Annotated in this window: 55 protein-coding genes, 1 other RNA gene and 1 pseudogene (2 of these 57 running past the window's edge); 33 read left to right on the forward strand and 24 right to left on the reverse strand. The window is 60.9% G+C overall.

What is annotated here, in order from left to right; all coding sequences use genetic code 11:
* Positions 1 to 1,081, forward strand: the 3' portion of a protein-coding gene (gene pdxR / locus ACYF6X_RS21275) for a MocR-like pyridoxine biosynthesis transcription factor PdxR (protein ID WP_130017733.1). Its footprint begins 410 nt before the window's first position; only the last 1,081 of its 1,491 coding nucleotides appear in the window; the start codon falls outside the window, past its left edge; its stop codon occupies positions 1,079 to 1,081.
* A 15-nt stretch (positions 1,082 to 1,096) separates the two neighbouring features.
* Here the strand turns inward: pdxR and ACYF6X_RS21280 are convergent, their stop codons facing one another.
* Positions 1,097 to 2,716 carry an ABC-F family ATP-binding cassette domain-containing protein gene (locus ACYF6X_RS21280; RefSeq protein ID WP_130017732.1) on the reverse strand — a complete coding sequence of 540 codons (1,620 nt, stop codon included), beginning with the start codon at positions 2,714 to 2,716 and terminating at the stop codon, positions 1,097 to 1,099.
* A gap of 425 nt (positions 2,717 to 3,141) precedes the next feature.
* Here ACYF6X_RS21280 and ACYF6X_RS21285 point away from each other — a divergent pair, with 425 nt between their 5' ends.
* The gene (locus ACYF6X_RS21285; protein ID WP_063988629.1) at positions 3,142 to 5,163 is read left to right on the forward strand and encodes an oxidoreductase; all 2,022 of its coding nucleotides are present in this window, start codon (positions 3,142 to 3,144) and stop codon (positions 5,161 to 5,163) included.
* 34 nt (positions 5,164 to 5,197) lie between these two features.
* On the opposite strand, the gene rlmG is transcribed toward ACYF6X_RS21285, so the two are convergent.
* Complete coding sequence (gene rlmG / locus ACYF6X_RS21290) at positions 5,198 to 6,337, reverse strand: 23S rRNA (guanine(1835)-N(2))-methyltransferase RlmG (protein ID WP_107227071.1); 1,140 nt, start codon at positions 6,335 to 6,337, stop codon at positions 5,198 to 5,200.
* Between the two features lie 149 nt (positions 6,338 to 6,486).
* Here rlmG and ACYF6X_RS21295 point away from each other — a divergent pair, with 149 nt between their 5' ends.
* From ACYF6X_RS21295 to sstT, 5 genes are all read left to right on the forward strand, one after another.
* Complete coding sequence (locus tag ACYF6X_RS21295; protein WP_004937154.1) at positions 6,487 to 6,993, forward strand: M48 metallopeptidase family protein; 507 nt, start codon at positions 6,487 to 6,489, stop codon at positions 6,991 to 6,993.
* Between the two features lie 50 nt (positions 6,994 to 7,043).
* On the forward strand, positions 7,044 to 8,024 hold the full coding sequence (locus tag ACYF6X_RS21300; protein WP_130017731.1) for a Gfo/Idh/MocA family protein: 981 nt from the start codon (positions 7,044 to 7,046) through the stop codon (positions 8,022 to 8,024).
* A 1-nt stretch (position 8,025) separates the two neighbouring features.
* On the forward strand, positions 8,026 to 8,757 hold the full coding sequence (locus ACYF6X_RS21305; protein ID WP_107227073.1) for a glutamine amidotransferase: 732 nt from the start codon (positions 8,026 to 8,028) through the stop codon (positions 8,755 to 8,757).
* A 252-nt stretch (positions 8,758 to 9,009) separates the two neighbouring features.
* Positions 9,010 to 9,978 carry a TerC family protein gene (locus tag ACYF6X_RS21310; RefSeq protein ID WP_063988625.1) on the forward strand — a complete coding sequence of 323 codons (969 nt, stop codon included), beginning with the start codon at positions 9,010 to 9,012 and terminating at the stop codon, positions 9,976 to 9,978.
* Positions 9,979 to 10,240: 262 nt separating this feature from the next.
* On the forward strand, positions 10,241 to 11,476 hold the full coding sequence (gene sstT / locus ACYF6X_RS21315) for a serine/threonine transporter SstT (RefSeq protein WP_063988624.1): 1,236 nt from the start codon (positions 10,241 to 10,243) through the stop codon (positions 11,474 to 11,476).
* A 53-nt stretch (positions 11,477 to 11,529) separates the two neighbouring features.
* On the opposite strand, the gene ACYF6X_RS21320 is transcribed toward sstT, so the two are convergent.
* From ACYF6X_RS21320 to ACYF6X_RS21330, 3 genes are read right to left on the reverse strand one after another with little or no spacing between them, the layout of a single operon-like run.
* Entirely contained in the window at positions 11,530 to 13,017 is a 1,488-nt protein-coding gene (locus tag ACYF6X_RS21320) for a UxaA family hydrolase (protein WP_130017730.1), read from the reverse strand.
* A 20-nt stretch (positions 13,018 to 13,037) separates the two neighbouring features.
* Positions 13,038 to 14,450, reverse strand: a complete 1,413-nt coding sequence (uxaC, locus tag ACYF6X_RS21325) for a glucuronate isomerase (RefSeq protein ID WP_063988622.1) — start codon at positions 14,448 to 14,450, stop codon at positions 13,038 to 13,040.
* A gap of 55 nt (positions 14,451 to 14,505) precedes the next feature.
* Complete coding sequence (locus ACYF6X_RS21330; protein WP_165384370.1) at positions 14,506 to 14,673, reverse strand: hypothetical protein; 168 nt, start codon at positions 14,671 to 14,673, stop codon at positions 14,506 to 14,508.
* Positions 14,674 to 14,750: 77 nt separating this feature from the next.
* Between ACYF6X_RS21330 and ACYF6X_RS21335 the strand changes: the two genes are divergently transcribed.
* The 11 genes from ACYF6X_RS21335 to ACYF6X_RS21385 all read left to right on the forward strand — a co-directional run bounded on the left by ACYF6X_RS21335 (position 14,751) and on the right by ACYF6X_RS21385 (position 22,286).
* Complete coding sequence (locus tag ACYF6X_RS21335) at positions 14,751 to 16,049, forward strand: MFS transporter (protein WP_107227076.1); 1,299 nt, start codon at positions 14,751 to 14,753, stop codon at positions 16,047 to 16,049.
* A 119-nt stretch (positions 16,050 to 16,168) separates the two neighbouring features.
* Positions 16,169 to 16,945: a transcriptional regulator ExuR gene (exuR, locus tag ACYF6X_RS21340; protein ID WP_033636102.1), complete on the forward strand. Its 777-nt coding sequence runs from the start codon at positions 16,169 to 16,171 to the stop codon at positions 16,943 to 16,945.
* Positions 16,946 to 17,131: 186 nt separating this feature from the next.
* A complete protein-coding gene (locus ACYF6X_RS21345) occupies positions 17,132 to 17,578 on the forward strand; it encodes a hypothetical protein (protein WP_130017729.1) in 447 nt (148 codons plus the stop codon).
* Positions 17,579 to 17,714: 136 nt separating this feature from the next.
* Positions 17,715 to 18,395, forward strand: a complete 681-nt coding sequence (locus tag ACYF6X_RS21350) for a DedA family protein (RefSeq protein WP_063988619.1) — start codon at positions 17,715 to 17,717, stop codon at positions 18,393 to 18,395.
* On the forward strand, positions 18,392 to 18,766 hold the full coding sequence (gene mzrA / locus ACYF6X_RS21355) for an EnvZ/OmpR regulon moderator MzrA (protein WP_074181139.1): 375 nt from the start codon (positions 18,392 to 18,394) through the stop codon (positions 18,764 to 18,766). The genes ACYF6X_RS21350 and mzrA overlap by 4 nt, the downstream gene beginning before the upstream one ends.
* A 242-nt stretch (positions 18,767 to 19,008) precedes the next feature.
* Positions 19,009 to 19,380, forward strand: a complete 372-nt coding sequence (locus ACYF6X_RS21360; protein ID WP_130017728.1) for a DUF1090 domain-containing protein — start codon at positions 19,009 to 19,011, stop codon at positions 19,378 to 19,380.
* 164 nt (positions 19,381 to 19,544) lie between these two features.
* A complete protein-coding gene (locus ACYF6X_RS21365) occupies positions 19,545 to 19,850 on the forward strand; it encodes an ElaB/YgaM/YqjD family protein (protein WP_004937125.1) in 306 nt (101 codons plus the stop codon).
* Positions 19,851 to 19,852: 2 nt separating this feature from the next.
* Positions 19,853 to 20,254 (forward strand): phage holin family protein, encoded by a 402-nt coding sequence (locus tag ACYF6X_RS21370; protein WP_015379160.1) that lies wholly within the window; start codon positions 19,853 to 19,855, stop codon positions 20,252 to 20,254.
* The gene (locus ACYF6X_RS21375; protein ID WP_004937121.1) at positions 20,251 to 20,538 is read left to right on the forward strand and encodes a YqjK-like family protein; all 288 of its coding nucleotides are present in this window, start codon (positions 20,251 to 20,253) and stop codon (positions 20,536 to 20,538) included. Before ACYF6X_RS21370 ends, ACYF6X_RS21375 begins: the two co-directional genes overlap by 4 nt.
* A gap of 294 nt (positions 20,539 to 20,832) precedes the next feature.
* On the forward strand, positions 20,833 to 21,228 hold the full coding sequence (locus ACYF6X_RS21380) for a DoxX family protein (RefSeq protein WP_004937119.1): 396 nt from the start codon (positions 20,833 to 20,835) through the stop codon (positions 21,226 to 21,228).
* Between the two features lie 71 nt (positions 21,229 to 21,299).
* Positions 21,300 to 22,286, forward strand: coding sequence for a glutathione S-transferase family protein (locus ACYF6X_RS21385; protein WP_130017727.1), 987 nt, complete (start codon positions 21,300 to 21,302; stop codon positions 22,284 to 22,286).
* Between the two features lie 51 nt (positions 22,287 to 22,337).
* Here the strand turns inward: ACYF6X_RS21385 and ACYF6X_RS21390 are convergent, their stop codons facing one another.
* Entirely contained in the window at positions 22,338 to 23,234 is an 897-nt protein-coding gene (locus ACYF6X_RS21390) for a LysR family transcriptional regulator (RefSeq protein ID WP_004937113.1), read from the reverse strand.
* 107 nt (positions 23,235 to 23,341) lie between these two features.
* On the opposite strand from ACYF6X_RS21390, the gene ACYF6X_RS21395 reads away from it, so the two are divergent.
* On the forward strand, positions 23,342 to 24,043 hold the full coding sequence (locus tag ACYF6X_RS21395; RefSeq protein ID WP_060424694.1) for a pirin family protein: 702 nt from the start codon (positions 23,342 to 23,344) through the stop codon (positions 24,041 to 24,043).
* Between the two features lie 57 nt (positions 24,044 to 24,100).
* Here the strand turns inward: ACYF6X_RS21395 and rnpB are convergent.
* Together rnpB and rsmI are read right to left on the reverse strand one after the other, a co-directional pair.
* Positions 24,101 to 24,478: RNase P RNA component class A (rnpB, locus tag ACYF6X_RS21400), an RNA gene on the reverse strand.
* A 41-nt stretch (positions 24,479 to 24,519) separates the two neighbouring features.
* On the reverse strand, positions 24,520 to 25,383 hold the full coding sequence (rsmI, locus tag ACYF6X_RS21405) for a 16S rRNA (cytidine(1402)-2'-O)-methyltransferase (RefSeq protein ID WP_004937108.1): 864 nt from the start codon (positions 25,381 to 25,383) through the stop codon (positions 24,520 to 24,522).
* A gap of 62 nt (positions 25,384 to 25,445) precedes the next feature.
* Here rsmI and ACYF6X_RS21410 point away from each other — a divergent pair, with 62 nt between their 5' ends.
* The 4 genes from ACYF6X_RS21410 to dolP are packed head-to-tail and all read left to right on the forward strand — an operon-like array spanning position 25,446 to position 29,062.
* Entirely contained in the window at positions 25,446 to 27,485 is a 2,040-nt protein-coding gene (locus ACYF6X_RS21410; RefSeq protein ID WP_130017726.1) for a penicillin-binding protein activator, read from the forward strand.
* Entirely contained in the window at positions 27,482 to 27,835 is a 354-nt protein-coding gene (locus tag ACYF6X_RS21415) for a YraN family protein (protein ID WP_019453117.1), read from the forward strand. The genes ACYF6X_RS21410 and ACYF6X_RS21415 overlap by 4 nt, the downstream gene beginning before the upstream one ends.
* A 51-nt stretch (positions 27,836 to 27,886) precedes the next feature.
* Positions 27,887 to 28,477, forward strand: coding sequence for a DnaA initiator-associating protein DiaA (diaA, locus tag ACYF6X_RS21420; RefSeq protein WP_063988614.1), 591 nt, complete (start codon positions 27,887 to 27,889; stop codon positions 28,475 to 28,477).
* A 9-nt stretch (positions 28,478 to 28,486) separates the two neighbouring features.
* On the forward strand, positions 28,487 to 29,062 hold the full coding sequence (gene dolP, locus ACYF6X_RS21425) for a division/outer membrane stress-associated lipid-binding lipoprotein (RefSeq protein ID WP_004937101.1): 576 nt from the start codon (positions 28,487 to 28,489) through the stop codon (positions 29,060 to 29,062).
* Between the two features lie 40 nt (positions 29,063 to 29,102).
* Here the strand turns inward: dolP and mtgA are convergent, their stop codons facing one another.
* The 4 genes and pseudogenes from mtgA to mnmL all read right to left on the reverse strand — a co-directional run.
* Positions 29,103 to 29,834, reverse strand: a complete 732-nt coding sequence (gene mtgA, locus ACYF6X_RS21430) for a monofunctional biosynthetic peptidoglycan transglycosylase (protein WP_107227080.1) — start codon at positions 29,832 to 29,834, stop codon at positions 29,103 to 29,105.
* Positions 29,831 to 30,484: an isoprenoid biosynthesis glyoxalase ElbB gene (elbB, locus tag ACYF6X_RS21435; RefSeq protein WP_130017725.1), complete on the reverse strand. Its 654-nt coding sequence runs from the start codon at positions 30,482 to 30,484 to the stop codon at positions 29,831 to 29,833. Before elbB ends, mtgA begins: the two co-directional genes overlap by 4 nt.
* Before the next feature lie 237 nt (positions 30,485 to 30,721).
* A complete protein-coding gene (gene arcB, locus ACYF6X_RS21440) occupies positions 30,722 to 33,061 on the reverse strand; it encodes an aerobic respiration two-component sensor histidine kinase ArcB (protein WP_130017724.1) in 2,340 nt (779 codons plus the stop codon).
* A gap of 110 nt (positions 33,062 to 33,171) precedes the next feature.
* Positions 33,172 to 34,092 (reverse strand): annotated as a pseudogene (gene mnmL / locus ACYF6X_RS21445) (tRNA modification radical SAM protein MnmL/YtqA); the annotation flags it as partial.
* A 691-nt stretch (positions 34,093 to 34,783) separates the two neighbouring features.
* On the opposite strand from mnmL, the gene gltB reads away from it, so the two are divergent.
* From gltB to ACYF6X_RS21460, 3 genes are all read left to right on the forward strand, one after another.
* The gene (gene gltB / locus ACYF6X_RS21450) at positions 34,784 to 39,244 is read left to right on the forward strand and encodes a glutamate synthase large subunit (RefSeq protein ID WP_063988609.1); all 4,461 of its coding nucleotides are present in this window, start codon (positions 34,784 to 34,786) and stop codon (positions 39,242 to 39,244) included.
* A 14-nt stretch (positions 39,245 to 39,258) separates the two neighbouring features.
* On the forward strand, positions 39,259 to 40,677 hold the full coding sequence (locus tag ACYF6X_RS21455) for a glutamate synthase small subunit (protein ID WP_063988608.1): 1,419 nt from the start codon (positions 39,259 to 39,261) through the stop codon (positions 40,675 to 40,677).
* Between the two features lie 164 nt (positions 40,678 to 40,841).
* The gene (locus ACYF6X_RS21460; RefSeq protein ID WP_063988607.1) at positions 40,842 to 41,321 is read left to right on the forward strand and encodes a hypothetical protein; all 480 of its coding nucleotides are present in this window, start codon (positions 40,842 to 40,844) and stop codon (positions 41,319 to 41,321) included.
* Positions 41,322 to 41,384: 63 nt separating this feature from the next.
* Here the strand turns inward: ACYF6X_RS21460 and sspB are convergent, their stop codons facing one another.
* From sspB to zapE, 5 genes are all read right to left on the reverse strand, one after another.
* Positions 41,385 to 41,885 (reverse strand): ClpXP protease specificity-enhancing factor, encoded by a 501-nt coding sequence (sspB, locus tag ACYF6X_RS21465; protein WP_004937084.1) that lies wholly within the window; start codon positions 41,883 to 41,885, stop codon positions 41,385 to 41,387.
* A gap of 5 nt (positions 41,886 to 41,890) precedes the next feature.
* The gene (gene sspA, locus ACYF6X_RS21470) at positions 41,891 to 42,532 is read right to left on the reverse strand and encodes a stringent starvation protein SspA (protein ID WP_063988752.1); all 642 of its coding nucleotides are present in this window, start codon (positions 42,530 to 42,532) and stop codon (positions 41,891 to 41,893) included.
* Positions 42,533 to 42,857: 325 nt separating this feature from the next.
* Positions 42,858 to 43,250 (reverse strand): 30S ribosomal protein S9, encoded by a 393-nt coding sequence (gene rpsI, locus ACYF6X_RS21475; protein WP_004937080.1) that lies wholly within the window; start codon positions 43,248 to 43,250, stop codon positions 42,858 to 42,860.
* Between the two features lie 15 nt (positions 43,251 to 43,265).
* A complete protein-coding gene (gene rplM, locus ACYF6X_RS21480; protein ID WP_004937079.1) occupies positions 43,266 to 43,694 on the reverse strand; it encodes a 50S ribosomal protein L13 in 429 nt (142 codons plus the stop codon).
* A 264-nt stretch (positions 43,695 to 43,958) separates the two neighbouring features.
* Positions 43,959 to 45,086, reverse strand: coding sequence for a cell division protein ZapE (zapE, locus tag ACYF6X_RS21485; RefSeq protein ID WP_130017723.1), 1,128 nt, complete (start codon positions 45,084 to 45,086; stop codon positions 43,959 to 43,961).
* A 231-nt stretch (positions 45,087 to 45,317) separates the two neighbouring features.
* Between zapE and zapG the strand changes: the two genes are divergently transcribed.
* The 3 genes from zapG to degS all read left to right on the forward strand — a co-directional run bounded on the left by zapG (position 45,318) and on the right by degS (position 48,418).
* A complete protein-coding gene (gene zapG, locus ACYF6X_RS21490) occupies positions 45,318 to 45,719 on the forward strand; it encodes a Z-ring associated protein ZapG (RefSeq protein ID WP_004937074.1) in 402 nt (133 codons plus the stop codon).
* Positions 45,720 to 45,900: 181 nt separating this feature from the next.
* Positions 45,901 to 47,271, forward strand: coding sequence for a serine endoprotease DegQ (gene degQ / locus ACYF6X_RS21495; protein ID WP_063988604.1), 1,371 nt, complete (start codon positions 45,901 to 45,903; stop codon positions 47,269 to 47,271).
* An 88-nt stretch (positions 47,272 to 47,359) separates the two neighbouring features.
* Positions 47,360 to 48,418, forward strand: coding sequence for an outer membrane-stress sensor serine endopeptidase DegS (gene degS / locus ACYF6X_RS21500; RefSeq protein ID WP_063988603.1), 1,059 nt, complete (start codon positions 47,360 to 47,362; stop codon positions 48,416 to 48,418).
* Positions 48,419 to 48,490: 72 nt separating this feature from the next.
* On the opposite strand, the gene murA is transcribed toward degS, so the two are convergent.
* The 7 genes from murA to mlaF form a co-directional block, all read right to left on the reverse strand.
* Entirely contained in the window at positions 48,491 to 49,750 is a 1,260-nt protein-coding gene (murA, locus tag ACYF6X_RS21505) for a UDP-N-acetylglucosamine 1-carboxyvinyltransferase (protein ID WP_004937068.1), read from the reverse strand.
* Between the two features lie 55 nt (positions 49,751 to 49,805).
* Entirely contained in the window at positions 49,806 to 50,060 is a 255-nt protein-coding gene (ibaG, locus tag ACYF6X_RS21510) for a BolA family iron metabolism protein IbaG (RefSeq protein ID WP_025304370.1), read from the reverse strand.
* Positions 50,061 to 50,200: 140 nt separating this feature from the next.
* Positions 50,201 to 50,503, reverse strand: a complete 303-nt coding sequence (gene mlaB / locus ACYF6X_RS21515) for a lipid asymmetry maintenance protein MlaB (RefSeq protein WP_016930202.1) — start codon at positions 50,501 to 50,503, stop codon at positions 50,201 to 50,203.
* Positions 50,503 to 51,132: a phospholipid-binding protein MlaC gene (gene mlaC / locus ACYF6X_RS21520; RefSeq protein ID WP_063988602.1), complete on the reverse strand. Its 630-nt coding sequence runs from the start codon at positions 51,130 to 51,132 to the stop codon at positions 50,503 to 50,505. The genes mlaB and mlaC overlap by 1 nt, the downstream gene beginning before the upstream one ends.
* A gap of 14 nt (positions 51,133 to 51,146) precedes the next feature.
* Positions 51,147 to 51,695 carry an outer membrane lipid asymmetry maintenance protein MlaD gene (mlaD, locus tag ACYF6X_RS21525; RefSeq protein WP_063988601.1) on the reverse strand — a complete coding sequence of 183 codons (549 nt, stop codon included), beginning with the start codon at positions 51,693 to 51,695 and terminating at the stop codon, positions 51,147 to 51,149.
* A 4-nt stretch (positions 51,696 to 51,699) separates the two neighbouring features.
* Positions 51,700 to 52,482: a lipid asymmetry maintenance ABC transporter permease subunit MlaE gene (gene mlaE, locus ACYF6X_RS21530; protein WP_130017722.1), complete on the reverse strand. Its 783-nt coding sequence runs from the start codon at positions 52,480 to 52,482 to the stop codon at positions 51,700 to 51,702.
* Positions 52,483 to 52,486: 4 nt separating this feature from the next.
* Entirely contained in the window at positions 52,487 to 53,302 is an 816-nt protein-coding gene (gene mlaF / locus ACYF6X_RS21535; protein WP_130017721.1) for a phospholipid ABC transporter ATP-binding protein MlaF, read from the reverse strand.
* A gap of 303 nt (positions 53,303 to 53,605) precedes the next feature.
* Between mlaF and ACYF6X_RS21540 the strand changes: the two genes are divergently transcribed.
* The 4 genes in view from ACYF6X_RS21540 to lptC are tightly spaced (at most 17 nt apart) and all read left to right on the forward strand, a layout consistent with a single transcriptional unit that may run on beyond the window.
* Complete coding sequence (locus ACYF6X_RS21540; RefSeq protein WP_025160120.1) at positions 53,606 to 54,583, forward strand: calcium/sodium antiporter; 978 nt, start codon at positions 53,606 to 53,608, stop codon at positions 54,581 to 54,583.
* Positions 54,584 to 54,599: 16 nt separating this feature from the next.
* Positions 54,600 to 55,586, forward strand: a complete 987-nt coding sequence (gene kdsD / locus ACYF6X_RS21545) for an arabinose-5-phosphate isomerase KdsD (protein ID WP_025304376.1) — start codon at positions 54,600 to 54,602, stop codon at positions 55,584 to 55,586.
* Between the two features lie 17 nt (positions 55,587 to 55,603).
* Entirely contained in the window at positions 55,604 to 56,158 is a 555-nt protein-coding gene (kdsC, locus tag ACYF6X_RS21550; protein WP_060440977.1) for a 3-deoxy-manno-octulosonate-8-phosphatase KdsC, read from the forward strand.
* Positions 56,155 to 56,203 carry the 5' portion of an LPS export ABC transporter periplasmic protein LptC gene (lptC, locus tag ACYF6X_RS21555; RefSeq protein ID WP_063988600.1) on the forward strand. The gene runs 530 nt beyond the window's last position, so only the first 49 of its 579 coding nucleotides appear in the window; the start codon lies at positions 56,155 to 56,157; its stop codon lies off the right edge, out of view. Before kdsC ends, lptC begins: the two co-directional genes overlap by 4 nt.

Below are 56,203 nucleotides of genomic sequence, written 5' to 3' on the forward strand. Positions count from 1 at the left end.
CGACGTCAACGCCTTTCCCCATCAGCTGTTCAGCAAGATCCAGGCGAGGCTCAGCCGCCGTCCGGTGCCGCAGCGGTTGACCTACAGCAATCAGGGCGGTAGCCCGGAGCTGCAGCATGCGTTGGTGGAGTATTTACGGGTGGCGCGCTCGGTGCACTGCTCGCCGGAACAGATCCTGATCACCGAAGGCATCCATCAGGCGATCGATCTGGTGACGCGCATGTTGTGCAATCCGGGGGATGACGCCTGGATCGAAGAGCCGGGCTATTGGGGGATCCGCAATATCCTGCGCATCAATGCGCTGAATATCTGCCCGCTGGCGGTGGACGAAGCCGGGCTGGTTCCGCCGGAGCAGCCGACCACCCCGCCGCGGCTGATCTTCGTGACCCCGTCGCACCAGTATCCGCTCGGCTCGGTGATGAGCCTGGCGCGGCGCCAACGGCTGCTGGCGCTGGCGCGCAACGCCGGTGGTTGGATCGTCGAGGACGACTACGACAGCGAATTTCGCTTTTCCGGCCAACCGATCCCGGCGCTGCAAGGGCTGGAGGCCGATGCGCCGGTGATTTACATCGGCACCTTCAGCAAGACGCTCTACCCGGCGCTGCGCCTCGGCTATGTGGTGTTGCCGCCGCCGCTGGTGCAGCCGTTGAAAATCGCCCACGCCGAGCTGTACCGCGGCGGACACCTGCTGATCCAGAGCGCGCTGGCGGAGTTTATTCAGGCGGGGCACTACACCGCGCATATCCGCCGCATGCGGTTGCTGTACGCCCGGCGGCGCGCTTTTCTGACCGGATTGATCGAACAGCACCTCGGCAAACAGGCGCTCAGCGAGTTCAACAGCAACGCCGGATTGCATCTGATCCTCAATCTGCCCGACGAGGCCGACGACGTGGCGATCGCCGCCGCCGCCGGCGCGCAAGGAGTGCTGGTGCGACCGCTGTCGCGCTACTATATGCTGCCCAACCGCCGGCGCGGCCTGCTGATGGGGTTTGCCTGCGTACCGGAAGAGCAGATGGCCGCGGCCTTCACCCAGCTGCTGGCGTGCATTAACGCGCCCGAGATGAAAAAGGCGGCCCCTTAGGGCCGCCTTCCCGCGTTACCAGGCCTGAAGCCGCCAGCCGTCCGCCTGCCGGTTCAGGCGGTGCGTCGGCCGCAGCGCCTGCAGGAAGTCTTCGTCGTGCGACACCACCAGCATCGCGCCGGGGAAATCCGCCAGGGCGGTTTCGATCGCCAGCGACGACGCCAGATCCAGGTGGTTGGTCGGTTCGTCCAGCAACAGCAGCTGCGCCGGTTGTCGCCGCCACAGTGCGCAGGCCAGCGCCGCCTTGAGCCGTTCGCCGCCGCTCAGCGAGCCCAGCGGCAGCGCGATGCGATCCGCACCAAGCTGCAGCTGCGCCAGCCGGGTACGCAACGCGCCTTCCGCCAGCGGCGAATCCTGCAGCCCCAGATGGTCCATCACCGACAGACTCGGGTCGAGCTGCGACAGGGTTTGATCGAGGTAGGCCGTCGACAGCGGGCAATGACAATGGCCGGAAAGCGCCGCCAGCTGACCGAGAATGGTCTTCAGCAAGGTGGATTTGCCGCAGCCGTTGGGGCCGGTCAACGCCACGCGCATCGGGCCGTCGATCCGCAGATCCAGCGGCGGCGCGCTGACGAACGGCAGCTGCAGCTGCTCGAGCACCAGCACCTGCTTGTTCGCGCTCACTTCACTGCCCGGCAGCGCCAGCAACACCGGTTGCTCGTCTTCCACCCGCTGATAGGCCTCGCGCACCGCCGAATCGAGGCTGTCGCGCTGCTCCTGATGCTGTTTGCGCAGCGTGCCGAGGCTCTCCTTCGCCGCCGACTTGTAGGCCACCCGCTCGAAAGAGGCGATATTCAGCGTATCGACGACGCGCAGCGTTTGCGCCGAGCGTCGCTGGCTCATGTCGTGCTCTTTCTGCTGGCGGGCGCGGGTGCGGCGGCGCTCCTCGCGCGCATGCTCCAGATCGGCGCGCGCCGCCTGCTGCTCCGTATCACGCTGGCGCCGGTAGTCGTCATAGTTGCCACCGTAGCTGCGCAGCGCGCCGGGCGTCAGTTCGACAATGCGCTCCATACGCCCCAGCAGCTGCCGGTCATGGCTGGCGATCAGCAGCCCGCCGCGCCACTGATCCAACTGCTGATACAGCCAGGCGCGCCCGGCGCTGTCGAGGTGATTGGTCGGTTCGTCCAACAGCAGATAATCCGCCTCCCCCAGAAAAGCGCCGCACAGCGCCGCGCGCATCCGTTCGCCGCCGCTCAAGTCGCACGCGGATCGCAGCGGATCGAAGGCTGGCAGCCCGGCGGCGGCGAAGGCGCTTTGCAGACGATCTTTGAGATCCCAGCGTCCTTCCAGACGATCGATATCGTCCGCCAACGGCCGCCCCTGCTCGATGCGCGCCAGCGCGGCGAAGACCTCGCCGTAGCCCAGCAGCTGCGCCAGCGTGGTGCCCGCCGCGATCTCCGGCTGCTGCGCAACGTAAGCCAATGCGGCATGGGATTCAACGTGCCCGTTGCCCGGCCGATCCCGCCCGGCGATCAGGCGCAGCAGCTGGGTTTTGCCGACGCCGTTGCGCCCCACCAGGCCGCAGCGCTGCCGATCGAAAGCGAGATCCAGCGGGCCGAACAGCGTTTCGCCGTCAGCAAATTGGCAGGTCAGTTGATGTAAAACGAAATAAGGGGACTGCGCAAAATGAGCCATAAGCACTCCTGAATGAGATCAAAAACATCCCCACAGGGCGCGGGAGCGCACAGCGTGGGACCAGATATCAACAGGTGTGGTTGTTCATTTTCGGTTATGGCTCCGCAGAGAGAAGGAATTTGCAACGCGCAAAGGTTAACCGATCTTTTGTTGGTTATGCAAACGTTGCCTGAGATTCATGACGTCTATCACATTCGGCACAACGCAGATTCCCAAGCGGCGCGACAACGGCTAGATTTATCTCATCCGACCACTTGTGTTCACATAATAATAACAGATGCTCATCCCCAATCGCTTTCAACCTGCAGCTAGGCGGCAAGTTCGGGCGTTCCCAGGAGCTTACTCAAGTAAGTGACTGGGGCGAGCGAACGCAGGCAACAACGCTGCAGGTTGAAAGAGGCGGGGGATGAACGATGGAGAGTGCAATGAGCAATTACCCTCACCTGCTGGCGCCGCTGGATCTCGGCTTCACCACCCTGAAAAACCGGGTGCTGATGGGATCGATGCATACCGGCCTGGAAGAGCTGCCCGACGGCCCGCAGCGCCTGGCCGCGTTCTATGCCGAGCGCGCCGCCGCCGGCGTGGCCCTGATCGTCACCGGCGGCATCGCGCCCAACGACAAAGGCGTGGTGTATCGCGGCGGCTCCACCCTCAACAGCGAGGCGCAGCTGCCTCACCATCGGCCGGTCACCGAGGCCGTTCATCGCGCGGGCGGCAAGATAGCGCTGCAGATCCTGCATGCCGGCCGCTACAGCTATCAACCGCACCCGGTGGGCCCTTCCGCGCTGCAGGCGCCGATCAATCCCTTCGCGCCAAGCGCGCTGAGTGAAGCGGAGATCGAGCAGACCATCGCCGACTTCGCCCACTGCGCGGCGCTGGCGCAACAGGCCGGCTACGACGGCGTTGAGGTGATGGGTTCCGAAGGCTACCTGATCAACCAATTTTTGGCGGCGCGCACCAACCAGCGCGACGATCGCTGGGGCGGCAGCTTCACCAACCGCATGCGCTTCGCCGTCGAGATCGTGCGGGCGGTGCGCCAGGCGGTGGGCGCGGAATTCATTCTGATCTACCGGCTGTCGATGCTCGATCTGGTGGAGGATGGCTCCAGTTGGCAGGAGATCGAACAGCTGGCGCTGGCGGTCGAACAGGCAGGCGCCACGATCATCAATACCGGCATCGGCTGGCACGAGGCGCGCATCCCGACCATCGCCACCATGGTGCCGCGCGCCGGGTTCAGCTGGGTGACCCGCAAGCTGATGGGCAAGGTGGGTATTCCGCTGATCACCACCAACCGCATCAACGATCCGGCGGTGGCCGAGCAGGTGCTGGCGGACGGCTGCGCCGACATGGTGTCGATGGCGCGCCCGTTCCTCGCCGACGCCGCCTTTGTGCAGAAAGCCGCCGAGGGACGCGCCGACGAGATCAATACCTGCATCGGTTGCAACCAGGCCTGTCTCGACCAGATTTTTGAAGGCAAACTGACGTCTTGCCTGGTCAACCCACGCGCCTGCCGTGAAACCGAAATGCCGCTGACGATGGCGGAAAAACCGAAAAAGCTGGCGGTGATCGGTGCCGGCCCCGCCGGACTGGCCTTTGCCACCACCGCCGCCAGCCGTGGCCATCAGGTGACGCTGTTCGACGCCGCCGAGCAGATCGGCGGCCAGTTCAACATCGCCAAGCAGATCCCCGGCAAGGAAGAATTCCATGAAACCCTGCGTTACTTCCGCCGCCAGCTGGCGCTGCGCGAAGTGACGGTCAGGCTGGGCGTCAAGGTCGAGGCGGCGGATTTAAGCGAATTCGACGAAGTGATCCTCGCCTGCGGCATCGTGCCGCGCACCCCGGATATTCCCGGCATCGGGCACGCCAAGGTGCTGAGCTATCTGGACGTGCTGCGCGATAAAAAACCGGTCGGCCAGCGGGTGGCGATCGTCGGCGCCGGCGGCATCGGCTTCGACACCGCCGAGTATCTTAGCCAACACGGCGTCTCCAGCAGCCTGGATCAGGCGGAATTCAACCGCGAATGGGGCATCGACGGCCGCCTTGAGCAGCGCGGTGGGCTGGCGGCGCAAGGGCCGCAGGCGCCACAGGCCGCGCGGCAAATCTACCTGTTACAGCGCAAAACCAGCAAGGTGGGCGAAGGCCTGGGGAAAACCACCGGTTGGATCCACCGCGCCAGCCTGGCAATGCGCGGCGTGAAGATGCTCAATAGCGTCAGCTATCGACTGATCGACGACGAAGGGCTGCACATCACCCGCGCCGAGCAGGACAGCTGCCTGCCGGTAGACACGGTGGTCATCTGCGCCGGGCAGGAACCGCGCCGCGAACTGCAGCAACCGCTGCTGGCGATGGGGAAAACCGTACATCTGATCGGCGGCGCCGACGTGGCCGCCGAGCTGGACGCCCGCCGCGCGATCGATCAGGGTACGCGGCTGGCGATGGCGCTGTAAGAAAGGGGCGCACAGCGCCCCTTGGTCATCACGCTCAGCGACGCGCGCCGGATTTCACCGCTCTCAAGATCACGAACTTCTTGTTCGAGGCTACCAGCGTGCAGTTGCCGAACAGACGCTTGAGCTTCTGGTGATAGTCGAGGTGGCGGTTGCCGACGATGCGCAATTCGCCGCCCACCTGCAGGCAGCGCTTGGCGTCGCAGAACATCTGCCAGGCGGTGTGATCGGTAATGGCGTGCTGCTGGTGGAACGGCGGGTTACACAGCACCGCCTGCACGCTTTCGCGCTCGATGCCCGCCAGCGCGTTGTTCACCTCAAACTGGCAACGATCCAGCTCTTGCGGCAGGTTGTGCTCCACGTTCAGCTCGCTGGAGGCCACCGCCATGTAAGATTCATCGAGAAAGGTCACCTGCGCTTCCGGGTTTTGCGCCAGCGCCGTCAGGCCAATCACGCCGTTGCCACAGCCCAGATCGACGATATGGCCGTTCAGGCCACGCGGTAGATGATCCAGGAACAGGCGCGCGCCGATATCCAGGCTGCCGCGCGAGAAGACGTTAGCGTGGTTGTGGATAAGCCAATCGGTGCCGTCCAGCGTCCAGTCGGTGGTTTCCGCTGCCGCCGGCGGGACGATGTCCGCCACCTGGCAGAAGATCAGGCGCGCTTTCTTCCATGCCAGGCTGGTGCGCGTCGGGCCCAGCACCTTTTCGAACAGCTGCATCGTCGAGGTATGCACGTCGCGCGCTTTGGCGCCGGCGACGATCAGCGTGTCTTCGGTCACAACGTGGCGCAGCGCGCGCAGCTGCTGCTCCAGCAGCGCCAGCGCCTTCGGCACGCGAATCAGCACCACCGCCGGCGCCGCCGGCAGCTCAGCCAGGCTGTCCAACAGCGTGACCTGCTCAGGATCCAGACCGTTGAGCTTGAGGTTGTGGCGCGTCGCCAGCTGGCTCATGTACGAGTCGCTGACGCTGTAAGGGCGATGCGCGTGCAGCGCACAGGCCAGGGTGCCGAAGTTATCGTTGAAAATCAGCACCGGGCGGCCGCCGATATCTACGTTTTCAAGCTGTTGCAGCAGATATTCGTCCGCCGCTTCCCACGCCTGCAGTTGGGTGGATTCTTCCTGTTGGGGATAACGCTCCAGCTCAAGTTGCTGTGTTCCCAGATCGAGTTGGCTCATTGCCCCTCCTGACTGATAAAATTTGGGCTGTTTATCCCCTAAAAACGCCCGTCAGTAAAATGTTTTTTCGGATAAATTGCGTATGTCAGGATTTGAGCGAAAAAACAGCATAGAATGACCGACTGAATGGCCGTTGATACGGAACAAGAATGTCTGAATTGACCTACCTGCAAGGCTACCCAACGCATCTGCAAAGCCAGGTGCAACAACTGATCCATCAGAATCGGCTGGGGGACGTGCTGCTGCAGCGCTATCCGCAGGTGCACGACTGCACCACCGACAAGTCGCTGTATCAGTTTACCGTCGATCTGAAAAACCAGTATCTGCGCAACGCTCAGCCGCTGAGCAAGGTGGCCTACGACAGCAAGATCCACGTCATGAAGCACGCACTCGGCCTGCATACCGCTATCTCACGCGTGCAGGGCGGCAAGCTGAAGGCCAAGGCAGAAATCCGCGTGGCGACGGTGTTTAAAGTCGCACCCGAACCGTTCCTGCGCATGATCGTGGTGCATGAGCTGGCGCACCTGAAAGAGAAAGATCACAACAAGGCGTTCTACAGCCTGTGCTGTCATATGGAGCCGGATTACCACCAGTTGGAGTTCGATACCCGGCTGTATCTGACACACCTTTCGCTGTTCGGCGAGCTGTATGCATAGCGAGTGAGGGCGTGATAATCTGCGGTTTTAAGCCTGGACCGGAGCTCGCCATGATTCGCTTTGCCGTTGTCGGCACCAACTGGATTACGGAACGTTTTATCGATGCCGCCCATGAAAGCGGCAAACTCACGCTGAGCGCCGTATATTCACGCTCGCTGGAACAGGCGCAGGCATTTGGCGGCAACTATCAGGTCACGCAGTTTTTCGACTCACTCGAGGTAATGGCCCAGTCCGATGCTATAGACGCGGTGTATATCGCCAGCCCCAATTCCCTGCACTGCCCGCAATCGCTGCTGTTCCTGCGCCATAAAAAGCACGTGATCTGCGAAAAACCGCTGGCCTCCAACCAGCGTGAAGCGGAACAACTGGTAGCCTGCGCGCGGGAAAATCAGGTGGTGCTGTTCGAAGCGTTCAAAAGCGCCTACTTGCCGAATTTCCTGGCGCTGCAGCAGGCATTGCCGAAAGTCGGCCGGCTGCGCAAAGCCTTCATCAACTATTGCCAATACTCTTCGCGCTATCCGCGCTATCTCGCCGGCGAGAATCCCAACACCTTTAACCCGCAGTTCTCCAACGGCTCGATCATGGATATCGGTTACTACTGCCTGGCCAGTGCAGTGGCACTGTTCGGCGCGCCGCAGTCGGTGCTCGCCAGCGCCACGCTGCTGGAGACCGGTGTGGACGCCCACGGCACCGTCTGCCTGAACTACGGCGATTTCGACGTCACGCTTTCCCATTCCAAGGTCAGCGACTCGGCGATCCCCAGCGAGATCCAGGGAGAGGGAGGCACGCTGATTATCGACAAGATTTCCGAGTGTCAGGGCGTGGCGCTGACGCCGCGCGGCGGCAACCGCCAAGATCTGAGCCAACCGCAGCACATCAACACCATGCTGTATGAAGCGCTGGCCTTCGCCGAGTTGGTTGAGAAGCACCAGGTGGAACATCCGGGGCTGGAGAATTCGCTGATCGTCGCCCGCCTACTGACCGACATCCGCCGCCAGACCGGCGTCGTCTTCCCCGCCGACGGAGAATGAGATGAAACCGCTGCTCGTGATGCAAACCGGCGACGCGCCGCAGGCCATTCGCCAGGAACTGGCCAACTTTGAAGGTATGTTCCTGCAACAGGGCAACATCGATGCCGAACGCGCGCACATCGTGCATCTGCCCGCCGGCGAACGGCCGTTGCCGCCGGCCGCCTATTGCGGCGTGATCATCACCGGATCGCCGGCGATGGTGACCGAACAGCTGCCGTGGAGCGAGGAAGCCGCCGAATGGCTGCGTCAGGCGATGGTGATCAAACTGCCGCTGTTCGGCGTCTGCTACGGCCACCAGTTGCTGGCCTACGCGCTCGGCGGCGAAGTGGGCTACCACCCGCAGGGCATGGAGGTGGGTACGCTGGAGATCGAACTGCTGCCCGCCGCAGCCGAAGACCGGCGGCTCACCCTGCTGCCGCCGCGTTTCAAGGCCAACCTTATCCATTCGCAGAGCGTGCTGACGCCGCCTGCCGGCGCGCAGACGCTGGCGCGTTCGCAGCAGGACGCGCACCAGATCCTGCGCTATGGCGATCACGCCCTGACCACCCAGTTCCACCCGGAATTCAACGGCGCGGTGATGAGCCAGTATCTGCAGTGGCTCGGCGAACTGCATCCCGAGCAGCAAGCCCGCTATCAACAGCAACAACAACAGGTTAGCGACACGCCGTTCAGCCGTCTGCTGCTGCAGGGATTCGTCGTCAGCCTGGGCGCGCAAAAAGCGATGGCCGGCTAACGCGATTCACGTTGACCGCCGACACATTTTGCATTACTTTCTGCTGTGCAAAGGGGAGTAACTTCATTGCCGGTCAATCGTCATTACGATGCGCAAGCATCCGGTTACCGGGCAACCTGATGTCAAAGGTGTAACCACCTTCATCAACGTTGTAAGTGAGACCTTGCCGGAAGGCGAGGTTTGCTTGCAGCGTTCACAAAGCGGCTGGCGTCTTCCGACGTTGGCCGTTTTTGTTTTTGAAGGATACCTCTGATGATGAATTCCGTTGGCACACCGTGGTTATGGGGCAGCTTCGCCGCCGTCATAGTCGTGATGCTCGCAATCGACCTCCTGTTGCAGGGCCGTAAAGGCGCGCACACCATGACCCTGAAGCAGGCCGCCAGCTGGTCGCTGGTGTGGGTCAGCCTCTCCCTGCTGTTCAATTTCGGTTTTTGGTACTACCTGAATGAAACCGCCGGGCGCGCCGTCGCCGATACCCAGGCGCTGGCTTTCCTGACCGGCTACCTGATCGAAAAAGCGCTGGCGGTGGATAACGTGTTCGTCTGGCTGATGCTGTTCAGCTACTTCGCCGTGCCGGCCAACCTGCAGCGGCGGGTGCTGATCTACGGCGTGCTGGGGGCGATCGTGCTGCGTACCATCATGATCTTCGCCGGCAGTTGGTTGGTCAGCCAGTTCCAGTGGCTGCTGTATCTGTTCGGCGCTTTCCTGCTGTTCACCGGTATCAAGATGGCGCTGGCGAAGGAAGATGACTCGGCGATCGGCGACAAGCCGCTGGTGAAATGGCTGCGCAGCCGGCTGCGCATGACCGACAGCCTGGAAGGCGAGCGCTTCTTCGTGCGCCGCAACGGCATCCTGTTCGCCACCCCGCTGGTGCTGGTGCTGATCCTGGTCGAACTGAGCGATGTGATCTTCGCGGTAGACAGCATCCCGGCGATCTTCGCCGTGACCACTGACCCGTTCATTGTCCTGACCTCCAACCTGTTCGCCATCATGGGCCTGCGCGCCATGTACTTCCTGCTGGCCAACGTGGCGGAGCGTTTCTCGATGCTGAAATACGGCCTGTCGGTGATCCTGGTGTTTATCGGCATCAAGATGTTGATTATCGACTTCTTCCACATCCCGATCGGCGTGTCGCTCGGCGTGGTGGCGGGTATCCTGACGCTTACCTTGCTGATCAACGCCTGGGTCAATCGCCGCAACGATCGCCTGGCGAAGAAATAACCACAATCTGTTATCCGGGGCGCTAGTCGCCCCGCGATTGTTTGGCAATTCCCCCAAAACGCCAAACGTTATTGCGATCACACAAATGTAACCAGTATGTTATCAAGTGTTGATCCGCGCTCAGAATTTCACCCTCGCCTCTTTCCAACATCATTCGATTGCTGAATACTGATTCGGCAAACACACTTAGTTACAGAATCATATAAAGCTACCCGGCGTCGTTCCCGCCGCGGCGGCCAGATAACATCAGGAAGAAAGCACTATGCAAAAACTATTACAAAGGATCATGCAGGGTAGCCTGGTCAAACAAATCATGGTCGGCCTGGTGGCCGGCATTCTGGTGGCGCTGGTTTCGCCGGCAGCCGCTGCGGCCGTCGGCCTGCTCGGCATCCTGTTCGTCGGCGCGCTGAAAGCCGTGGCGCCGGTGCTGGTGCTGATTCTGGTGATGGCCTCGATCGCCAACCATAAACAGGGGCAGAAGACCAACATTCGCCCGATCCTGTTCCTCTACCTGCTGGGTACCTTTGCCGCCGCGCTGGTGGCGGTCGTCGTCAGCTTTATCTTCCCTTCTACGCTGGCGCTGACCACCGGCGCGACGGACATTACCCCGCCGGGCGGCATTGTGGAGGTGATGAAGGGTCTGTTGATGAGCGTGGTGGCCAACCCGTTCCATGCGCTGATTAACGCCAACTACATCGGTATTCTGGCCTGGGCCGTCGGGCTGGGGCTGGCGCTGCGCCACGCTTCCGAAACCACCAAGGGGCTGATCAACGACATGTCCCATGCAGTCACGCTGGTGGTACGCGCGGTGATCCGCTGTGCGCCGCTCGGCATCTTCGGCCTGGTGGCCTCCACGCTGGCGGAAACCGGCTTCGGCGTGCTGTGGGGCTACGCCCAGCTGCTGATGGTGCTGATCGGCTGCATGCTGCTGGTGGCGCTGGTGCTCAACCCGCTGATCGTTTACTGGAAAATCCGCCGCAATCCGTATCCGTTGGTGTTCGCCTGCCTGCGCGAAAGCGGTGTGACCGCCTTCTTCACCCGCAGCTCGGCCGCCAACATCCCGGTGAACATGGAGCTGTGCAAGAAGCTGAACCTGAATGAGGACACCTACTCGGTTTCCATCCCGCTGGGCGCTACCATCAACATGGCCGGCGCGGCGATCACCATCACCGTGCTGACGCTGGCGGCGGTGAACACGCTGGGCATCGCGGTGGACGTCCCGACCGCCCTGCTGCTGAGCGTGGTGGCCGCCCTCTGCGCCTGCGGCGCCTCCGGCGTGGCCGGCGGCTCGCTGCTGCTGATCCCGCTGGCGTGCAACATGTTCGGCATCCCGAACGACGTGGCGATGCAGGTAGTGGCCGTGGGCTTTATCATCGGCGTGCTGCAGGATTCGGCGGAAACCGCCCTTAACTCCTCCACCGACGTGCTGTTCACCGCGGCGGCCTGCCAGGCGGAAGATCAACGGCTGGCGAACGAAGACCCGCTGAAGGTGCGTTAATCCCACCTGTCGGCATCGAAAAGGCGCTCTTTCGAGCGCCTTTTTTGTCAGCCTTATAGCGTTACCCCGCTTTTAAAGATCGCCAGCTCGCGGAAGTCGTTGGCTTCATTGCGCGCCGGGCGGCCGTTGGCGATCTCGACGATCAGATCGACGAAGCGGCCGAGCAAGGTCTCCATCGCCACGCCGTGGATTAGGCCGCCGGCGTCGAAATCGATCCAGTGCGGTTTCTTCGCCGCCAGCTCGCTGTTGGTCGCCAGCTTCACCGTCGGCACAAAGCCGCCGTACGGCGTGCCGCGCCCGGTGCTGAACAGCACCATATGGCAGCCGGCGCCGGCCAGCGCGCTGGTCGCCACCGCATCGTTGCCCGGCGCGCTGAGCAAATTCAACCCCGGCACGCGCAGCCGCTCGCCGTATTTCAGCACGTCCACCACCTGGCTCAGGCCCGCTTTTTGGGTGCAGCCGAGCGATTTCTCCTCCAGCGTGGTAATGCCGCCGGCCTTGTTGCCCGGCGACGGATTCTCGTATATCGGCTGTTGATGGGCGATGAAATAGCGTTTGAAATCGTTGATCATGTCGACGGTTTTGCCGAAGGTCTCCCCATCGCGGCAGCGGCTCATCAAAATGCGCTCGGCGCCGAACATCTCAGGCACTTCGGTCAGCACCGTGGTGCCGCCATTGGCGATCACATAGTCGGAAAAGCGCCCTAGCAGCGGGTTGGCGGTGATACCCGACAATCCGTCCGAACCGCCACACTCCAGGCCGAACTTCAGCTCGCTCAGGCGGCCCGGCTCGCGGCGATCGTGGCGCATCTCCCGGTACAGCTCGTGCAGCAGCGCCAGCCCGGCCTCCACCTCGTCGTCCTGCTGTTGGCACACCATAAAGCGCAGCCGCCGCTCGTCCGTCATCCCCAGCGTGGCGCGGAAGGCATCCACCTGATTGTTCTCGCACCCCAGCCCGATCACCAGCACCGCGCCGGCGTTGGGATGGCGCGCCATGTTCTGCAGCATGATGCGGGTGTTGGCATGATCCTGCCCCAGCTGCGAGCAGCCAAACGGATGGCTGAACAGATGCACGCCGTCGATCCCCTCCGCCTGCGTTTGCTGCAAAAAGCGCTGCTGGATCTGGCGGGCGATGCCGTTGACGCAGCCGACGGTCGGCACGATCCACAGCTCGTTGCGGATCCCCACGTCGCCGCCGGCCCGGCGGTACAGCTGCACCTCGCGATCCGCCGCCTGCGGCGGCAACGCCGGGAACTGCGGCTGGTAACGGTAGCTGTCCAGATCGCTCAGGTTGGTTTTGGCGTTTTGCGAATGGATATGCTCCCCAGGGCCGATGGCCGCGAGCGCATGGCCGATCGGCTGGCCATATTTGATGATGTCCTCGCCCTTTGCGATCGGGCCGAGTGCAAACTTGTGCCCGCGCGCCACCGGCTGTACCAGCGGAACGGCGACGCCTGCCAGCTCAACCGTTTCTCCAGCGGCCAGGTCGCGCAGCGCCACCGCCACGTTATCCTGTTCGTGAATCTTTATCGTACTTTGCATAAACCGGTCCCGGATAACGGCTACGCCAGGTCAATGGCGAAATAGTCTTTGGCGTTGTCGAAGCAGATGTTTTTCACCATCCCGCCCAGCAGCGCGATATCCGCCGGCGCTTCGCCGTCCGTCACCCAGCGGCCGATCATCTGGCAAAGGATGCGACGGAAGTACTCATGGCGCGTGTACGACAGGAAGCTGCGACTGTCGGTCAGCATGCCGACGAAGCGGCTCAGCAGCCCGAGCTGCGCCAGCTGCGTCATTTGGCGCTGCATGCCGTCCTTCTGATCGTTGAACCACCAGCCGGAGCCGAACTGCATCTTGCCCGGCGTGCCTTCCCCCTGGAAATTGCCGATCATGGTGCCGATCACTTCGTTATCGCGCGGGTTGAGGCAATAAAGAATGGTTTTCGGCAGGCCGCCCTGCCGCGCCTGGGCATCCAGCAGCCGCGACAGCGGCTCCGCCAGCGGCCGATCGTTGATCGAGTCGAAGCCGATATCCGGCCCGACGGCGGCCAACATGCGGCTGTTGTTATTGCGCAGCGCGCCGATGTGATATTGCTGCACCCAGCCGCGGCGCCGGTATTCGCCGGCCAGGAACAGCAGCACCGCGCTTTTGAACTGCGCGCTCTGTTCCGGCGTCGGCAGCTCGCCGTTCAGGCGACGCAGCAGGATCGCATCCAACGTCACTTCATCGGCCTCGCCGAACACCACCACGTCCAGCGCATGATCGGCCACCTTGCAGCCGTGGGCGGCGAAGTGATCCATACGCTTGTACAGGGCGTCGCACAGCGTGCTGAAGCGGCCGATCGCGGTGTCCGCCGCCGCCTCCAGCTGCCGCAGATAGTCGTTGAAACCGGGCGCTTCGATGGTGAAGGCCTTGTCTGGCCGCCAGCTCGGCAACACCTTGATATCGAAGCTGTGATCGTCGGCGATCGCCCGATGATGGCGCAGATCGTCGATCGGATCGTCGGTAGTGCCGACCATTTTCACGTTCATCTGCCGCATGATGCCGCGCGCGCGAAACTCATCCTGCGCCAATAGCGCATTGCCGCGCTGCCAGATCTCATCCGCCGTGGCCGGCGACAGCAGCGTTCCCGTGATGCCGAACGGCCGGCGCAGCTCCAGGTGCGTCCAGTGATAGAGCGGGTTGCCGATGGTGTGCGGCACCGTGGCGGCCCAGGCGTCGAATTTCTCGCGATCGCCCGCATCGCCGGTACACAGCCGCTCCGCCACACCGTTGGTGCGCATCGCCCGCCATTTGTAGTGATCCCCCCGCAGCCAGATATCGTACAGATTGCTGAAGCGGGTATTCTCCGCAATCTGTTGCGGCGGCAAATGGCAGTGGTAATCGAAAATCGGCTGGTGCGCCGCATAGTCGTGATACAAACGCCGGGCAAATTCGCTGTCCAGCAGGAAATCTTCGCTCAAAAACGTCGCCATCTCGGGCTCCTTACCTTACTTGCCGTGCGGCACAGGGATCGAATCACAAAAGTTATCACACCAATTTTAGCGAGCGTCCAGCAAATTTTTCCCGCCATCTGTCATTTTGCTGTCCTTTAATCCCTTTTTCGCTCATTTTTACGGCAGAGGTGTGGCATAAACGCCCTGTTTCACCGGCGACAGTATCGCTCAGGCGAATAATTCCTTTTGTGATATCACTCAACTTTTAAACCTGTATGACAGGTTATTGTCTCGCCAGCCGCATCGACGGCCATACCTTCAAACGGGGAGACATTTCGGATGCGTAAAATTAAAGGGTTACGCTGGTACATGATCGGGCTGGTGACCGTCGGCACCGTGCTGGGCTACCTGACCCGCAACGCCATCGCCGTGGCGGCGCCGACGCTGGAAGATACGCTGCACATCACCACCCAACAGTATTCCTATATCGTTGCCGCCTATTCCGCCTGCTATACCGTGATGCAGCCGGTGGCGGGTTATGTGCTGGACGTGCTGGGCACCAAGGTCGGTTACGCCATGTTCGCCATTCTGTGGGCGCTGTTCTGCATGGGTACCGCGCTGGCCAACAGTTGGGGCGGCCTGGCGCTGGCGCGCGGCGCGGTCGGCATGGCCGAAGCGGCGATGATCCCCGCCGGGCTGAAGGCCAGCAGCGAGTGGTTTCCGGCCAAAGAGCGTTCGATCGCCGTCGGCTATTTCAACGTCGGTTCGTCGATCGGCGGCATGATCGCCCCGCCGCTGGTGGTGTGGGCCATCGTGGCGCACAGCTGGGAGATGGCGTTCATCATCACCGGCGTACTGAGCCTGATCTGGGCCATCTGCTGGCTGTTGTTCTACAAGCACCCGAAAGATCAGAAGAAACTGAGCCAGGAAGAGCGACGTTACATCCTCGAAGGGCAGGAAGCGCAGCACCAGACCTCTAACGCCAAAAAGATGTCCGCCTGGCAGATCGTGCGCAACCGCCAGTTTTGGGGCATCGCGCTGCCGCGCTTTCTGGCGGAACCGGCCTGGGGCACCTTCAACGCCTGGATCCCGCTGTTCATGTTCAAGGCCTACGGTTTTAACCTGAAAGAGATCGCCATGTTCGCCTGGATGCCGATGCTGTTCGCCGATCTCGGCTGCATCGTCGGCGGCTACCTGCCGCCGCTTTTCCAGAAGTATTTCAAGGTCAATCTGATCGTCTCGCGCAAGCTGGTGGTGACGATGGGGGCGGTGTTGATGATCGGCCCCGGCATGATCGGCCTGTTCACCAGCCCTTATGCGGCTATCGCGCTGCTGTGCGTTGGCGGCTTCGCCCATCAGGCGCTGTCCGGCGCGCTGATCACCCTCTCTTCCGACGTGTTCGGCCGCAATGAAGTGGCGACCGCCAACGGCCTGACCGGCATGGCGGCCTGGACCGCCAGCACGCTGTTCGCCCTGGTGGTCGGCGCCCTGGCAGACACCCTCGGCTTCAGCCCGCTGTTCGCCGCGCTGTCGGTCTTCGATATTCTCGGTGCCATCGTCATCTGGACGGTGCTGCAAAACCGCCCGGCCGCCGAACCGCAACCCGCCGCGCTGCAACCGACCCCGGCGCGCAGCTGATCCCGTCGCCCGGCCGCCGCGCCGGGCCTCCTGCTCCTCTGGCAGCGGTGCCGAATAAGTGGTATAACAAATCCGATGGCTACGCGCCCCTTCCCACCGCACCGTATAGAGCATTCACTATGGAATTCACTGAAACCAGACGCCTGTATCAGCAACTGGCCGCCGAGCTTAAGCAACGCATCGAAAGCGGCCGCTACCCGGTGGGCGACAAGCTGCCGGCCGAGCGATACATCGCCGAAGAGATGAATGTCAGCCGCACCGTGGTGCGCGAAGCGATCATCATGCTGGAAGTGGAAGGCTATGTGGACGTGCGCAAGGGATCCGGGATCCACGTGGTGTCCAACCAGCAAAAACACCTGGTGGTACCGGGCGACAGCATCGAGTTCGCCACCGCCGGCCCGTTTGAGCTGCTGCAGGCGCGCCAGCTGATCGAAAGCAACATCGCCGAATTCGCCGCCACCCAGGTGACCAAACAAGATATCGTGCAGCTGATGGAGATCCAGGAGCACGCCCGCAAAGAGGATCGCTTCCGCGACTCGCAGTGGGATCTGAAGTTCCACGTACAGGTGGCGCTGGCCACCCAGAACACCGCCATGGCCACCATCGTGGAAAAAATGTGGGTACAGCGGGTCAACAACCCTTACTGGAAAAAACTGCACGAGCATATCGACGAACGCTCGATCGCCAGCTGGTGCGACGATCACGATCAGATCCTCAAGGCGCTGATGCGCAAAGATCCCTACGCCGCCAAACTGGCGATGTGGCAGCATCTGGAAAACACCAAGCAGATGCTGTTCAACGCCACCAGCGACGATTTCGAATACAACGCCGACCGCTACCTGTTCGCCGAGAATCCGGTGGTGCATCTGGATGGCGTGAGCCACGAACCGAAATAGCCACGGCGGTCAAAAACCGTCGGCTTATGTCAGGTAATGTAAAATCCGCTGAATCGATGCCGGAACCGCCGTTTGCCGTGTACTATTTCACCGTCGGCAACGTAGATTTCCCTGTTGCCAATCGTGCTATTTTGGTAGAGTTAGCCCACTTTTTTACCCATTGCTGCGGGGGCGGGACGCGAATAAATGCGCTGGTTGTTTGCCATGCTGATTGCTGTTTTCTGCTGGACCGGTTCGGTCTCCGGCCAACAGCTATGCGTGGCGTCACCCAAGCCCACCCCCAGCGCGCTGAGCAGCCTGCCACCGCTGGCGGAGCCGGCGCTTTCCCCCTATGATCATGTGTATCGGGCGCCGGCCGAAGCGCGCCGCAAAGCCCCCGGTAAGTTGCTGCTGCTGCTGCCCAGAGCGCACTCTTTCCCCGGTTCGCTGCTCGTATCCTCCCTGCCGGCGCCGGTCTATACCCTGGCTGCAGAGCCGGGCTACCGAATTCGCTTCCCCCGCCAGGACAGTCCGGCGCCCAACCGGCTTGCCCTGGTCGACTGGATGCTGGACGCCTCCAGGCAACAGAGTCGGCAGGCCGGCTGGAAAGAAAGTAACATGCAGTACCGTGGCACGCTGACTTACCACCTATGACCGGTGTCGCACCGCTAAGAAACCTTAAAGCAACGCCGTTTCATCGTTATCAGCATTCAGGATCGCCGCGCGCTTTCAGCCCACGCCCGTTCCGCCGCTGAGATAAAAATAAACAATGACGTTTTAGGAACACCGGATGGACATCATTAAAGAACTGATACATGCCTTGTGGCAGCAGGATTTTGAGACGCTGGCGAACCCTTCGTTGGTGTGGACCCTCTACATCCTGCTGTTCATGATCCTGTTTTTGGAGAACGGCCTGCTGCCGGCCGCTTTCCTGCCGGGCGACAGCCTGCTGATCCTGGTCGGCGTGCTGATCGCCAAAGGCACCATGGGTTTCCCGCTGACCATCGTTATCCTGACCGTCGCCGCCAGCCTGGGGTGCTGGGTCAGCTATATACAGGGCCGATGGCTCGGCAATACGCGAACGGTGCAAGGCTGGCTTTCGCACCTGCCGGCCCACTACCATCAACGCGCTCACAACCTGTTCCACCGCCACGGGCTTTCCGCTCTGCTGGTCGGCCGCTTCCTGGCCTTCGTGCGCACCCTGCTGCCGACCATCGCCGGGCTGTCCGGCCTGAGCAACGCGCGCTTCCAGTTTTTCAACTGGATGAGCGGCCTGCTGTGGGTCTTGATCCTGACAACGTTGGGCTTCGCGCTGGGGAAAACCCCGGTGTTCCGCAAGTATGAAGATCAGCTGATGTTCTGCCTGATGATGTTGCCGCTGGTGTTGCTGGTGGTCGGGCTGGTCGGCTCGCTGATCGTGCTGTGGCGCAAGAAACGCGCCAGCAGCCAGAACCCGGGGAAAGGGGCGTGACAGCAAAGCGCCCGCGCTGGCAATACGTCTTGCTGATCGCGCTCGCCCTGCTGGCGTTGGCGACGCTGCTGGTGCCCTGCATGGTGCGCACCGAGAGCGAGCTGCGCATTCGCGCCAGCCAGCAAGGGCTGTCGCTGCCCGACGGTTTTTACGTCTACCAGCGCCTGGATGAGCGCGGCATCCGCATCAAAAGCATTACGCCGGAAGGTGATGGCCTGGTCATCCGTCTGGACTCGCCGGAGCAGCAGTTGCTGGCGCGCGAAGCGTTGCAAACCATTTTGCCGCCCGGTTACCACATCGCGTTGAGCGAGTCCCCCGTGCCGTCGCATTGGGTACGCGAATTTGCGCGTTCCCCACTCAATCTGGGATAATCCCCCTTCATATGAAGGGGTTTCCTTTCATTGCCATTATCTTCATTTTCATTCGCACCGATTAGCTCAAGAATTAATCAGTCAGCACTGAGTCACGGCTGATTCTTTGGGGGCCCGCCGGTTTCATGACTATGCTGAAGGGTAACTTCAGCCGGCGATGAACGCCCTCCTCTCGCGCTGCCGCCTTCGGCAGTCAGGAAAGCGGATGCCTGTTCAGGCATCCCATGAAAAGGAACTGAAAGATGAAATTACGCCACTCACTGTTACTGCTGTTGCCACTCTGCACGCTGCCGGCGCTCGCTGCGGCCGCCGAGGGCGGTTGCGCCGCCAAAGCGCAAGACATCCAGCAGCAAATCGATTATGCCACCCAACACGCCAACACCCACCGCGTGGACGGCCTGAAAAAAGCGCTGAGCGAAGTGCAGACTCACTGCACCGAAGCCGGCCTGCAGGCCGAACGTGAGAAAAATATCGCGGAGAAACAGCGCAAGGTCGACGAGCGCCGGCAGGAGCTGAAAGAAGCGCAGCAAACCGGCAAGCTGGACAAGGTCGCCAAGAAGCAGCAAAAGCTGGCGGAAGCGCAGGCTGAGCTGAAACGCGCCCAGGCGGAATAATTTTTTTACACCAGCGGATTTATCGATGAGAGCCCCATCACACGGGATTTCTTAAGCATATGGAATTGATGTCTGGTGTTATCTGCTGGCCATCACCCCTTTGCTCCGGCGAAAAAATCCGCTATGTTAAAAGTCTGTCGAAATAAACGTTAAGGAATAATCACATGGCACATGATTCAAATGCAGAAAACTTACGCGCTGAACTGAAGTCCTTAGCCGATACGCTGGAGGAAGTGCTGAACTCCTCCACCGACAAGCCGAAAGCCGAGCTTGAGAAGCTGCGTTCGAAAGCGGAAGGCGCGCTGAAAGAGACCCGCGCTCGCCTGAGCGACGCCGGTGACAAGCTGGCTTCGCAAACCAAACAGATCGCAGGCCAGGCCGACGACTACGTGCGCGACAACCCGTGGACCGGCATCGGTATCGGTGCGGCGGTTGGCGTCGTGCTGGGCGTACTGCTCGCGCGTCGCTAATCATGGCTGAACAACCGCAAGTGCGCGCGCAGGGCCCCGCCAAAGGGGTCCTGGATATCGGTCAGCGCATCATCACGATCCTGGTCGGCATGGTGGAAACCCGTGTCCGGCTGGCGGTGGTCGAGTTGGAGGAGGAGAAAGCCAACCTCATTCAACTGCTGATCATGGCCGGTATGACGCTGCTGTTCACCGCCTTCGGTTTGATGAGCCTGTTGATCCTGATCTTTTGGGCCATCGATCCGGTCTACCGGCTGGTGGCGCTGGGCGCCACGACCGGCGTGCTGCTGTTCCTGGCCGTGGTCGGCACCATCTGGACGCTGGTCAAGGCCCGTCGCACCACGCTGCTCGGCGCGACGCGCAAGCAGTTGGAACTCGACCGCGCCGAACTGGAGCGCGAGCCATGAGCCGCCGCCGCTACCTGGAATGGAAAAAAGAGAGGCTGATTCGCCAGATCCAGCAGCAACGCCTGGATCTGGCCGAACACAAGTCTCTGTGGCTGGAAAAGACCGAACGCATTGACCGCGGCTGGCAGACGGTGTTTGGCCTGCGCCGCTATCTGGTGCTCGGTTCCAGCGTCATGGCGCTGTACGGCATCCGCCACCCCAGCAAGATGATCCGCTGGTCACGCCGTGCTTTCGGCGCATGGAGCGCTATCCGCCTGTTTAAAAAGACCTTCTCCGCCAAGTAAGCGCCGCGCTTTTCCTTCAAACATCCTGTTGCTCCGCCCTCATTTTCCCCCTAAAACAGCGCGGCTTATCCCGAGGGCCGGGCAACCTGCTGACAAGCGTCAGTTTATTAGCACGCTAAAGATTCAGATTTTTTGAAAAATTACGACAGTTTTACTTGCTAACAACCTGAGCACTTCCCGCTTAACATTCACTCCATCAATTTGAGACGGAGCGGACAGGGTAAGAGACCCGCTACGCCGCCCGTTGATATGACTACCGCCGAACAGGCGCACAAAAACACTTTGGAGTAGATGATGAAAAAATTAGAAGATACAGGTTTGTTGGTTGCTCGTATTCTGATGCCAATTCTGTTTATCGTGGCAGGCTACGGCAAAATGGGTGACGCTTATGCCGGTACCCAACAGTACATGCAATCGATGGGCGTGCCTGGCTTCTTGCTGCCGCTGACCATCCTGCTGGAATTTGGCGGCGGTCTGGCGATCCTGTTCGGTTTCCTGACCCGCACCGTAGCGCTGTTCACTGCCGGTTTCACCATTCTGACCGCGCTGCTGTTCCACACTGACTTTGCAGAAGGCGTAAACCAGCTGATGTTCATGAAAAACCTGACCATCGCCGGCGGTTTCATCGTGTTGGCGGTTGCAGGCCCGGGCGGCTTCAGCATCGACCGTCTTCTGAATAAGAAATGGTAATCTAAACTGTCATTCAGGGCCCGGCATGCCGGGCCCTGTCGTTTTTTAACTCGGACACCAAGGAGATTCCCATGGGACAACTCGTCGATGGCGTTTGGCAAGACATCTGGTATGACACGAAATCTACCGGCGGCCGTTTCAAACGTTCAACCGCTCAGTTTCGCAATTGGGTGACCGCCGACGGTCAGCCGGGCGAACACGGCACGGGTGGCTTTCAGGCAGAAGCGGGCCGTTATCACCTGTATGTTTCTCTCGCCTGCCCCTGGGCGCACCGCACGCTGCTGATGCGCAAACTGAAAGGGCTGGAGCAGATCATTCCGGTCTCGGTGGTGCACCCGCTGATGCTGGAAAACGGCTGGACCTTCGGCCAGGATTTTCCTGAAACCACCGGCGATCCGCTGTATCACGCCGACTTCCTGTACCAGATCTACCTGCGGGCCGATCCGCACTACAGCGGGCGCGTGACCGTGCCGGTGCTGTGGGACAAACAGCGGCAAACCATCGTCAGCAACGAATCTGCCGACATCATCCGCATGTTCAACAGCGCGTTTGACGGCGTGGGCGCCCACGCGGGCGATTACTACCCGGCCGAGCTGCGCGGCAAAATCGATGAGCTGAACGGCTGGGTTTACGATCAAGTGAACAACGGCGTGTACAAGGCCGGTTTCGCCACCAGCCAGGAAGCGTATGACGACGCGGTCAACGGGGTCTTCAACGCGCTGGAGCGCCTGGAGCAGATCCTGGGGCAACACCGCTACCTGACCGGCGATCGGCTGACCGAAGCCGACCTGCGTCTGTGGACCACGCTGGTGCGCTTCGATCCGGTGTACGTCACCCACTTCAAGTGCGATAAACACCGCATCAGCGACTACCTGAACCTGTACGGTTTCCTGCGTGACATCTACCAGATGCCGGGTATCACCGAAACGGTCAGCCTGCCGCACATTCGCAACCACTACTACCGCAGCCACGCCACCATCAACCCGCACGGCATCATTTCCATCGGGCCGGCGCAGGATCTGGACGAGCCGCACGGCCGCGACCAGCGCTTCGGCTAAGGCAAAAAAAATCCCCTCGCCGCCCGGCAAGGGGATGTCATCCAAGCGATGTTAGCGCTGCGCGAACAGGCGCGGAATTTCGCGCAGGAACCAGGCTTTCGCCTCCCCCATGCTGTCGCGTCGCCAGGCCATGATGATATCGGCTTCGCGGCTGTATTCCGGCCCCACCACGCGCAGCCGCCCGGCTTCGATATCTTTCTCCACCATCGGATACGGCATGGTCGCCACCCCCAACCCGGCCAGCAGCGCCAGACGCTTGTCTTCGATGGTGCTCACCGTCAGACGCTGCTGCTTATCCAGCAGCTGCACGGTCAACACCGGACGCTCGCGGGCGGTATCCGCCACCGCGATGCCACGGTATTTCACGCGGGTCACCTCGGACAGCGGCTCCGGCTCCTGGTGGATAGGATGATCCGGCGCGGCGACGTAAACGCTCATCACCTTGTACAGTTTGCGGGTGTTGATCTCCGACGACGCGCGAAAATGCATGTCCGGCGCGATCACGATGTCGGCGCGCCCCTGCTCCAGCCGCTCCCAGGCGCCCGCCAGCACCTCGGTGAAAATCGACACCTGGGTGTTGGCCTTCAGCGCCAGCTTGTCCACCAGCGGGAACAGCAGGCTCGGCGGCGACAGCGCTTCGCTGACGATGGTCAGGTGAGTTTCCCAACCGCGCGCCAGCGCCTCGGCGTCGGTGGTCAGCTTGTCGGCCGCTTCCAGCAGCACCCGCCCGCGTTCCAGCAACATGCGCCCCACATTGGTGAACTTGGTGCGGTGGCCCGAACGGTCGAACAGCACCACGTCCAATTCTTCTTCCAATTTTTGCATGGTGTAGCTGAGCGCCGACGGCACCCGGCCCAGTTCGTCGGCGGCCGCGGCGAAGCTGCCGCGCCGGTCGATCGCGTCCATCACTCTCAGCGCCTCAAGCGTGAGCGCCCGATCTCTGGCCATCACATCCCTCTGTCAGGAAATTTGAATATGCCGACCAGATTAACTGGCTAACAATCCGACGTCCAGATGCTTACCATTTGGATAATGAATTTAGAGAGCCGATTGCCATGATTACATGCAGAACAGCACAACAATGCGGGCAAGCTGACTTTGGTTGGCTGCAGGCTCGCTACACCTTTTCCTTTGGTCACTACTTCGATCCCAAACTGATGGGCTACGCGTCGCTGCGGGTGCTGAATCAGGAGGTGCTGGCGCCGGGCGCGTCGTTCCAGCCGCGCACCTATCCCAGCGTGGATATCCTGAACCTGATCCTGCAGGGCGAGGCGGAATACCGCGACAGCGACGGCAACGCCGCGCGCGCCAAAGCCGGCGAAGCGCTGCTGCTGGCCACCCAGCCGGGCCTGAGCTACAGCGAACAAAACGTCAGCAGCGATACGCCGCTAACCCGCCTGCAGCTGTGGCTGGACGCCTGCCCGGAACGTAACAACGAGCGGGTGCAGCGCCTGACGCTGCCGGCGGCAGGTAACCTGCTGCTGGCCTCGCCGGACGGCGCGCAGGGCAGCCTGCAGCTGCGCCAGCAGGTTTGGATCCACCATCTCGATCTGCAGCCGGGCGAAGAACAAACGCTGACGATTAACGGGCCACGCGCCTATTTGCAGTCGATTCACGGCACCATCGCCGCCACCGGCGAGCGCCACGAAGCGCAGCGCCTGACCTGCGGCGACGGCGCCTTCGTGCGCGAGGAGAATCGCCTGACGATCCGCGCCGAGACGCCGCTGCGCGCACTGCTGATTGACCTGCCGGTGTAAATCGGCCGGAAAACGAAAAACCCCGCGCAACTGACGTTGCGCGGGGTTTTCTTTTGTCGAGGGAGTTGACCGGTAAGCCGGGTTCTGTCGTGGACAGTCATTCCTCTAGGCCAGCAATCGCTCACTGGCTCAAGCAGCCTACCCGGGTTCAGTACGGGCCGTACCATGTGAACCCCTATTTGGCCTTGCTCCGGGTGGAGTTTACCGTGCCACGAACTGTTGCCAGCCGCGCGGTGCGCTCTTACCGCACCCTTTCACCCTTACCTGATCCCGCTTGCGCGGGCCATCGGCGGTTTGCTCTCTGTTGCACTAGTCGTAGGCTTGCGCCTCCCAGGCGTTACCTGGCACCCTGCCCTATGGAGCCCGGACTTTCCTCCCCTCCATCTGTCTCCCCGAAGAGGACGGCAATAAAGCGGCGACTGTCTGGTCAACTCCGGCGCGGATAGTAGCGTCGCGGCAGCGGCAGGTCAACCGCTTTACGGCTGTTGTTGCTCCAGCGCGTGCTTATACAGCGCATTTTTCTTCACGCCGTGGATTTCCGCCGCCAGCGCTGCCGCCTTTTTCAGCGGCAGCTCTTTTTGCAGCAGCGCCAGCGTGCGCAGCGCCTCGAGCGGCAGCGCATCCTCCTGCGCCTTGTGGCCTTCGACGATCAGCACCATCTCGCCACGGCGGCGCACTTCATCTTCCTGCACCCACGCCAGCAGTTCGCCCACCGGCGCGCCGTGGATAGATTCCCAGGTTTTGGTCAGCTCGCGCGCCAGCACCACATAGCGCTGCGGGCCCCAGACGGTGACCATGTCTTGCAGGCTTTCCAGCAGGCGGTGAGTGGATTCGTAGAAAATCAGCGTGCGCGGTTCCTCCGCCAGCGCCATCAGCGTATCCTTGCGCCCCTTGGTTTTCGCCGGCAGGAAGCCTTCGTAGCAGAAGCGGTCGGAAGCAACGCCCGCGGCGCACAGCGCGGTAGTGGCGGCGCAGGCGCCCGGCAGTGGCACCACGCGAATGCCGGCCTCGCGGCAGCGGCGCACCAGGTGATAACCGGGATCGTTGATCAGCGGCGTGCCGGCGTCGGACACCAGCGCGATGCTCTGGCCTTCCTGCAGTTTCGCCAGCAGCTGATCGGCTTTTTGCTGTTCGTTGTGATCGTGCAGCGCGAACAGACGCGCGTTGATCGCGAAGTGTTGCAACAGCAATCCGGTATGGCGCGTGTCTTCCGCCGCGATCAGATCAACGCTTTTCAGTACCTCTAACGCGCGGTGGGTGATATCGCCCAGATTGCCGATGGGAGTGGGCACCACATACAGCGTTGATGCAGAAATGACTGATTGTTGGTGTTGATTCATTGTTTCATCCGGGTTGCCGATTTAATATTGAGCATCTTGAAAAAAACATCACTGGATACAGTATGCTTTCCTCAACATTCGTTCGTACCAAAGCAGGGCGTTCCAAGCCTGTCCGACTTACTGCAGTCATCGCGGCCGCCCTTTTCCTGGCAGGCTGTCCAAGTCGGGCCCCGCAAACGCCGCCCGCCAATATACAGGACGAAGCGAGCGCCAGCTCCGATTACTACCTGCAGCAGTTGCAGCAAAGCAGCGATGATAACAAGGCTGACTGGCAATTACTTGCTATTCGCGCCTTGCTGCGTGAAGGAAAACTGCCGCAGGCCGGCGACCAGTTGAGTCAACTGCCGAAAAATCTCAGCGGCGCGCAGCAGACTGAACGCCAGTTGCTGACCGCCGAACTGCAGATCGCCAACAAAAGCTACGTCAGCGCCCGCAGCACGCTGGGCCACCTGGACAGCGGTTCGCTGTCGCCGAATCAGAAGGTGCGCTACTACCAGGCGCAAATCGCCGCCAATCAGGGCAAAGCGTCGCTGCCATTGATCCGCGCCTATATCGCTCAGGAGCCGTTGCTGACCGGCAAACCGCACCAGGACAACCTGGATCAGACCTGGCAGGCGCTGCTGCAGCTGACGCCGCAGGAGATGAACAGCCTGGTGATCAACGCCGACGAGAACGTGCTGCAAGGCTGGCTGGATCTGCTGCGCGTCTATCAGGACAATAAGCAGGATCCCGATCTGCTGAAGGCCGGTATCAAAGACTGGCAGAACCGTTATCCGAAGAACCCGGCGGCCAAAACGCTGCCGGCTCGCCTGAACCAGGTGCTGAACTTCACCCAAGCCTCCACCTCGAAAATCGCCCTGCTGCTGCCGTTGAACGGCCAGGCGAAAGTATTCGCCGACGCCATCCAGCAAGGCTTCGAAGCGGCGAAAAACGGCGGTTCCATGCCGGCGCCGCAGCCTCAAGCCGCACAACCGGCCAGCACGCCGGCCCAAACGGCGCCGGCCGATCAGGCCGCCACGGGCGACATCAACGCCAACGGCGCGGTCAGCCCTTCGGCGCAAGAGAGCCAGCCTGCCGTGACCGCCGCGCAACCCGCTGCGCCGTCCAGCGCGCCGATAACGCCGCTGCAGGCCGCCAACGCGCAGGTCAAAGTGTACGACACCACCAGCCAGCCGCTGGCCGCCTTGCTGAGCCAGGCGCAGCAGGATGGCGCCACCCTGGTGGTCGGCCCGCTGCTGAAAGAGAACGTCGATCAGCTGTCCGCCAGCACCACCACGCTGAACGTACTGGCGCTCAACCAGCCGGAAACGCCGAAGGACAACCTGAACATCTGTTACTTCGCCCTGTCGCCGGAAGATGAAGCGCGCGACGCCGCCCGCCACATCTGGGAACAGCAGAAGCGTCAACCGCTGTTGCTGGTCCCGCGCGGCGCCTTCGGCGATCGCGTCGCCAAGGCCTTTAACCAGGAATGGCAGAAGCAAGGCGGGCAAACCGTACTGCGTCAGGACATCGGCTCCGCCGGCGAGCTGCGCCAAATGGTCAACAGCGGCGGCATCCGCATGACCGGTACGCCGATGTCGAGCGCCCCGGCGCCGCAGAGCGTCACCATCGCCGGGCTAACCATTCCGGCGCCGCCGAGCGACGTGCCCGCCGCGACCGGCGGCAGCGTCGACGCGGTGTATATCGTTGCTACCCAGTCCCAGCTGACGCTGATCAAACCGATGATCGACATGGCCACCAGTTCGCGCGGCAAGCCGGCGATGTACGCCAGCTCGCGCAGCTACCAGGCCGGCGCCGGCCCGGACTTCCGTCTGGAAATGGAAGGCCTGCAGTTCAGCGATATCCCGCTGCTGGCCGGCTCAAACCCTCAGCTGTTGCAGCAGGCCAGCGCGCGCTTCCGTAACGACTACTCGCTGGTGCGCCTGTATGCGATGGGAATGGATGCCTGGACATTGGCCAACCACTTTGCTGAAATGCGCCAGCTGCCGGGCTTCCAGGTTTCCGGCACCACCGGTACGCTGAGCGCGTCGCCGAACTGCGTGATCAACCGTAAGCTGCCTTGGCTGCAATACCGTCAGGGCACGGTCGTGCCGGTCTCTTGAACCCACGCGCCTCCGGGGCGGGCTATGAGTTACTGGCCCGCCGTCACCTGGAACACGCCGGGCTCACCTTCTGCGCCGCCAACGTCGCGGTGCGCGGCGGTGAGCTCGACCTCATCATGCGCGACGGTGCCACCTGGGTGTTCGTCGAAGTGCGCTACCGCCGCAACGACGCCTTCGGCGGCGCGGCCGCCAGCGTCACCTCTCGCAAACAACAGCGGCTGCTGCATGCTGCCGCCGTCTGGCTGGCGGGGCGCGGAGCCAGTTTTGACACATCATCTTGCCGTTTTGATGTTTTGGCCATTACCGGTAGCCAGTTAGAATGGATACCCAACGCCTTCAATGCGGATTAATCGGGGTTTTGCGGCGCAGACCGGCCCTTTGACTTAGTGGATTAATACAACGTGCTGGATAGAATTAAAGCCTGTTTTACCGAAAGCATCCAAACCCAGATTGCGGCGGCGGAAGCGTTGCCGGACGCCATTTCCCGCGCTGCGATGACGCTGGTTCAATCCTTACTCAACGGCAACAAAATCCTGTGCTGCGGCAACGGCACCTCGGCGGCCAACGCGCAGCACTTTGCCGCCAGCATGATCAACCGTTTTGAAACCGAGCGCCCCAGCCTGCCGGCCATCGCCCTCAACGCCGACAACGTGGTGCTGACGGCGATCAGCAACGATCGGCTGCACGACGAAGTGTATGCCAAGCAGGTGCGCGCGCTCGGGCACACCGGCGACGTGCTGCTGGCGATTTCCACCCGCGGCAACAGCCGTGATATTGTGAAAGCGGTCGAGGCGGCCGTCACGCGCGATATGACCATCGTCGCGCTCACCGGCTACGACGGCGGCGAGCTGGCCGGGCTGCTCGGCCAGCAGGATGTCGAAATCCGCATCCCGTCGCACCGCAGCTCGCGCATTCAGGAAATGCATATGCTGACCGTAAACTGCCTGTGCGACCTGATAGACAATACGTTATTCCCCCACCAGGACGATTAAGGAACTGAGATGAAGCTAAAAGCCACATTTGCAGTGCTGTCCAGCGCCCTGCTGTTGCAAGGCTGTATCGCCGGCGTCGTCGTCGGCAGTGCGGCCGTCGCGACCAAAACCGCCACCGACCCGCGCAGCGTCGGGACCCAGGTGGATGACGGCACGCTGGAAGCCAGGGTCGAAAGCGCCCTAAGCAAAGACCAGCAGTTGAAGAAAGACGCCCGAGTGGTCGCCACCGCCTATCAGGGCAAAGTGCTGTTGACCGGCCAGTCGCCTAACGCCGATCTCACCGCGCGCGCCAAGCAGATCGCCATGGGCGTGGAAGGCACGACCGAAGTGTATAACGAAATCCGTCAGGGCACGCCGGTCAGCCTGAGCACCGCGTCCTCCGACACCTGGATCACCACCAAGGTGCGTTCGCAGCTGCTCACCAGCGATACGGTGAAATCGTCCAACGTGAAGGTCACCACCGAAAACGGCGAAGTGTTCTTGCTGGGCCTGGTCACGCAGCAGGAAGGGCAGTCGGCGGCGCAGATCGCCAGCCAGGTCAGCGGCGTGAAGCACGTCACCACCGCCTTTACCTATGTGAAGTAATCCGCTCTGGCGGGAGCGGCGCCGTGCCGTTCCCGCCCGCTTAATCCAGCTTGTTCTCTTTCAGGAAACCTTCCCCGCCCAGCTGCCGCATCTGGCGCATGATCCACTGTTGACGCTGCACCACATAGCCGGACGGCGCATCGGCCCTGAAGCGGTGCGGATTCGGCAATACCGCCGCCAGCAGCGCCGCTTCGGCCGCGCTCAGCCGTTTGGCCGGCTTATGGAAAAAGCGCTGTGAAGCCTCCTCCACGCCGAACACCCCGTCGCCGAACTCGACGATGTTCAGATACACCGTCAGAATGCGCCGCTTGGTCCACACCAGCTCGATGCCCGACGTCAATCCGGCCTCCAGACCTTTACGCAGCCAGCTGCGGCCATCCCACAGAAACAGGTTTTTGGCGGTTTGCTGCGACAGCGTGGACGCACCGCGGATGCGCGTCGGGCGCTTCTCGTTGTGGCTGAGCGCCTTTTCAATGGCCGCCACGTCGAAGCCCCAATGGTCTGGAAACTTCTGATCCTCAGCCGCCATCACCGCCAGCGCCATCTGCGGCGAGATGTCGTCCATCGACACCCAGTCCGAATGGGCGACGTAGCCGAAGTCGCCGCTCAGCCAGGCGCTGACTTGTCTCTCCACCATCACGGCGGAAAACGGCACCGGCAGGAAGGCGAAGGCCACAATGCCCAACACCCACAGGCCGAGAATCGCGATGACCCCGCGCTTCAGCCAATACCACGGGCGCAGCCACCGCCATCCGCCGAGCGATTTTCTCATTCAGCCAGTTCCAGCACCCGCGCCACCAGCTTATCGATGCCGAGGGCCGCCTGCGCGATCGACGGCGCCAGCATATAGGCCGGCGTGGTCACGACTTTATGTTCGCTGTCCACCACGATATCGTCCACCGGGCAAATCACCGGCTCGCCGCCCATGGCGTCAATCACTTCTCCCAGGTCCGGATCGTTGCCAATGGTCAGCCGCGCTTGTTGATCCAGCAGTTTCGGCAACAGCGCCGGCGCGATGCACATCAGGCCAATTGGTTTGCTGGCCTTATGCATCTCACGCGTCAGACGCGCCAAATCTTCATCAACCCAACATTCCGCGCCGGCTTCGGCAAAATTGCTGAGGTTCTTGGCGGCGCCAAAGCCGCCGGGCACGATCAGCGCATCCAGCTGCGCGGCCTCCGCCAGCGCCAGCGGCTGCACCGCGCCGCGGGCAATGCGCGCCGATTCAATCAGGACATTGCGCGACTCCGCCATCTCCTCACCAGATAAGTGATTAATAACATGGCGTTGTGGTTTATCAGGCGCAAAGCACACCGCCTGCGCGCCGGCACGGTCCAACGCCAGCAGCGTCAGCACCGCTTCATGGATCTCCGTACCGTCATAAACGCCGCTGCCGCTGAGGACTACACCCACCTTTTTCATCACTCTTACTCCTGTCGTCGCTGTCAACTGGTTCGTGCTCGGAGTTGACAAACACTAATCTACATCACACATTTTAATGAATCTTCTAACAAGAGCGCTTACATTTGCTATGTTGTTGGCTGTATGATGTTTAGGAATTCGCAACAACCTGCTCGACCAGAACACTGAAACCAATACGCAGGTTCACAATTTCCCTGGTGTTGGCGCAATATTCGCGCACCCCGGCTTAGGTCGGGGTCATTTTTTTTCAGCGTTCTCTACCCAAGCCCGCAGTACCTGCACATCGTTGCGCCACTCTTGCTTCAGCTCATCCACCCAATCCTGCACGTTATCCCACCAGGCCGGCAGCGTCGGCGTTTGAATCTGCTGCGCCAGCTGCTGCAGATGGCGCAGACCGACCGAACCGGCGGCTCCCTTGATCTTGTGACCTTCCTCGGTGATGCCTTTCTGATCGCGCGCCGTCATGTTGGAGTCCAGCACCGCCAGATAACCCGGCATCATTTGTTCGAACATCTCCAGGCTTTGGTGGATCAGCTGCGGGCCAACCAGATCCATGTACTGCTCCAGCATCGCGGTATCGAGTAACGACTCATTAATCTGCATCGCCTTGTGCTCCGTTTTCTTTGAAGTGTGAGAAGGTTGATGATCCCAATAGTGTTTGATGACCTGGGTCAGCGCCGGCACCGACAACGGCTTGCTCAGCACATCGTCCATGCCCGCCTCGAGATACTCTTTTTTGTCTTTCAGCACGTTGGCGGTCAGGGCCACCAGCGGCGGCAGCACCTGCCCGGCGTAGCGTTCGCGCAGCGCCCGGGCGATGTCCAGCCCGGTCATGTCCGGCAGTTGGATATCCAGCAGCACCAGATCGAACTCGTCCGGATCGAACATTGCCAGCGCATCGTGGCCGTTCATCGCCACTTCGACGCTGTTGCCCAATTTCTCCAGCACCGAGCGCGCCACGATCACGTTCAGTTCGATATCCTCCACCAGCAGGATATGTAGCGCCGGCAACGGCAGCTCTTCTTCCTCCGGTAGCTCGCTGACGGCTTCCTGCACCGCCGGCGCCTGGATGGTCAGAGTGAAGCAAGAACCGTGCCCCTGTTCGCTGCGCACGGTGATGTCACCGCCCATGCTCTGCGCCAGCCGCTTGGAGACCGCCAACCCGATGCCGGTGCCGGTAGCCGGGCGGCCACCGCGCTGATCTTTCACCTGGTAATACATGGCGAAGATCTTGTCCTGCTCGTCCTGAGGGATGCCCATGCCCGAATCCTCCACCTCGAACACCAGCTTCTCCTGCGCCTCGCGCCGCACGCGTACCACGATTTGCCCCTGCTGGGTGAATTTCACCGCGTTGCCGATCAGGTTCCACAAAATCTGCCGCAGGCGCGTGCCGTCGGTCACGATCTGCTGCGGCAGCGGCGTCTGCGGCTCCATGATGAACTGCAGTCCTTTCGGCTGCGCCAGCAGGCCGGAGAGGTTCTCCAGATCCGCCAGGAAGCCGGTGAAGTCCACCGGCTGGTTGTCGAGCTGCACCTTGCGCCGCTCGAGCTTATCCATTTCGATAATGTCGTTGAAGATATTGCCGAGGGTGATGGCGCTGACGTGAATGGTCTTCAGGTATTTCAACTGCTCGTCGTTCAGCTCGGTATCAAGCAGGATGCGACTCAGGCCAACGATGCCGTTAAGCGGCGTACGCAGCTCGTGGCTGATCGTGGAGATAAAGGTGGTCTTCTCCCTGCTGGCGTTCTCCAGCGCGTCCTGGTAGCGCTTACGCTCGGTAATATCGCGGCCGAAGCCCATCAGCCCGTGGCGTTTGCCCACCCGGTCGTAAAACGGGACCTTGCGCAGCTCGAAACAGGCCTTGCGGCCATCGGGATACACCAGCCACTGTTCGTAGGTCAGCGAGACGTTGTGGCGGAACACCTTCTCGTCGGTTTCAATGACCTTTTCGGCGATCTCCTGGCCGTAGACGTCGAACGGCGTCAGGCCGATCAGCTGCTTCTCGCTCTTACCGGTCAGCAGCTCCATCGCGCGGTTGCAGCCGGAAAATTCTTTGTCTTCGTTGCGGTAGTAGACCAGATCCGGCGAGGCATCGAGGAAGGAACGCAGCAGCGCCGATTGCTGGCCCAGCTCAATCTGCGCCAGTTCACGCTGTTCCATCTCTTCCGTCAGCTTGTCCATCACCTGCAGGCGTTCTTCTTCCGCCTTGATACGGTCGGCGATCTCCTGGTTCAGTTGGCTGATATTGTCCTTAAGCTGCTGATTGAGCTCCAGATCGCGGTGGCGCATCTCCTCCAGCTTGTCCACCAGCCGCGCCAGCCGCTGGCGCGACTCCTCCAGTTGCTCCACCACTACCGAGAGGAAGTAGACCGCCCACGGGGTGATCAACAGGCCGAAGAAGATCGAACGCACCACGTCGATGCTTTCCACTTCGCCGCGCAGCAGCATGGTCACCGCCATCTGCACCACCATCGCCAGCACCACCAGCGCCGAGGCCAGCAGCAGCGAGAAGCGTACCAACCCCAGTTTCACCATTAAATCGACGTAGTACTGGGCCAACACCCGGATTTGCTTCATAGCGGCTCCCATCAGACACAATCTTTTGAATCATACCGTAAAACAGCGGTGAGATAAGGCGGCAAACGCCGAAGTGTGGCAAAGATTGCACTGCAGAGCGGCATTCCGGGGCGGTAGCGCCGCTTTTCATCCAGCGCGCTGCCCTGCCCGCCGTATTGCTGCAGATAAGCGCCCACCGCCTGCATGCCGCGCCAGCGGTTTTCACACCACAGTGGCGCCAGCAGCGTGGGCCGACGGGCGCTGGCGGACAGGCGGTGATACACCACCTCGCCCGGCGTGTGGCGGATCATCTCCCCGGCGCTGGCGGCGTAGTCTTCCAGCACCAGTTCGGACAAACGCCCGGCTCGCCACGCGCGGGCCAGGGTACTGCCGGTAACGACGTGCAGCGGATGCAGCTTGATGCCATCCACGCCGGACTCCACCACCCGCTGCAACGTGAGCAGATGATCGCGCTGGGTCTCGCCCGGCAACCCGACGATCAGATGGCAGCACACCTTCAGCCCGCGCTGCCGAGCCCGTTGCGCGGTCTGCTGATAGCAGCGGAAATCATGGCCGCGGTTGATGCGTTTGAGCGTTTTATCTTGCGCCGTCTGCAGCCCCAGCTCCAGCCACACTTCGTAACCCTGTTCGCGATATCCCGTCAGCAGATCCAATGCGGCGGGCGGCACGCAATCCGGCCGGGTGCCGACGCACAGGCCGACCATCTCGCTCTGTGCCAACGCCTGCCGATACATCGACGCCAGTAGTTCGACCTCCGCATAGGTGCTGGTATAGGCCTGGAAATAGGCCAGATAGCGCTGCGCCCGGTCGACCCGCGCGGCCTGCCGCGCCAGCTGTTCGGCGATACTTTGCCGCTGCATCGCCTCATCGGCGAATGAAGCGACGTTGCAAAACGTACAGCCGCCGCGCCCCAACGTGCCGTCGCGGTTAGGGCAGCTGAATCCGCCGTGCAGCGTGAGTTTATGGATCTTTTCGCCATAGCGGCGCTGGAGATCTGCGCCAAACATATTGACTAATTGCGGCAACTGCATAATCTTGGTGATTCTCTGTGTTCAAAGCCGCGATGCTAATAAGAAACGGCTTTTCCCGCGATGACAGAGATCAACGCTTTCCCCGCAAGGCGCCACCAGGCATAACTATTCACCATAAACGCAAATCAATTCACTATAATTCTGATGAATTATTCTAATCGTCGCGCAACCGTTAACGGCAATATGACAATGCGGTGAAAAACAGTGACAAACATCAACAAAGAAATATCTTATAGAATAAAATTCTGCCATTAACCCCCGCACTAGCATGGTGCAGAGATTAAGGGGTTGCACTATAGTGAGACAGCTCACACTTCTGTGGGGATCGGCGTTGCCCCACGATAGTGCAAAAACGCATTAAACACCTTATCTTTCAAATAAATAAACATCATCAATTCGATAAGAATCTATCTTAAGCCCACATTTGACCTGCGAATTCTTTCTCGCTAAGTTGGAAGTCCGCTGGAAGCTTTCTGGACGGGCAAACGTCTCGTCATATTTATGCAGTAATTGAAGACTCCCTCTTAAAACAAGTCCTATACCACTTGTGAGACCGTCACGAGAGGCCATTGATGGAGGGCGGAAAAGCAGATTGGCGGGGTTAACTTGCTGATTGGACTTCTGCCTGAAATTGGGAAGCCCCCTCGCAGTAGGTTGTGAGAGTCACGCAGAGCCTGGGGAGGTTCACGATATGTTGTACGATAAATCCCAAGAGAGGGACAACTGTGGTTTCGGCCTGATCGCCCATATAGAAGGCGAACCTAGCCACAAGGTGGTGCGTACCGCCATTCACGCGCTGGCCCGCATGCAGCACCGTGGCGCGATCCTGGCCGACGGCAAGACCGGCGACGGCTGCGGCCTGTTGCTGCAAAAACCCGATCGCTTCTTCCGCATGGTGGCGGAAGAGCGCGGCTGGCGTTTGGCCAAGAACTACGCCGTCGGCATGATGTTCCTCAGCCAGAATGAAGAGGAAGCGCGCCTCAGCCGCCGCATCGTGGAAGAAGAGCTACAAAACGAAACGCTGTCGATCGTCGGCTGGCGTGAAGTGCCGACCAACCCGGACGTGCTGGGTGAAATCGCCCTCTCCTCCCTGCCGCGCATCGAGCAAATCTTCGTTAACGCCCCGGCCGGCTGGCGCCCGCGCGATATGGAACGCCGCCTGTTCGTGGCGCGCCGCCGCATCGAGAAACGCGTGCAGGACAACAGCTTCTACGTCTGCAGCTTCTCCAACCTGGTGACGATCTATAAAGGCCTGTGCATGCCTGCGGATCTGCCGCGCTTCTATCTCGATCTGGCGGACCTGCGCCTGGAATCGGCCATTTGCCTGTTCCACCAGCGCTTCTCCACCAACACCGTGCCGCGCTGGCCGCTGGCGCAGCCGTTCCGCTACCTGGCGCACAACGGCGAAATCAACACCATCACCGGCAACCGCCAGTGGGCGCGTGCCCGTACCTACAAATTCCAAACGCCGCTGATCCCGGATCTGCAAGCCGCCGCGCCGTTCGTCAACGAAACCGGCTCCGACTCCAGCTCGCTGGACAACATGCTGGAACTGTTGCTGGCGGGCGGGATGGATCTCATCCGCGCCATGCGCCTGCTGGTGCCACCGGCCTGGCAGAACAACCCGGACATGGACGGCGATCTGCGCGCCTTCTTCGACTTCAACTCGATGCACATGGAGCCGTGGGACGGCCCAGCCGGCATCGTGATGTCCGACGGCCGCTACGCCGCCTGTAACCTCGATCGCAACGGCCTGCGCCCGGCGCGCTATGTCATCACCAAAGACAAGCTGATCACCTGCGCCTCCGAAGTCGGCATCTGGGATTACCAGCCGGACGAAGTGGTGGAAAAAGGCCGCGTCGGCCCCGGCGAGCTGATGGTGATCGACACCCGCAGCGGCCGCATCCTGCACTCGGCGGAAACCGACAACGATCTGAAAAGCCGCCACCCGTATAAAGAGTGGATGGAGAAAAACGTCAAACGTCTGGTGCCGTTCGAAGATCTGCCGGACGATCAGGTCGGCAGCCGCGAGCTCGACGACGCGCAGCTCGAGACCTATCAGAAACAGTTCGGCTACAGCAGCGAAGAACTGGATCAGGTGATCCGCGTACTGGGCGAGATTGGCCAGGAAGCCACCGGTTCGATGGGCGACGATACCCCATTTGCCGTGCTCTCCAGCCGGCCGCGCATCGTTTACGACTATTTCCGCCAGCAGTTCGCGCAGGTCACCAACCCGCCGATCGATCCGCTGCGCGAAGCGCACGTCATGTCGCTGGCCACCAGTATCGGCCGTGAAATGAACGTGTTCTGTGAAGCCGAAGGCCAGGCGCACCGCCTGAGCTTCAAATCGCCGATCCTGCTGTACTCCGATTTCAAACAGCTCACCACGCTGGAAGGCGAATACTATCGCGCCGAGACGCTCGATCTGACCTTCGATCCGCAGCAGCAGGATCTGGAGCAGACCATTCGCGCCCTGTGCGACGAAGCGGAACGCAAGGTGCGCGAAGGCGCGGTGCTGTTGGTGTTGTCCGACCGCGCTATCACGCCCGGCCGCCTGCCGGTACCCGCCCCGATGGCCGTTGGCGCCGTGCAAACCCGCCTGGTGGAGAAAAGCCTGCGCTGCGACGCCAACCTGATCGTTGAAACCGCCAGCGCCCGCGATCCGCACCACTTCGCCGTGCTGCTCGGCTTCGGTGCGACCGCCATCTACCCGTATCTGGCCTATGAAACCCTGGCCAAGCTGGTGGACAGCCAAGCGATCGACAAGAAATACCGCGACGTGATGCTGAACTACCGCAACGGCATCAACAAAGGCCTGTATAAGATCATGTCCAAAATGGGCATCTCGACCATCGCCTCTTACCGCTGCTCCAAGCTGTTCGAAGCGGTCGGCCTGCATCGCGATCTGGCGGATCTGTGCTTCCAGGGCGTGGTCAGCCGCATCGGCGGCGCCAGCTTCAGCGATTTCCAGCAGGATCTGCAGAACCTTTCCAAGCGCGCCTGGCTGAAACGCAAACCGCTGGAGCAAGGCGGCCTGCTGAAGTTCGTGCACGGCGGCGAATACCACGCCTACAACCCGGACGTGGTGAACTCGCTGCAAAAAGCGGTGCACAGCGGGGAATACAGCGACTATCAGGCCTACGCCAAGCTGGTGAACGAGCGGCCGGTCGCCATGCTGCGCGATCTGCTGGCCATCACGCCGAAAGGCGAACCGATCCCGGTCGATCAGGTTGAACCGGCGGAGTCGCTGTTCAAACGCTTCGATACCGCGGCGATGTCGATCGGCGCACTGAGCCCGGAAGCACACGAGTCGCTGGCGATCGCCATGAACGGCCTCGGCGGCTTCTCCAACTCCGGCGAAGGCGGCGAAGATCCGGCGCGCTACCGCACCAACAAGGTGTCGCGCATCAAACAAGTGGCCTCCGGCCGCTTCGGCGTGACGCCGGCCTATCTGGTGAACGCCGACGTGATCCAGATTAAGGTGGCGCAGGGCGCCAAGCCGGGCGAAGGCGGCCAGTTGCCGGGCGATAAAGTCACTCCGTACATCGCCAGACTGCGTTACTCGGTGCCGGGCGTGACCCTGATCTCCCCGCCGCCGCACCACGACATCTACTCGATCGAAGATCTGGCGCAGCTGATCTTCGACCTGAAGCAGGTCAACCCGAAAGCGGTGATCTCGGTGAAACTGGTGTCCGAGCCGGGCGTCGGGACCATCGCCACCGGCGTGGCGAAAGCCTATGCCGACCTGATCACCATCGCCGGTTACGACGGCGGCACCGGCGCCAGCCCGCTGTCCTCGGTGAAATACGCCGGCTGTCCGTGGGAACTGGGCCTGGTGGAAACCCAGCAGGCGCTGGTGGCCAACGGCCTGCGCCACAAGATCCGCCTGCAGGTGGACGGCGGCCTGAAAACCGGCGTGGACATCGTCAAGGCGGCGATCCTGGGCGCGGAAAGCTTCGGCTTCGGCACCGGGCCGATGGTGGCGCTGGGCTGTAAATACCTGCGCATCTGCCACCTCAACAACTGCGCGACCGGCGTTGCGACTCAGGACGACAAGCTGCGCCGCGATCACTACCACGGCCTGCCGGAACGCGTGACGAATTACTTCCAGTTTATCGCGCGTGAAACCCGCGAGATCATGGCGCAGCTGGGCGTGAGCCAACTGGTGGATCTGATCGGCCGCACCGAGTTCCTGACCGAGCTGGACGGCATCTCCGCCAAGCAGAACAAGCTGGATCTGTCGCCGCTGCTGAAAACCGCCACGCCGCATTCGGGCAAAGCGGTGTACTGCACCGAAAGCAGCAACCCGGCGTTCGACAAGGGCCTGCTGAACAAAGAGCTGCTGGCTCAGGCGCAGCCGTATATCGAAGCGAAGCAGGGTAAAACCTTCTACTTCGACATTCGCAACACAGACCGCTCCGTAGGCGCCATGCTGTCCGGCGCTATCGCCGACGTGCACGGCGATCAGGGTATGGCAGCCGATCCGATCAAGGCGCACTTCTCCGGCACCGCCGGGCAGAGCTTCGGCGTCTGGAACGCCGGCGGCGTCGAGCTGACCCTGACCGGCGACGCCAACGACTATGTCGGCAAAGGCATGGCCGGCGGCAGCATCGCGGTGCGTCCGCCGATCGGCTCCGCCTTCCGCAGCCATGAAGCCAGCATCGTCGGCAACACCTGCCTGTACGGTGCCACCGGCGGCAAGCTGTTCGCCGCCGGCCGCGCGGGCGAACGCTTCGCGGTGCGCAACTCCGGCGCCATCACCGTGGTGGAAGGCATCGGCGACAACGGCTGCGAATACATGACCGGCGGCATCGTCTGCGTGCTGGGTAAAACCGGCATCAACTTCGGTGCCGGCATGACTGGTGGCTTCGCCTACGTGCTGGACGAAGACGGCGAGTTCCGCAAGCGCGTGAACCCGGAACTGGTGGAAGTGCTGGATGTCGATCAGTTGGCGATCCACGAGGAGCACTTGCGCGGCCTGATCACCGAACACGTGCAGGCGACCGGCTCTTCCCGCGCGGAAGAGATCCTGGCCAACTGGCCGGAGTGGGCGCCAAAGTTCGCCCTGGTCAAACCGAAGTCCAGCGATGTCAAAGCGCTGTTGGGTCACCGTAGCCGTTCCGCAGCCGAGCTGCGGGTGCAGGCGCAGTAAGAGGTAGGTCATTAATGAGCCAGAACGTTTATCAATTTATCGACCTGCAGCGTGTTGATCCGCCAAAGAAACCGCTGAAGATCCGCAAAATCGAGTTCGTCGAGATCTACGAACCGTTTTCGGAAACCCAGGCCAAGGCCCAGGCTGACCGCTGTCTGTCCTGCGGCAACCCGTATTGCGAGTGGAAGTGCCCGGTGCACAACTACATCCCGAACTGGCTGAAGCTGGCCAACGAAGGCCGCATCATGGAAGCGGCGGACCTGGCGCATCAGACCAACAGCCTGCCGGAAGTGTGCGGCCGCGTGTGCCCGCAGGATCGCCTGTGCGAAGGCTCCTGCACCCTGAACGACGAGTTCGGCGCGGTCACCATCGGCAATATCGAGCGCTACATCAGCGATAAGGCCATCGAAATGGGCTGGAAGCCGGACATGTCGCACGTGCAGCCGACCGGCAAGCGCGTGGCGATCGTCGGTGCCGGCCCTGCCGGGCTGGCCTGCGCCGACGTGCTGACCCGCAACGGCGTCAAAGCGGTGGTGTATGACCGTCATCCCGAGATCGGCGGCCTGCTGACCTTCGGTATCCCGGCCTTCAAGCTGGAAAAGGAAGTGATGGTCAAACGCCGCGGCATTTTCAGCGAGATGGGCATCGAGTTCCAGCTGAACACCGAAGTGGGCAAAGACGTCAGCATGGAGACCTTGCTGAGCGAGTACGATGCGGTGTTTCTCGGCGTCGGCACCTATCAGTCGATGCGCGGTGGCCTGGAGAACGAGGAGGCGCAGGGCGTGTACGACGCGCTGCCGTTCCTGATCGCCAACACCAAACAGCTGATGGGGTATGAAACCGAGCAGCACGAGCCTTACGTCAGCATGGAGGGCAAGCGCGTGGTGGTGCTGGGCGGTGGCGATACCGCCATGGACTGCGTGCGTACCTCGGTGCGCCAGGGCGCGACGCAGGTCATCTGCGCCTACCGCCGCGACGAAGCCAACATGCCGGGCTCCAAGCGCGAAGTGAAGAACGCCCGGGAAGAAGGCGTAGACTTCCAGTTCAACCTGCAGCCGCTGAGCATCGAACTGAACAGCGCCGGCCGCGTGGCCGGGGTGAAAATGGTACGCACTCAGCTGGGTGCGCCGGATGCCAACGGCCGTCAGGCGGCGGAGCAGGTGCCGGGTTCCGAACACGTGATCGACGCCGACGCGGTGGTGATGGCGTTCGGCTTCCGCCCGCACCGCATGGACTGGCTGGCGGCGCACGACGTGCAGCTCGATAAACAGGGCCGCATCCTGGCACCGGAAGGCAGCGACAACGCGTTCCAGACCAGTAACCCGAAAATCTTCGCCGGTGGCGACGCGGTGCGCGGCTCAGACCTGGTGGTGACAGCGATCGCCGAAGGCCGCAAGGCGGCAGACGGCATCATGAACTACCTGGAAGTGTAAACCTTCCGTACCGCCAAAGGCCCGGCACGTTGCCGGGCCTCTGTTTTAGCCTGCCACGCTTTGTAACAACCTCCCCTCTCCTCACCGTCTCAACGCGCTATAGTATTGAGTTAGCACCATTGCGGGGCGCGGCTGCGCCTGACACCGAGATAAGGATAGCGAACATGAAATGCTCCATTTCCCTGTTGGCCGGCGCACTGCTGGCCGTCAGTTTCAGCACTTCGGCCATGGCGCTGGATTCGCAGGAGGTCGGTTACAATATCGAAGCACGCGGCGCGCGGCCGGTCGTGGCTCAGTTAGGCAAGGCCGGGCAGTTCAACGCCGTGGAAAACAGCATCAGGCTGGGGGACGACAGCTGGATTGCCCTGGCGCCCAAGCTGGCCGGCGGCGGCAATGCCAGCTTTACCGCCGGCATCAAATCGGCCCTCTCCGCCGCCCTGATCTACAATCCGGCGGCGGTGTTGCAGGCGCTCAATAAAGGCAACGATCTGCCGCTCAATGACATTTGCACCGCGCCGCCGGAAGTGCAAGGCGACACCGCCATCACCAGTTTCCGCCAGCGCGCAACCCACGCCTTGTCCACCGTGCGCGTTGGCGATCTCAGCGCGCCGCGCGATGCCTGCATTGCCGCTTTGAAAGGCTGATCCGCCTCTGCCGGGCAAAAAAAAAGCACCCCCAGGGGTGCTTTTTCGTTTGTTCGCGCGGGGTTATTTCACCACGCGCAGCGCCGGGCGGCCACCGCGCGGCGGCTGTGGCGGCTCATCGTCCGGGCCGTTATCTTCCGCGGTATCCGGGCGATCGCCGTCGATCACCGACATCAGGGTTTCCGAAGGGATCGTCTCATTATCCAGACCTTCGAACACGCCTTCACTTTCGTCGTAGGCGGCTTCCGGTTCGAACATCGTGCCGGCGCCGTTTTCACGCGCATAGATCGCCAGCACGGCGGCCATCGGCACCGAAACCTGACGCGGCACGCCGCCGAAACGTGCGTTAAACTGCACGTCTTCGTTGCCCAACGCCAGGTTGCCTACCGCGCGCGGCGCGATATTCAGCACGATCTGGCCGTCACGCGCGAACTCCATCGGCACCTGCACGTCCGGGCGAGTCACGTCGACCACCAGGTGCGGCGTCAGCTGATTATCCAGCAGCCAGTCGTAGAACGCCCGCAGCAGATACGGGCGACGCGGCGTCATCTGAGACATGTCCATCGCGCTTAGCCCCGGGTTTGCAGGCGCATTTCACGCTCGGCTTCGGTCAAGGAAGCCAGGAAAGCGTCGCGTTCGAAGACGCGGGTCATGTAGCCCTTCAGCTCTTTGGAACCGGCGCCGCTCAATTCGATGCCCAGCTGCGACAGACGCCACAGCAGCGGTGCCAGGTAGCAATCCACCAGGCTGAACTCTTCGCTCATGAAATACGGCGTCTGACCGAAGATAGGCGCGATCGCCAACAGCTCCTCACGCAGCTGGCGACGGGCGGATTCCGCTTCCTGACCGCTGCTCTTCTCGATCTTGTCCATCAGCGAGTACCAGTTCTTCTCGATGCGCAGCATCATCAGACGGCTCTCGCCACGGGCAACCGGGTAAACCGGCATCAGCGGCGGGTGCGGGAAACGCTCATCCAGGTATTCCATGATGATGCGGGATTCATACAGGGTCAGTTCGCGATCGACCAGCGTAGGCACCGTCTGGTAGGGGTTGAGGTCAATCAGATCTTGCGGCAGGTTATCCATTTCGACCTGCTCGATCTCGACGCTGACACCTTTCTCCGCCAGTACGATACGTACTTGATGGCTAAAAATGTCGGTCGGGCCAGAGAACAGCGTCATTACCGAACGTTTGTTGGCAGCGACAGCCATGAAAACCTCCAAGTTATCTAGAAAATACTGCGAATAGCCAACTGACAGGCTGCTATCCTGAATAATCTTGCCGCAGGCCGGCAGCACGCAGCGCGACCCGAGCCCATGAAAAACCGGCTCAGGAGGTCAACTGCACGGCGAACAGGCGCAAAAGTGGGTGATAGTTTACCAGATTTTGCTTGTTTTGTGGGGGCGGTGCGGCGAATTCATGTTGAATTGTCTGATATGCCACAGATTTTAGTCGGGGACGGCGGATTTCAGGCATAAAAAAACCCGGTGAAGCACCGGGTTTTTTGCGTAAATCGCACTGCCGAGGCAGCGAAAATTAACGCTTGGAGAACTGCGGACGACGACGTGCTTTACGCAGGCCGACTTTCTTACGTTCAACCTGACGAGCGTCACGGGTGACGAAGCCAGCTTTACGCAGTTCAGAACGCAGAGTCTCATCGTACTCCATCAGTGCACGGGTGATACCGTGACGGATAGCGCCAGCTTGACCGGAGATACCACCACCTTTAACGGTGATGTACAGGTCCAGTTTGCCAACCATGTCGACCAGCTCCAGCGGCTGACGAACTACCATGCGGGCAGTTTCGCGACCGAAGTACTGTTCCAGGCTGCGCTGGTTGATAACGATGTTACCGTTGCCCGGCTTGATGAAGACGCGAGCGGCGGAGCTTTTGCGGCGACCAGTGCCGTAGTATTGATTTTCAGCCATTGCCATTAATCCCGATTAAATGTCCAGAACTTGCGGTTGCTGTGCCGCGTGATTGTGCTCGGTGCCCGCGTAAACTTTCAGTTTACGGAACATAGCACGACCCAGCGGGCCCTTTGGCAGCATGCCTTTAACCGCGATTTCAATCACGCGCTCAGGACGGCGGGCAATCATCTCTTCAAAGGTCGCTTGCTTGATACCACCGATGTGGCCGGTGTGGTGGTAGTACACTTTGTCTGTACGCTTGTTGCCGGTTACAGCAACTTTGTCAGCGTTCAGAACGATGATGTAATCACCGGTATCCACGTGCGGGGTGTATTCCGCTTTATGCTTGCCGCGCAGGCGACGAGCCAGTTCAGTAGCGAGACGGCCTAAAGTTTTACCATCTGCATCAACAACGTACCAGTCGCGTTTTACGGTTTCTGGTTTAGCTGTAAAAGTTTTCATTAGAAAGCTTACCCAATAATTAGTTACACGTTGGTGAACACCCAAACGCTCGAAAACAGTTGAGGCTCACACGACCATACAAGTCCAGCAAACCTACCCCTTCGAATAGCCATTGCCGGCACTATAAAGTTTTTGGGAAAAAAAACTTTGTTGTAACGTGGGGTCGCAAGATTATAGAGAAGTCGCTCACAAAGATCGAACGGTTTTTGAATGGAAAATAAATTTATCGCCGGCGGCAGGCAACCGGCGATAGGCCCGGCGGACTCAGGGCAGATGCGGCAGCTTAAGGTACTCTTCGCTCTGCATTTCCTGCAGGCGAGACAGGCAGCGCTGGTACTCGAACTTCAGCCGCTCCCCCTGGTAGATCTCGAACATCGACGCCTCGGCGCCGATCACCAGCTTGACGTGTCGCTCGTAGAATTCGTCCACCAGCGCCAGGAAGCGGCGCGCAGTATTCTCTTTCAACGGCCCCATCACCTGCACATTATACAGGATCACGCTGTGATACAGCCGCGACAGCGCAATGTAGTCCAGTTGGCTGCGCGCCTCTTCGCACAGCGTGTGGAAATCCACCGCCAGCACGCCGTCCACCGAACGGATCGCCTGCAGCGGCCGATGGTTGATCTGCAGCACCGGCGCGTCCTCCCCCGCCTTGCCCGCCAGCTTGACGAACATCCGATCCAGGGTCTCGCGCGTCTGGTCGCTCAGCGGCGTCAGGTAGAGGTGCGCCTGGGTCAGGGTACGCAGACGATAGTCGATACCGGCGTCGACGTTCATCACGTCGCAGTACTCATTGATCAGATCGATAGCCGGCAGGAAACGCGCCCGCTGCAGGCCGTTGCGGTACAGATCGTCCGGCGGGATGTTCGACGTGGCCACCAGCGTGATACCGCGCGCGAACAGCGCCTGCAGCAGCGTGGCCAGCAGCATGGCGTCGGTGATGTCGGACACGAAGAATTCGTCGAAGCACAACACATCGGTCTCGGCCTTGAAGCCGTCGGCAACGATGTCCAGCGGGTTTTCCCGCCCCTGCAACTCGGTCAGCTCTTCATGCACTCGCAACATGAAGCGGTGAAAGTGCAGGCGCATTTTGCGATCGCCCGGCAGGCTGTGGAAGAAGATGTCCATCAACCAGGTTTTGCCGCGCCCAACGCCGCCCCACATATACAGCCCCTGCACCGGACGCTGCGGCGCCGTTTCGCCGCCCTTGCCCAGCAAACGGCTGAGCTTGCCGCGCAGCCCGCCGGCCGGCGCGCTCGCCGCGGGCTTTTGCAGCAGGGCCTGATAAATGCGATCCAGTTGAGTCATGGCCCGACGTTGAACCTCATCGGCCTGATATTCCCCCGCGTCCAGCGCCTGCTGGTAGCGAGATAACGGTGATAGTGCCTGCATCTGTTCGATGTTCCCTAAGAACGCTTAGAAATTATTTAGCCAACGTTGGCGGCAAGTTGATGCCGATTCGCACCGTTATCGCCACAAATGCCCGCTGCGGGCGCCGCTGAAAACCCTGTAAAAATTAGGTGGAAGCGCATCAGGATTCCACTCGGACAAGGTTAACGGTTATAGTGGATATTATTAAGTGAAAAATCCCTGCGGAACAACGAAGTCAAAATAGGAGTCATCATGACCTGGGAGTATGCGCTGATTGGTTTGGTCGTCGGTATCGTGATTGGTGCGGTGGCGATGCGTTTTGGCAACCGTAAATTACGTCAACAACAAGTCCTGCAGAACGAGCTGGACAAGAGCAAAACCGAGCTGGAAGAGTACCGTCAGGAGCTGGTCGGCCACTTTGCCCGCAGCGCCGAGCTGCTGGACAACATGGCTCGCGACTATCGCCAGCTGTATCAGCACATGGCGAAAAGCTCCAACAACCTGCTGCCGGATCTGCCGATGCAGGAGAACCCGTTCCGCTATCGCCTGACCGAAGCGGAAGCAGACAACGATCAGGCGCCGGTGGAAATGCCGCGCGACTATTCGGAAGGCGCCTCCGGCCTGCTGCGCGGCCAAAGCGCGCGCCGCGACTGATATCCCTTCTTCGCCCGCGGGGCCACCCGCGGGTTTATTCCCCCTTTGTGCCTTATTGACCTTCCTTCGCATTACCTTTACTGAACTTTGCACGCAAATTCACGGTCTTACCCTTCACTATGACAAGGTGATTGCCTTATCATCAAATTTTCATCGGCAGGTATTGAGAGAGTTATCATCAATGAAGAAAAAGTCTTTAATTCTTAGTGCATTGGCAATGAGCCTCGGCCTGGCGCTCAGCGCTGTACCGGTGGCCAACGCGGCCCTGCCCGTCGCTGTTCAGGGGCAGCCGCTGCCGAGCCTGGCGCCGATGCTGGAAAAAGTCTTGCCCGCCGTAGTGAGCGTGCATGTCGCAGGCACCCAGGTACAGCGTCAACAGCTGCCGGAAGAGTTCAGACGCTTCTTCGGCCCCAATTTCCCCGGCCAGCAGCAGAGCTCCCGCCCGTTTGAAGGGCTGGGTTCCGGCGTCATCATCGACGCTGCCAAAGGCTACGTGCTGACCAACAACCACGTCATCAACAACGCCGATAAAATCCGCGTGCAGTTGAACGACGGCCGTGAACTGGACGCCAAGCTGGTCGGCCGCGATGAGCAATCCGACATCGCCCTGCTGCAGCTCAGCGACACCAAAAACCTGACCGCCATCAAGATGGCCGATTCCGACCAGCTGCGCGTCGGCGACTTCGCCGTGGCGGTCGGCAACCCGTTTGGCCTGGGACAAACCGCCACTTCAGGCATCATCTCGGCGCTGGGCCGCACCGGCCTGAATCTGGAGGGGCTGGAAAACTTCATTCAGACCGACGCCTCGATCAACCGCGGCAACTCCGGCGGCGCATTGGTTAACCTGAACGGCGAACTGATCGGTATCAATACCGCCATTTTGGCGCCGAGCGGCGGCAACGTCGGCATCGGCTTCGCCATTCCGAGCAATATGGCGCAGAACCTGAGCCAGCAGCTGATTGAATTCGGCGAAGTGAAACGCGGTCTGCTTGGCATCAAGGGCAGTGAAATGACCCCGGACATGGCCAAAGCCTTCAACACCGACGCGCAGCGCGGCGCCTTCGTCAGCGAAGTGCTGCCGAAATCCGCCGCCGCCAAGGCCGGCATCAAAGCCGGGGATATTCTGGTTTCCGTCGACGGCAAGCCGGTGAACAGCTTCGCCGAGCTGCGCGCCAAAGTCGGCACCACCGCACCGGGCAAAACCCTCAAAGTGGGCCTGCTGCGCGATGGCAAACCGCAGGAAGTCTCGGTCACGCTGGACAACAGCGAGAGCGCCTCGACCAACGCCGAAACGCTGTCGCCGGCGCTGCAGGGGGTTTCCCTCAGCAATGGCGCACTGCCGACTGGCGACAAGGGCGTGAAGGTGGAGAACGTGGATAAAGGCTCGACGGCGGCACAGATCGGCCTGCAAAAAGGCGACGTGATCATCGGCGTCAACCGCCAGCGCGTGGACAGCATCACAGCGCTGCGCAAGGTGCTGGAAGCCAAACCACCGGTGATGGCGCTCAATATCGTGCGCGGTAACGAAACCATTTATCTGCTGCTGCGTTAATTTGTGCAAAAACCGGGCTCGGTGACATACTGCGCCCGGTTAACTCATGCTATCCTCCGAACATCGTTCACCACACCACGAAAACTCCATGTTTGCTAAGCTCTTGCGTTCCGTCGTTATCGGTCTCATCGTTGCCGGCCTGCTGTTGGTCGCCCTGCCCATGCTGCGCTCTTCCAACGGCCTGTTTGCAGAGAAAACCGAGAATACCAGCGACGAAACACCGGTGAGCTATAACAAGGCGGTGCGCCGCGCCGCACCCGCCGTGGTGAACATCTACAACCGCAACCTGAACGGCGCCACCAACGTGCTGTCGCTCGGTTCCGGCGTGATCATGAACGAACGCGGTTATATCATCACCAACCGCCACGTGATCAAAGACGCCCAGCAGATCACCGTGGTGTTGCAGGATGGCCGCCGCTACGAAGCGCTGCTGGTCGGCTCCGACGGCCTGACCGATTTGGCGGTGCTGAAGATCGATCCCGGCAACCTGCCGGTGATCCCGACCAACAAAAACCGCGTTGCCCACGTCGGCGACGTAGTGCTGGCGATCGGCAACCCGTATAACCTGGGGCAAACCGTGACTCAGGGTATCCTCAGCGCCACCGGGCGCATCAGTATGAGCACCACCGGCCGGCAAACATTCCTGCAGACCGACGCCTCAATCAACCGCGGCAACTCCGGCGGCGCGCTGGTCAACTCGCTGGGCGAGCTGATCGGTATCAATACCCTGACCTATGACAAAATCACCGATGGCGAAACGCCGGAAGGCCTCGGCTTCGCCATTCCGATCGAACTGGCCACCAAAATCATGGACAAGCTGATCCGCGACGGCCGCGTGATCCGCGGCTATTTCGGTATTCAGGGCAAGGAGATTATTCCACTGCGCTCGTCCAACTCCGGCATCGATCGCCTGCAGGGCATCATCGTGACCGAAATTACGCCGAACGGCCCGGCGAGCAGCGCCGGTTTCCAGATCAACGACATCATCATCAACGTGGATAACAAACCGGCGGTGTCCGTGCTGGAGACCATGGACCAGGTGGCGGAGATCAGGCCGGGCACCGAGATACCGGTCATCGTGCTGCGCGACGGCAAGCGTATTACATTGAAAATGACGGTGGGTGAATTCCCGGAAGACAGCAATTAAAAAAAGGGCCGGCATTGATAGCCGGCCCTTTGATTTTCATCCTGCCGACGCAGCCGCGCCGGCGCGAATCACTTACTCGCCTTTCACGCGCTCGATGTTCGCACCCAGCGCACGCAGCTTGTCTTCAATACGCTCATAGCCGCGATCGATGTGGTAGATGCGATCGACGACGGTCACGCCGTCGGCGATGCAGCCGGCGATCACCAGGCTGGCGGAAGCACGCAGATCGGTCGCCATTACCTGAGCGCCGGACAGCTGCTCAACGCCATGGCAGATTACGGTGTTGCTCTCGATTTCCGCATGCGCGCCCATGCGGATCAGTTCCGGCACGTGCATGAAGCGGTTTTCGAAGATGGTCTCGGTGATGACGCCGGTGCCTTCCGCCACCAGGTTCAGCAGGCTGAACTGGGCCTGCATGTCGGTCGGGAAGCCCGGGTGCGGCGCGGTGCGCACGGTGACCGCTTTCGGGCGTTTGCCGTGCATGTCCAGGCTGATCCAGTCTTCGCCCACTTCGATATCGGCACCGGCTTCGCGCAGCTTGGCCAACACCGCATCCAGCGTATCCGGACGGGTGTTGCGGCACATCACTTTGCCACCGGAAACTGCGGCGGCGATCAGGAAGGTGCCGGTCTCGATGCGGTCAGGCAGCACGCGATACACGCCGCCGCCCAGACGCTCGACACCCTCGATGGTGATTTTGTCGCTGCCGGCGCCGCTGATCTTCGCGCCCAGCGTGTTGAGGAAGTTGGCGGTATCGACAATTTCCGGCTCACGCGCGGCGTTCTCGATAACGGTGGTGCCGGTCGCCAGGGTCGCGGCGCTCATGATGGTTACGGTCGCGCCCACGCTCACCTTGTCCATGACGATGTGCGCGCCCTTCAGGCGGCCCTCGACGGACGCCTTGACGTAACCTTCTTCCAGCTTGATCTCGGCACCCAGCTGCTCCAGGCCGGTGATGTGCAGATCGACCGGACGCGCGCCGATCGCACAGCCGCCCGGCAGGGAAACCTGGCCGCGGCCGAAACGCGCCACCAGCGGCCCCAGCGCCCAGATGGATGCGCGCATGGTTTTCACCAGATCGTAAGGGGCACAGAACTCGTTCACGCCGCTGGCGTCCACGAAGACCGAACCGTTGCGCTCAATCTTGGTACCCAACTGGTTGAGTAGTTTAATGGTGGTGTCAATGTCCTTCAGCTTGGGGACATTCTGCAGCTCGACCGGCTCTTCCGCCAACAGGGCGGCGAACAGGATCGGCAGGGCGGCGTTTTTGGCCCCGGAAATAGACACTTCACCGCTCAGGCGGGTCCGACCCTGCACACGAAATTTATCCATCTGACTACTCTCTGTTATCTAATCTGAAGCTGCCCGCCCGGCAGGGCAAACAGCCTTAAAATCCATTGAGTTTGCGGTCTCGCTGCCACTCTTCAGGGGTGTACGCCTTGATAGACAAGGCATGAATGCGGTTGTCCGCAATGTATTCCATCAGCGGTGCGTAAACCGTCTGCTGTTTTTTGACGCGGCTCATGCCGGCGAACAGTTCACCGACCACAATCGCTTGAAAATGACTGCCGTCGCCCGTCACATGTGCTTCATCCAGTGCCAATGCCTGCATCAGCACGTCTTTAATCTCGTTGGTTTCCATAGTATCCAGTTCTGCCGCTAAAGGATCATAAACAGCCTAGTATCTTAGTGGAATACGATGTTTTCTTAAACTAAAGAAAAAGCCCCTGCATAACAGGGGCTTTGTATCGTTTTACCACGCAAGGGCGGCGTGAAACGCCGCTAACCGGCGGTATCGACAGGCATTATCGCCTGCAGGTTGTAGAGCGCGATCAGCGTTTTCAGGCGCTCGGTGGCACCGAAAATTTTCAACGCTACGCCGCGCTCGCGCTGCTCTTCCTGCAAATGCAGCAACAGCGCCAGCCCGGCGGAGTCCACGCGCTGCAGTTGCGCCACGTCGATCGCGGTTTTATCCGCCATCAACGCGTCGCGCTGCCGCCACAGCGGCTGCAGCGTTTCCCGGTCCAGTTCACCGCGCAGGATCAGCGTCTGCTGCTCTGATTCGAAGCTGAGCGCTGCCGACATCAGTTTTTCTTGTCCAGCGTGATAGGCTGCGCGGCGGCGGCCTGCAGCTGTTTGGTCAGGCCGTCGATGCCCTGAGTACGCAGCGTAGACGCCCACTCATTCTGCTTGGTGGTGATCATGCTGACGCCTTCGGCGATCATGTCATACGCCTGCCAGTAGCCGGTTTTGCTATTCTTGCGCCATTGGAAATCCAGACGCACCGGCGGGCGGCCACCGTTGTCGATGATGGTGACGCGAATGGCCACGATGTCGGCATTGCCCAGCGGCTGTTCAGGCGCGATCTGATAAGTTTGGCCGTGGTACATCGCCAGCGCCTGGCCGTAAGCCTGCTCCAGGTAAGACTGGAAGGCGGTGAAGTAGGCTTCGCGCTGCGCAGGCGTCGCCTCTTTATAGTAACGCCCCAGCACCAGCGCGCCGGCGTATTTCACCTGCACGAACGGCATCAGTTCCTGGTGGACGATGGAGCGCAGGTAGTTCGGGTCCTGCTTGATCTTCGGCTGTTCGTTTTTCAAACGGCTGAAGGTCTTCTGCGCCGCGTCTTGCATCATGCTGTAAGGATTGGTTTGGTCGGCTGCGCTCGCCAGCGGTGCAACCACCAGCAGAGCCACCATCAGTAAACGTTTAAACATGCAGGTATCCTCTCTTAATGATTTGGAACAGCGGGTTGCGGTGTGGCGCCGGCAGCCGGCTCAGCGGCCGCGTCTCCCGGTTTGGCGCTGTCCTGACCGCCGCTTTTATACAGGAACTGGCCGATCAGGTCTTCCAGAACCATGGCTGATTTGGTGTCCTGAATGGTGCCGCCGTCTTTCAGGATGGTGGTGCCCATATCAGGATCTTCGAAGCCCACGTTAAGCGCCAGATATTGCTCGCCCAGCAGGCCGGAGGTGCGGATCGCCAGCGAGCTGGTATCCGGGATTTGGTCGTACTTTTTCTGGATATCCAGCGCCACGCGTGGCGTGTAGGTTTTCGAATCGAGTTCGATGTCCGCTACGCGGCCGATCACCACGCCGCCAATTTTCACCGGCGAACGCGGCTTCAGGCCGCCGATGTTGTCGAACGTCGCGTAAATGCGGTAGGTCGGCTCGCTGCCGATCGATTTAAGGTTCGCCACCTGCAGGCAGATAAACACGATGGCGCACAGCGCAATCAGCATAAATGCCCCAACCCAGATTTCACTCTTCTTCGTTTGCATCGAATCAATTCCCAAACATCAGTGCTGTCAGCACGAAATCCAATCCCAACACCGCCAGTGACGAATGCACCACGGTACGCGTCGTCGCCCGGCTAATCCCTTCAGAGGTAGGCACGGCGTCGTACCCGTTGAAAATGGCAATCCAGGTTACGGTAATGGCGAATACCACGCTTTTGATCAGGCAGTTGAGCAGATCTTTTTTCCACTCTACGGCGCCCTGCATCGCCGACCAGAAGAAGCCGCTGTCGATGCCCTTCCAGTCCACGCCGACCACCGAGCCGCCCCAAATGCCGATCGCCACGAAAATGATGGTCAACAGCGGCATGCTGATGAGCCCCGCCCAGAAGCGCGGCGCCACGATGCGCCGCAGCGGATCGACCGCCATCATTTCCAGGCTGGAGATCTGTTCCGTCGCCTTCATCAGGCCGATTTCCGCCGTGAGCGCGGAACCGGCGCGGCCGGCGAACAGCAGCGCCGTCACCACCGGCCCCAGTTCACGCAGCAGCGACAGCGCCACCATCATGCCGAGGCTGGCCTCGGCGCTGTAGGTGGTGAGCACGATATAGCCCTGCAGGCCCAGCACCATACCGATGAACAGCCCGGAGACCATGATGATCAGCAGCGACTGCACGCCGACGCTGTAGAGCTGTTTCAACAACAGCAGCCACTGCTTGCCGGGTTCCGGCCGGCCAATCAACGCGTTGAACAGCATCAACCCGGCGCGGCCGAAGCTGGCGCTGGTGTTGATGCCACTGCGCCCCAAGGACGCTAACGCTCTTAATAACATGAGCTTATTTACTCCCTAAGCCTAGCAGTTCGGTCTGATAATCCCTGGCCGGATAGCGGAACGGCACCGGCCCATCCGCTATACCATCCAGGAACTGGCGCACGCGCGCATCAGGATTGTTCTGCAATTGCTGCGTGGTGCCTTCGGCGATCACCCGGTGATCGGCCACGATGTAGGCGTAGTCGGCGATGCTCAGCACCTCCGGCACGTCGTGCGACACCACGATGCAGGTAATGCCCAGCGCATGGTTCAGCTCGTCGATCAGCTTGACCAACACCCCCATGGTGATCGGATCCTGGCCGACGAAGGGTTCGTCGAACATGATCATCTCCGGGTCCAGCGCGATCGCGCGCGCCAACGCCGCCCGGCGCGCCATGCCGCCGGAAAGCTCATTGGGCATCAGTTGGGCCGCGCCGCGCAGCCCCACCGCTTCCAGCTTCATCAGCACCGTGCTGCGCAACAAAGGCTCCGGCAGGTTGCTGTGCTCGCGCAGCGGGTAGGCCACGTTTTCGAATACGGTCAAATCGGTAAACAGCGCGCCCGACTGGAACAGCATGCTCATCTTTTTGCGCGCGTCGTATAACTGACGGCGGGACAACGCGGGAATGTTGTCGCCGTCGAACCAAATCTCCCCGCTGTCCGGCGCCAACTGGCCGCCGATCAGGCGCAGCAGCGTGGTTTTGCCGATGCCCGATGGCCCCATGATCGCCGTGACCTTACCGCGAGGCACCGTCAGGTTGATGTCTTCAAATATCCGTCGGTCGCCGCGCGAGAAGCTCATGTCGCGCACTTCGACCAAATTATCTGCCTTTTGGAGCATGTTAATGGACCCTTTACGACTCATCTTTTGCTGAATCTACCCGTGATGTTAAAGCAATGGGCGCAATCCGTCTCATCTTTACAAAAACTTACTGCCATTTCGCAACCAATGGTGCCATTGGTTTTACTTTTCCGCGCCACCCGGTCAAAATTGGCGCCATAACGAAAAAAAACGAAACTGTTCAACTATTAGCCGGGAAAAACCGTTGCTGCGGCTCAAACGCGCGCAACGGAGGGCAAGCAATACCGCCGCATTGACGGCTTTAACCAACGAACCGGGATAATACCCGACAAAGGACCCTGCATGTTTCTCGCGATAGCATTATTAATCGTTGGTTTATTTCTACTGGTGTATGGTGCAGACCGCTTAGTTTATGGTGCTGCCGTGATTTCCCGCTCGCTCGGCGTACCGCCGTTGATCATCGGCATGACCATCGTCGGCATCGGCACTTCGCTGCCGGAGCTGATCGTGTCCACCACCGCCGCGCTGAACGGGCAGATAGATATGGCCGTTGGCAACGTATTAGGGTCCAACATCACCAACATCTTATTGATCCTGGGGGTGGCGGCGCTGATTCACCCGCTGGCCGCGCGCTCCGAGATACTGCGTCGCGAACTGCCGCTGATGTTAGCGGTCACAGTATTGTGCGGTTTCGTGTTGATGGATGGCACCCTGAGCAGGCTGGACGGCGTGCTGCTGCTGGCCGCCGCCGCCGGCTTCATCCTGCTGATGCTGAAAATCGCCCGGCTGGCGCAGCGCGAGGGCAGCGACAGCCTGACCATGGAGCAGATAGCCGAACTGCCGCAGGACAGCAGCAACACCGTGGCGGTGCTGTGGCTGGTGCTGGCGTTTATCATTCTGCCGCTCTCTTCCAGAATGGTGGTCGATAACGCGACGGTGATTGCGCACTATTTCGGCCTGAGCGAACTGGTGGTCGGCTTGACCATTATCGCCATCGGCACCAGCCTGCCCGAACTGGCCACCTCCATCGCCGGAGCGCTGAAGGGCGAGGATGATATGGCGATTGGTAATATCATCGGCTCCAATATTTTCAACACGGTGATCGTGCTGGGCGTCCCCGCCCTGCTGTCGCCGGGTAGCGTGGACGCCGCCGCCTTCCAGCGCGATTACTGGGTGATGCTGGCGGCCAGCGTGCTGCTTAGCGTGCTGTGCATTGGCCGCAAACACCGCATCGGCCACCTGGCGGGCGCGCTGTTATTATGCGGCTTTATTGCGTATCTTGCGGTGCTGTTCTTTAACCCTTTCAGTACTTTCGGCTAAACCGACGGGAATGAGTATGTCGAACATTGAGTTGCAACCGGGCTTCGATTTTCAGCAGGCCGGCAAAGAAGTGCTTCAGATAGAGCGTGAAGGGCTGGCTCAGCTCGACAGCTACATCAACGCAGACTTCACCCGCGCCTGCGAAACGATCGCCGCCTGCGGCGGCAAAGTGGTGGTGATGGGCATGGGCAAATCCGGCCATATCGGCTGCAAGATCGCCGCGACCTTCGCCAGCACCGGCACCCCCTCATTCTTCGTTCACCCGGCGGAAGCCAGCCATGGCGATTTGGGCATGGTCACCCCGCAGGACATCGTGCTCGCCATCTCCAACTCCGGCGAGTCCAGCGAGATCCTGGCGCTGATCCCGGTATTGAAACGCCAACAGATCACCCTCATCTGTATGACCAATAATCCGGAAAGCTCGATGGGCAAGGCGGCGGATATCCACCTGTGCATCAAGGTGCCGCAGGAAGCCTGCCCGCTGGGGCTGGCGCCGACCACCAGCACCACCGCCACGCTGGTGATGGGCGATGCGCTGGCCGTCGCGCTGCTGAAAGCGCGCGGTTTCACGCCGGAAGATTTCGCGCTGTCGCATCCGGGCGGCGCACTCGGCCGCAAACTGCTGCTGCGGGTTAGCGATATCATGCACAGCGGCGACGAAATGCCCCACGTCAGCGCCGACGCTTCATTGCGCGACGCGCTGCTGGAAATCACCCGCAAAAATCTGGGCCTGACGGTTGTCTGCGACGATCTGATGAAAATCGCCGGCATCTTCACCGACGGCGACCTGCGCCGGGTCTTCGACATGGGTATCAACCTGCACGAGGCGAAGATCGCCGACGTCATGACGCCGGGCGGCGTGCGGGTGCGCCCCAACATCCTGGCGGTCGATGCATTGAACCTGATGCAACAACGCCACATCACCGCGCTGCTGGTTGCCGATGGCGACCAACTGCTGGGTGTGGTACATATGCATGACATGCTGCGCGCCGGCGTCGTTTAATTAAGGAATAGAACGGAATGGGTATGGTAGAAACCTGCTACGGGCCGGTAGAACAAGAGGTTATGGCGCGTGCCGGGAACATCCGCCTGTTGATTTGCGACGTTGACGGCGTGCTGTCGGACGGCCTGATCTTCATGGGCAACAACGGTGAAGAACTGAAGGCGTTCAACGTGCGCGACGGCTACGGCATCCGCTGCTTGAAAACCTCGGGCATCGAGGTGGCGATCATCACCGGTCGCTCCGCCAAGCTGCTGGAAGACCGCGCGCAGACGCTCGGTATCACCCATCTTTATCAGGGGCAGTCCGATAAGCTTTTGGCCTTCCGCGAACTGTTGGATAAACTGTCGTTAACGGCGGATCAGGTCGCCTATATCGGCGATGACCTGATCGACTGGCCGGTGATGGCGCAGGTCGGCCTGGCGGTCGCGGTGGCGGACGCACATCCGCTGTTGACGCCGCGCGCCCACTACGTCACCCGCATTGCCGGCGGCCGCGGTGCAGTGCGCGAACTGTGCGACATCATTCTTTTGGCTCAAAATAAGCTGGAGGACGCCAAAGGGCTGTCGATATGAGTAAAACCAAACTGTGGATCACCATCCTGTTGACGGTGATCGTTC

It is taken from the genome of Serratia sp. ID 25-353 (assembly GCF_054792795.1).

Coding starts and splice junctions, on each gene's coding strand:
- uxaC (WP_063988622.1), bottom strand. CDS start 14,450: ATGGCGACGTTTTTGAGCGAAGATTTCCTGCTGGACAGCGAATTTGCC.
- ACYF6X_RS21285 (WP_063988629.1), top strand. CDS start 3,142: ATGAGCAATTACCCTCACCTGCTGGCGCCGCTGGATCTCGGCTTCACC.
- rplM (WP_004937079.1), bottom strand. CDS start 43,694: ATGAAAACTTTTACAGCTAAACCAGAAACCGTAAAACGCGACTGGTAC.
- ACYF6X_RS21385 (WP_130017727.1), top strand. CDS start 21,300: ATGGGACAACTCGTCGATGGCGTTTGGCAAGACATCTGGTATGACACG.
- ACYF6X_RS21280 (WP_130017732.1), bottom strand. CDS start 2,716: ATGGCTCATTTTGCGCAGTCCCCTTATTTCGTTTTACATCAACTGACC.
- mtgA (WP_107227080.1), bottom strand. CDS start 29,834: ATGAGAAAATCGCTCGGCGGATGGCGGTGGCTGCGCCCGTGGTATTGG.
- ACYF6X_RS21295 (WP_004937154.1), top strand. CDS start 6,487: ATGTCTGAATTGACCTACCTGCAAGGCTACCCAACGCATCTGCAAAGC.
- elbB (WP_130017725.1), bottom strand. CDS start 30,484: ATGAAAAAGGTGGGTGTAGTCCTCAGCGGCAGCGGCGTTTATGACGGT.
- degQ (WP_063988604.1), top strand. CDS start 45,901: ATGAAGAAAAAGTCTTTAATTCTTAGTGCATTGGCAATGAGCCTCGGC.
- ACYF6X_RS21335 (WP_107227076.1), top strand. CDS start 14,751: ATGCGTAAAATTAAAGGGTTACGCTGGTACATGATCGGGCTGGTGACC.
- ACYF6X_RS21300 (WP_130017731.1), top strand. CDS start 7,044: ATGATTCGCTTTGCCGTTGTCGGCACCAACTGGATTACGGAACGTTTT.
- ACYF6X_RS21360 (WP_130017728.1), top strand. CDS start 19,009: ATGAAATTACGCCACTCACTGTTACTGCTGTTGCCACTCTGCACGCTG.
- mlaD (WP_063988601.1), bottom strand. CDS start 51,695: ATGCAAACGAAGAAGAGTGAAATCTGGGTTGGGGCATTTATGCTGATT.
- ACYF6X_RS21320 (WP_130017730.1), bottom strand. CDS start 13,017: ATGCAAAGTACGATAAAGATTCACGAACAGGATAACGTGGCGGTGGCG.
- gltB (WP_063988609.1), top strand. CDS start 34,784: ATGTTGTACGATAAATCCCAAGAGAGGGACAACTGTGGTTTCGGCCTG.
- mlaF (WP_130017721.1), bottom strand. CDS start 53,302: ATGCTCCAAAAGGCAGATAATTTGGTCGAAGTGCGCGACATGAGCTTC.
- sstT (WP_063988624.1), top strand. CDS start 10,241: ATGCAAAAACTATTACAAAGGATCATGCAGGGTAGCCTGGTCAAACAA.
- mlaE (WP_130017722.1), bottom strand. CDS start 52,482: ATGTTATTAAGAGCGTTAGCGTCCTTGGGGCGCAGTGGCATCAACACC.
- ACYF6X_RS21390 (WP_004937113.1), bottom strand. CDS start 23,234: ATGGCCAGAGATCGGGCGCTCACGCTTGAGGCGCTGAGAGTGATGGAC.
- zapG (WP_004937074.1), top strand. CDS start 45,318: ATGACCTGGGAGTATGCGCTGATTGGTTTGGTCGTCGGTATCGTGATT.
- ACYF6X_RS21395 (WP_060424694.1), top strand. CDS start 23,342: ATGATTACATGCAGAACAGCACAACAATGCGGGCAAGCTGACTTTGGT.
- kdsC (WP_060440977.1), top strand. CDS start 55,604: ATGGGTATGGTAGAAACCTGCTACGGGCCGGTAGAACAAGAGGTTATG.
- ACYF6X_RS21455 (WP_063988608.1), top strand. CDS start 39,259: ATGAGCCAGAACGTTTATCAATTTATCGACCTGCAGCGTGTTGATCCG.
- ACYF6X_RS21350 (WP_063988619.1), top strand. CDS start 17,715: ATGGACATCATTAAAGAACTGATACATGCCTTGTGGCAGCAGGATTTT.
- ACYF6X_RS21375 (WP_004937121.1), top strand. CDS start 20,251: ATGAGCCGCCGCCGCTACCTGGAATGGAAAAAAGAGAGGCTGATTCGC.
- ACYF6X_RS21540 (WP_025160120.1), top strand. CDS start 53,606: ATGTTTCTCGCGATAGCATTATTAATCGTTGGTTTATTTCTACTGGTG.
- ACYF6X_RS21380 (WP_004937119.1), top strand. CDS start 20,833: ATGAAAAAATTAGAAGATACAGGTTTGTTGGTTGCTCGTATTCTGATG.
- exuR (WP_033636102.1), top strand. CDS start 16,169: ATGGAATTCACTGAAACCAGACGCCTGTATCAGCAACTGGCCGCCGAG.
- ACYF6X_RS21370 (WP_015379160.1), top strand. CDS start 19,853: ATGGCTGAACAACCGCAAGTGCGCGCGCAGGGCCCCGCCAAAGGGGTC.
- ACYF6X_RS21410 (WP_130017726.1), top strand. CDS start 25,446: ATGCTTTCCTCAACATTCGTTCGTACCAAAGCAGGGCGTTCCAAGCCT.
- sspB (WP_004937084.1), bottom strand. CDS start 41,885: ATGGACATGTCTCAGATGACGCCGCGTCGCCCGTATCTGCTGCGGGCG.
- rpsI (WP_004937080.1), bottom strand. CDS start 43,250: ATGGCTGAAAATCAATACTACGGCACTGGTCGCCGCAAAAGCTCCGCC.
- zapE (WP_130017723.1), bottom strand. CDS start 45,086: ATGCAGGCACTATCACCGTTATCTCGCTACCAGCAGGCGCTGGACGCG.
- ACYF6X_RS21365 (WP_004937125.1), top strand. CDS start 19,545: ATGGCACATGATTCAAATGCAGAAAACTTACGCGCTGAACTGAAGTCC.
- rlmG (WP_107227071.1), bottom strand. CDS start 6,337: ATGAGCCAACTCGATCTGGGAACACAGCAACTTGAGCTGGAGCGTTAT.
- murA (WP_004937068.1), bottom strand. CDS start 49,750: ATGGATAAATTTCGTGTGCAGGGTCGGACCCGCCTGAGCGGTGAAGTG.
- degS (WP_063988603.1), top strand. CDS start 47,360: ATGTTTGCTAAGCTCTTGCGTTCCGTCGTTATCGGTCTCATCGTTGCC.
- arcB (WP_130017724.1), bottom strand. CDS start 33,061: ATGAAGCAAATCCGGGTGTTGGCCCAGTACTACGTCGATTTAATGGTG.
- rsmI (WP_004937108.1), bottom strand. CDS start 25,383: ATGAATCAACACCAACAATCAGTCATTTCTGCATCAACGCTGTATGTG.
- ACYF6X_RS21345 (WP_130017729.1), top strand. CDS start 17,132: ATGCGCTGGTTGTTTGCCATGCTGATTGCTGTTTTCTGCTGGACCGGT.
- ACYF6X_RS21310 (WP_063988625.1), top strand. CDS start 9,010: ATGATGAATTCCGTTGGCACACCGTGGTTATGGGGCAGCTTCGCCGCC.
- mlaC (WP_063988602.1), bottom strand. CDS start 51,132: ATGTTTAAACGTTTACTGATGGTGGCTCTGCTGGTGGTTGCACCGCTG.
- kdsD (WP_025304376.1), top strand. CDS start 54,600: ATGTCGAACATTGAGTTGCAACCGGGCTTCGATTTTCAGCAGGCCGGC.
- ACYF6X_RS21460 (WP_063988607.1), top strand. CDS start 40,842: ATGAAATGCTCCATTTCCCTGTTGGCCGGCGCACTGCTGGCCGTCAGT.
- dolP (WP_004937101.1), top strand. CDS start 28,487: ATGAAGCTAAAAGCCACATTTGCAGTGCTGTCCAGCGCCCTGCTGTTG.
- ACYF6X_RS21305 (WP_107227073.1), top strand. CDS start 8,026: ATGAAACCGCTGCTCGTGATGCAAACCGGCGACGCGCCGCAGGCCATT.
- sspA (WP_063988752.1), bottom strand. CDS start 42,532: ATGGCTGTCGCTGCCAACAAACGTTCGGTAATGACGCTGTTCTCTGGC.
- ibaG (WP_025304370.1), bottom strand. CDS start 50,060: ATGGAAACCAACGAGATTAAAGACGTGCTGATGCAGGCATTGGCACTG.
- mlaB (WP_016930202.1), bottom strand. CDS start 50,503: ATGTCGGCAGCGCTCAGCTTCGAATCAGAGCAGCAGACGCTGATCCTG.